Annotated in this window: 51 protein-coding genes, 1 tRNA gene, 1 other RNA gene and 1 pseudogene (1 of these 54 cut by a window edge); 30 read left to right on the forward strand and 24 right to left on the reverse strand. The window is 34.3% G+C overall.

Features of this window, described 5'->3' with window-relative positions:
- Positions 1-126 precede the first annotated feature (126 nt).
- From AD60_RS07295 to AD60_RS07320, 6 genes and pseudogenes are all read right to left on the reverse strand, one after another.
- Positions 127-873: pseudogene (locus tag AD60_RS07295) on the reverse strand (ribose-phosphate pyrophosphokinase); the annotation flags it as partial.
- A gap of 2 nt (positions 874-875) precedes the next feature.
- Positions 876-2,231: a bifunctional UDP-N-acetylglucosamine diphosphorylase/glucosamine-1-phosphate N-acetyltransferase GlmU gene (gene glmU, locus AD60_RS07300; protein ID WP_103877134.1), complete on the reverse strand. Its 1,356-nt coding sequence runs from the start codon at positions 2,229-2,231 to the stop codon at positions 876-878.
- 291 nt (positions 2,232-2,522) lie between these two features.
- A complete protein-coding gene (gene ruvA, locus AD60_RS07305; RefSeq protein ID WP_103877135.1) occupies positions 2,523-3,095 on the reverse strand; it encodes a Holliday junction branch migration protein RuvA in 573 nt (190 codons plus the stop codon).
- Positions 3,096-3,119: 24 nt separating this feature from the next.
- On the reverse strand, positions 3,120-4,436 hold the full coding sequence (locus AD60_RS07310) for a folylpolyglutamate synthase/dihydrofolate synthase family protein (protein ID WP_103877136.1): 1,317 nt from the start codon (positions 4,434-4,436) through the stop codon (positions 3,120-3,122).
- On the reverse strand, positions 4,437-7,061 hold the full coding sequence (locus tag AD60_RS07315; RefSeq protein ID WP_103877137.1) for a valine--tRNA ligase: 2,625 nt from the start codon (positions 7,059-7,061) through the stop codon (positions 4,437-4,439).
- 158 nt (positions 7,062-7,219) lie between these two features.
- Positions 7,220-8,557, reverse strand: coding sequence for an MFS transporter (locus AD60_RS07320; protein ID WP_103877138.1), 1,338 nt, complete (start codon positions 8,555-8,557; stop codon positions 7,220-7,222).
- A gap of 174 nt (positions 8,558-8,731) precedes the next feature.
- Here AD60_RS07320 and amrA point away from each other — a divergent pair, with 174 nt between their 5' ends.
- From amrA to AD60_RS07365, 9 genes are all read left to right on the forward strand, one after another.
- Entirely contained in the window at positions 8,732-9,253 is a 522-nt protein-coding gene (amrA, locus tag AD60_RS07325; RefSeq protein ID WP_103877139.1) for an AmmeMemoRadiSam system protein A, read from the forward strand.
- 19 nt (positions 9,254-9,272) lie between these two features.
- Positions 9,273-10,271 (forward strand): AmmeMemoRadiSam system radical SAM enzyme, encoded by a 999-nt coding sequence (gene amrS / locus AD60_RS07330; protein ID WP_103877140.1) that lies wholly within the window; start codon positions 9,273-9,275, stop codon positions 10,269-10,271.
- Positions 10,244-11,281, forward strand: a complete 1,038-nt coding sequence (locus AD60_RS07335; RefSeq protein ID WP_103877141.1) for an FAD:protein FMN transferase — start codon at positions 10,244-10,246, stop codon at positions 11,279-11,281. The genes amrS and AD60_RS07335 overlap by 28 nt, the downstream gene beginning before the upstream one ends.
- A 6-nt stretch (positions 11,282-11,287) precedes the next feature.
- Positions 11,288-11,662 carry a NusG domain II-containing protein gene (locus AD60_RS07340; RefSeq protein WP_103877142.1) on the forward strand — a complete coding sequence of 125 codons (375 nt, stop codon included), beginning with the start codon at positions 11,288-11,290 and terminating at the stop codon, positions 11,660-11,662.
- Complete coding sequence (locus AD60_RS07345) at positions 11,656-12,177, forward strand: Gx transporter family protein (protein WP_103877143.1); 522 nt, start codon at positions 11,656-11,658, stop codon at positions 12,175-12,177. Before AD60_RS07340 ends, AD60_RS07345 begins: the two co-directional genes overlap by 7 nt.
- Positions 12,158-12,730 (forward strand): nucleoside triphosphate pyrophosphatase, encoded by a 573-nt coding sequence (locus AD60_RS07350; protein ID WP_103877144.1) that lies wholly within the window; start codon positions 12,158-12,160, stop codon positions 12,728-12,730. The genes AD60_RS07345 and AD60_RS07350 overlap by 20 nt, the downstream gene beginning before the upstream one ends.
- A gap of 45 nt (positions 12,731-12,775) precedes the next feature.
- Entirely contained in the window at positions 12,776-13,444 is a 669-nt protein-coding gene (gene radC, locus AD60_RS07355; RefSeq protein WP_103877145.1) for a DNA repair protein RadC, read from the forward strand.
- A complete protein-coding gene (locus AD60_RS07360) occupies positions 13,437-14,669 on the forward strand; it encodes a tetratricopeptide repeat protein (protein WP_103877146.1) in 1,233 nt (410 codons plus the stop codon). The genes radC and AD60_RS07360 overlap by 8 nt, the downstream gene beginning before the upstream one ends.
- A 107-nt stretch (positions 14,670-14,776) precedes the next feature.
- Positions 14,777-16,003 (forward strand): adenosylhomocysteinase, encoded by a 1,227-nt coding sequence (locus tag AD60_RS07365; RefSeq protein WP_103877147.1) that lies wholly within the window; start codon positions 14,777-14,779, stop codon positions 16,001-16,003.
- Positions 16,004-16,034: 31 nt separating this feature from the next.
- Here AD60_RS07365 and glyA read toward each other — a convergent pair whose 3' ends face one another.
- A complete protein-coding gene (gene glyA / locus AD60_RS07370) occupies positions 16,035-17,306 on the reverse strand; it encodes a serine hydroxymethyltransferase (RefSeq protein WP_103877148.1) in 1,272 nt (423 codons plus the stop codon).
- 283 nt (positions 17,307-17,589) lie between these two features.
- Between glyA and AD60_RS07375 the strand changes: the two genes are divergently transcribed.
- From AD60_RS07375 to AD60_RS07415, 9 genes are all read left to right on the forward strand, one after another.
- Positions 17,590-18,831, forward strand: a complete 1,242-nt coding sequence (locus AD60_RS07375; protein ID WP_103877149.1) for a PLP-dependent aminotransferase family protein — start codon at positions 17,590-17,592, stop codon at positions 18,829-18,831.
- Positions 18,832-18,855: 24 nt separating this feature from the next.
- On the forward strand, positions 18,856-19,944 hold the full coding sequence (buk, locus tag AD60_RS07380) for a butyrate kinase (protein ID WP_103877150.1): 1,089 nt from the start codon (positions 18,856-18,858) through the stop codon (positions 19,942-19,944).
- Positions 19,941-20,843 carry a bifunctional enoyl-CoA hydratase/phosphate acetyltransferase gene (locus AD60_RS07385; protein WP_103877151.1) on the forward strand — a complete coding sequence of 301 codons (903 nt, stop codon included), beginning with the start codon at positions 19,941-19,943 and terminating at the stop codon, positions 20,841-20,843. Before buk (AD60_RS07380) ends, AD60_RS07385 begins: the two co-directional genes overlap by 4 nt.
- Positions 20,844-20,863: 20 nt before the next feature.
- Positions 20,864-21,931, forward strand: coding sequence for a butyrate kinase (gene buk, locus AD60_RS07390; RefSeq protein WP_103877152.1), 1,068 nt, complete (start codon positions 20,864-20,866; stop codon positions 21,929-21,931).
- An 18-nt stretch (positions 21,932-21,949) separates the two neighbouring features.
- Complete coding sequence (locus AD60_RS07395; protein ID WP_103877153.1) at positions 21,950-22,630, forward strand: cobalamin biosynthesis protein CobQ; 681 nt, start codon at positions 21,950-21,952, stop codon at positions 22,628-22,630.
- A gap of 209 nt (positions 22,631-22,839) precedes the next feature.
- Positions 22,840-23,073 (forward strand): ferredoxin family protein, encoded by a 234-nt coding sequence (locus AD60_RS07400; protein WP_103877154.1) that lies wholly within the window; start codon positions 22,840-22,842, stop codon positions 23,071-23,073.
- A gap of 5 nt (positions 23,074-23,078) precedes the next feature.
- On the forward strand, positions 23,079-24,143 hold the full coding sequence (locus AD60_RS07405; protein WP_103927536.1) for a 3-methyl-2-oxobutanoate dehydrogenase subunit VorB: 1,065 nt from the start codon (positions 23,079-23,081) through the stop codon (positions 24,141-24,143).
- Positions 24,144-24,158: 15 nt separating this feature from the next.
- Positions 24,159-24,914, forward strand: coding sequence for a thiamine pyrophosphate-dependent enzyme (locus AD60_RS07410; RefSeq protein ID WP_103877156.1), 756 nt, complete (start codon positions 24,159-24,161; stop codon positions 24,912-24,914).
- Between the two features lie 61 nt (positions 24,915-24,975).
- Positions 24,976-25,518 (forward strand): 2-oxoacid:acceptor oxidoreductase family protein, encoded by a 543-nt coding sequence (locus AD60_RS07415; RefSeq protein WP_103877157.1) that lies wholly within the window; start codon positions 24,976-24,978, stop codon positions 25,516-25,518.
- Positions 25,519-25,568: 50 nt separating this feature from the next.
- On the opposite strand, the gene AD60_RS07420 is transcribed toward AD60_RS07415, so the two are convergent.
- From AD60_RS07420 to AD60_RS07460, 9 genes are all read right to left on the reverse strand, one after another.
- Positions 25,569-25,659, reverse strand: a tRNA-Ser gene (locus AD60_RS07420).
- 79 nt (positions 25,660-25,738) lie between these two features.
- Positions 25,739-26,749 (reverse strand): tRNA (adenosine(37)-N6)-threonylcarbamoyltransferase complex transferase subunit TsaD, encoded by a 1,011-nt coding sequence (gene tsaD / locus AD60_RS07425; protein ID WP_103877158.1) that lies wholly within the window; start codon positions 26,747-26,749, stop codon positions 25,739-25,741.
- Positions 26,746-27,975 carry an ATP-dependent Clp protease ATP-binding subunit ClpX gene (gene clpX, locus AD60_RS07430; protein ID WP_103877159.1) on the reverse strand — a complete coding sequence of 410 codons (1,230 nt, stop codon included), beginning with the start codon at positions 27,973-27,975 and terminating at the stop codon, positions 26,746-26,748. Before clpX ends, tsaD begins: the two co-directional genes overlap by 4 nt.
- A 78-nt stretch (positions 27,976-28,053) precedes the next feature.
- Positions 28,054-28,944: a cysteine synthase A gene (cysK, locus tag AD60_RS07435; RefSeq protein WP_103877160.1), complete on the reverse strand. Its 891-nt coding sequence runs from the start codon at positions 28,942-28,944 to the stop codon at positions 28,054-28,056.
- A 92-nt stretch (positions 28,945-29,036) separates the two neighbouring features.
- The gene (epsC, locus tag AD60_RS10625) at positions 29,037-29,648 is read right to left on the reverse strand and encodes a serine O-acetyltransferase EpsC (protein WP_103877161.1); all 612 of its coding nucleotides are present in this window, start codon (positions 29,646-29,648) and stop codon (positions 29,037-29,039) included.
- 134 nt (positions 29,649-29,782) lie between these two features.
- On the reverse strand, positions 29,783-30,853 hold the full coding sequence (locus AD60_RS07445; protein WP_103877162.1) for a hypothetical protein: 1,071 nt from the start codon (positions 30,851-30,853) through the stop codon (positions 29,783-29,785).
- A gap of 5 nt (positions 30,854-30,858) precedes the next feature.
- Positions 30,859-35,049, reverse strand: a complete 4,191-nt coding sequence (locus AD60_RS07450) for a PolC-type DNA polymerase III (protein ID WP_103877163.1) — start codon at positions 35,047-35,049, stop codon at positions 30,859-30,861.
- On the reverse strand, positions 35,036-35,527 hold the full coding sequence (ruvC, locus tag AD60_RS07455; protein WP_103877164.1) for a crossover junction endodeoxyribonuclease RuvC: 492 nt from the start codon (positions 35,525-35,527) through the stop codon (positions 35,036-35,038). The genes AD60_RS07450 and ruvC overlap by 14 nt, the downstream gene beginning before the upstream one ends.
- On the reverse strand, positions 35,528-36,769 hold the full coding sequence (locus AD60_RS07460) for an aminopeptidase P family protein (protein WP_103877165.1): 1,242 nt from the start codon (positions 36,767-36,769) through the stop codon (positions 35,528-35,530). It lies immediately after the preceding gene.
- 345 nt (positions 36,770-37,114) lie between these two features.
- On the opposite strand from AD60_RS07460, the gene AD60_RS07465 reads away from it, so the two are divergent.
- Entirely contained in the window at positions 37,115-37,729 is a 615-nt protein-coding gene (locus AD60_RS07465) for a hypothetical protein (protein WP_103877166.1), read from the forward strand.
- Positions 37,730-37,734: 5 nt separating this feature from the next.
- Positions 37,735-38,172 (forward strand): flagellar export chaperone FliS, encoded by a 438-nt coding sequence (gene fliS, locus AD60_RS07470; RefSeq protein WP_103877167.1) that lies wholly within the window; start codon positions 37,735-37,737, stop codon positions 38,170-38,172.
- Between the two features lie 55 nt (positions 38,173-38,227).
- Here fliS and AD60_RS07475 read toward each other — a convergent pair whose 3' ends face one another.
- The 6 genes from AD60_RS07475 to AD60_RS07500 form a co-directional block, all read right to left on the reverse strand.
- Positions 38,228-39,058, reverse strand: a complete 831-nt coding sequence (locus AD60_RS07475; RefSeq protein ID WP_103877168.1) for a carbon-nitrogen hydrolase family protein — start codon at positions 39,056-39,058, stop codon at positions 38,228-38,230.
- A gap of 34 nt (positions 39,059-39,092) precedes the next feature.
- Complete coding sequence (locus AD60_RS07480) at positions 39,093-41,762, reverse strand: glycosyl hydrolase-related protein (protein WP_103877169.1); 2,670 nt, start codon at positions 41,760-41,762, stop codon at positions 39,093-39,095.
- A gap of 14 nt (positions 41,763-41,776) precedes the next feature.
- Complete coding sequence (locus AD60_RS07485) at positions 41,777-42,610, reverse strand: carbohydrate ABC transporter permease (RefSeq protein WP_103877170.1); 834 nt, start codon at positions 42,608-42,610, stop codon at positions 41,777-41,779.
- On the reverse strand, positions 42,607-43,476 hold the full coding sequence (locus AD60_RS07490; RefSeq protein ID WP_103877171.1) for a carbohydrate ABC transporter permease: 870 nt from the start codon (positions 43,474-43,476) through the stop codon (positions 42,607-42,609). The genes AD60_RS07485 and AD60_RS07490 overlap by 4 nt, the downstream gene beginning before the upstream one ends.
- 314 nt (positions 43,477-43,790) lie before the next feature.
- Entirely contained in the window at positions 43,791-45,056 is a 1,266-nt protein-coding gene (locus AD60_RS07495; protein WP_103927537.1) for an ABC transporter substrate-binding protein, read from the reverse strand.
- 12 nt (positions 45,057-45,068) lie between these two features.
- Complete coding sequence (locus AD60_RS07500; protein WP_103877173.1) at positions 45,069-46,139, reverse strand: LacI family DNA-binding transcriptional regulator; 1,071 nt, start codon at positions 46,137-46,139, stop codon at positions 45,069-45,071.
- A gap of 326 nt (positions 46,140-46,465) precedes the next feature.
- Here AD60_RS07500 and AD60_RS07505 point away from each other — a divergent pair, with 326 nt between their 5' ends.
- The 10 genes from AD60_RS07505 to uvrB all read left to right on the forward strand — a co-directional run bounded on the left by AD60_RS07505 (position 46,466) and on the right by uvrB (position 55,506).
- On the forward strand, positions 46,466-47,512 hold the full coding sequence (locus tag AD60_RS07505; protein WP_103877174.1) for a dipeptidase: 1,047 nt from the start codon (positions 46,466-46,468) through the stop codon (positions 47,510-47,512).
- Positions 47,513-47,582: 70 nt separating this feature from the next.
- Positions 47,583-48,275, forward strand: coding sequence for a hypothetical protein (locus AD60_RS07510; RefSeq protein WP_103877175.1), 693 nt, complete (start codon positions 47,583-47,585; stop codon positions 48,273-48,275).
- A gap of 36 nt (positions 48,276-48,311) precedes the next feature.
- The gene (locus AD60_RS07515; RefSeq protein ID WP_103877176.1) at positions 48,312-48,902 is read left to right on the forward strand and encodes a thymidine kinase; all 591 of its coding nucleotides are present in this window, start codon (positions 48,312-48,314) and stop codon (positions 48,900-48,902) included.
- A gap of 3 nt (positions 48,903-48,905) precedes the next feature.
- Positions 48,906-49,730, forward strand: a complete 825-nt coding sequence (locus AD60_RS07520; protein ID WP_103927538.1) for an aldo/keto reductase — start codon at positions 48,906-48,908, stop codon at positions 49,728-49,730.
- Between the two features lie 76 nt (positions 49,731-49,806).
- Positions 49,807-49,906, forward strand: an RNA gene (gene ffs / locus AD60_RS07525) — signal recognition particle sRNA small type.
- A 99-nt stretch (positions 49,907-50,005) separates the two neighbouring features.
- On the forward strand, positions 50,006-50,680 hold the full coding sequence (locus AD60_RS07530; protein WP_103927559.1) for a methyltransferase: 675 nt from the start codon (positions 50,006-50,008) through the stop codon (positions 50,678-50,680).
- Between the two features lies 1 nt (position 50,681).
- Positions 50,682-51,434, forward strand: a complete 753-nt coding sequence (locus AD60_RS07535) for an energy-coupling factor ABC transporter ATP-binding protein (RefSeq protein ID WP_103877178.1) — start codon at positions 50,682-50,684, stop codon at positions 51,432-51,434.
- A complete protein-coding gene (locus tag AD60_RS07540; protein WP_103927539.1) occupies positions 51,425-52,231 on the forward strand; it encodes an ATP-binding cassette domain-containing protein in 807 nt (268 codons plus the stop codon). The genes AD60_RS07535 and AD60_RS07540 overlap by 10 nt, the downstream gene beginning before the upstream one ends.
- Before the next feature lie 20 nt (positions 52,232-52,251).
- A complete protein-coding gene (locus tag AD60_RS07545) occupies positions 52,252-53,484 on the forward strand; it encodes a hypothetical protein (RefSeq protein WP_103927540.1) in 1,233 nt (410 codons plus the stop codon).
- A gap of 45 nt (positions 53,485-53,529) precedes the next feature.
- Positions 53,530-55,506, forward strand: a complete 1,977-nt coding sequence (uvrB, locus tag AD60_RS07550; RefSeq protein WP_103927541.1) for an excinuclease ABC subunit UvrB — start codon at positions 53,530-53,532, stop codon at positions 55,504-55,506.
- 33 nt (positions 55,507-55,539) lie between these two features.
- Here uvrB and AD60_RS07555 read toward each other — a convergent pair whose 3' ends face one another.
- Both AD60_RS07555 and lepA read right to left on the reverse strand, forming a co-directional pair.
- The gene (locus AD60_RS07555; RefSeq protein ID WP_103927542.1) at positions 55,540-55,899 is read right to left on the reverse strand and encodes a hypothetical protein; all 360 of its coding nucleotides are present in this window, start codon (positions 55,897-55,899) and stop codon (positions 55,540-55,542) included.
- Between the two features lie 17 nt (positions 55,900-55,916).
- Positions 55,917-57,671 carry the 3' portion of a translation elongation factor 4 gene (lepA, locus tag AD60_RS07560; protein ID WP_103927543.1) on the reverse strand. 66 nt of this gene lie beyond the right edge of the window, so 1,755 of the gene's 1,821 nt are visible here — the last part of the coding sequence; its start codon lies off the right edge, out of view — the gene reads right to left on this strand; it ends in the stop codon at positions 55,917-55,919.

A 57,671-nucleotide genomic window follows, 5' to 3' on the forward strand; every position in this document is an offset into this window, starting at 1 on the left:
CATTTAACGATGGAGGGTCCCTGTGGATTGGCCAGTATTCTTCCCCTTCAATGTCTCCTTTTTCATCGATAGGTTTCCCCAAAAGGTTGACCATCCTTCCCAATGTGGTATCTCCAACGGGAACTTAATCTTTTTAGCACCTTTATTATGTAAAGTGTCACCAGCAGCTACAAGAGATCCACCAGTATCTATTATATCATCAAAAATTATACAATTGGATCCTTCTACTTCTCCTATTACGTTGATAACTTCTGCAACGTTATCTTTAGGTCTCCTTTTGTCTAGAATGGCTAAAGAACAACCTAATTTTTGTGCAAACTTTCTAGCTCTTTTTACCCCACCGACATCTGGGGAAACTACCACGGTGTCATTTTGCGTCAATTTCATTTCTTCTAAAAAATATCTTGAGAAAATAGGAAAGCTCCAAAGATTATCGACCGGTATATCAAAGAACCCTTGGATTTGCTCGGCATGAAGATCTATTGTGACTACCCTTGTTGCTCCAGCGGTTGTGATTAAGTTAGCAACGAGCTTTGCAGTGATGGGATCCCTACCCCTTGCTTTTCTATCTTGTCGAGCATACCCAAAGTATGGAATTATAACAGATATAGATGCAGCAGACGCCCTTCTTAAGGCATCTATCATTATCAATAATTCCATAATATTATTATTAACGGGGGGAGCAATGGATTGAATTATATATGCATCGAATCCTCTGACTGTTTCGTTAATTTTTACATTTACTTCACCATCTGCAAAAGTTGATACTTCACAGTCCCCCAACCTTGTACCCATGTATTCTACAATTTTTTTCGCCAAAGGAAGGTTAGAATTTCCTGCAAACACCTTGAATTGATTCTCGTTAGTTGGCATCTTTATACTCCCTTCTCAACATTTTCTGAATTCCTTTTTAACACCCAATTTTCTTTGTTTATTTGATGTGCTCTTGCTAAGGCTAAAGCATTGTCTGGCACGTCTTTTGTTATTACAGACCCCGCTCCAATAAGAGAATTTTTACCAACATTAACAGGCGCAACTAAAGAGGTGTTACTTCCAATGAAGGCTCCATCATCTATAAAGGTCTTGTTCTTCTTCTTACCATCATAATTACATGTTATGGTTCCTGCACCAACGTTCACATCTTTTCCAACATAAGTGTCACCCAAATAAGTTAAATGCTGTGCTTTGCTGTTACAGGATATTTTCGTTTTCTTAGTTTCAACGAAATTACCAATTTTAACGTTTTCTTGTAATTCTGTTCCTTCTCTCAGCCTTGAAAAAGGACCTATTGAAACATTTTTTTGTATTTTACTTAATTCGCATTCTGAGCGAATTATTTTCACGTTATCTTCTATAATGCAATCCTTGATCCTTGTTAATGGGCCTATTTCACAATCTTCGCCAATAGTCGTTTTTCCATATATAAATGTTTGAGGATAAATTATTGTATCAGGCCCAATGCTTACATCAACAGAAATATATGTGGAATCTGGATCCTGTATTGTAACTCCATTTAACATGTGTTTCTTTAAAATTTCATATCTTATCTTTTTTTCGGCTTCTGCTAACTGTATCCTATCGTTTACGCCTATAACTTCTATTTCATTTTCTAATTCTACCACACCAACTTTTTCCAAATACTCAAAAACTTCGGTCAAATAATATTCTCCTTGGGCATTTTGGGGAGTTATATGGTGCAAAGCTTCTTTTAGTTGGTTTCCTTTATAAACTGCAATCCCTGTATAAACTTCTTTTATTTGCTTTTCAGAAGTATCAGCATCTTTTTCCTCAACAATTTTAACAAATTTATCTTCGTTCTTTATTATGCGTCCATACCCAGTTGGATCCTCTAATCTTACCGAGAGTATGGTCGAACTGTTATTATCTTTTAAATGTCTTTCAATAAGAGAATTTAAAGTATTGTAAGAGATAAAAGGCACATCTCCGTAAAGTATCAAGATATCGCTACTATCAAGAAATTTTTCTGCACAGAGCACAGCGTGACCAGTTCCTAATCTTTCTTTTTGCTCAAAAATTTTAACATCATCATCTAACAAGTCTTTTACTTGATCTTTGCCGTTTCCTAGAACTATCCCGATGTCGTTGCTTATTTTTTTTGCGACATCTATAACCCAATTTATCATTGGCTTATCTATAATTTTATGTGCAACTTTTGGGATCTTTGATTTCATTCGCTTTCCTTGCCCAGCGGCAAGTATTAATACTTTTATATCTACCTCCTCCTTTCATACATGGACGTTAAGGGAATTACCCTTTAAGATCCCCAAACACATTTGCATGGTACATCGTTTGCTACGCAAACGAGATTTTGGAAGACATTTCTAAAGCAACACATCATTTGCAAAGCAAATGATGGTTCGGATATTACTTCAAAAGCAACATGAAAAAACTTTTTGCACAAGGCTGCAACATGATACGTCATTTGCTTCGCAAATGAGAATTAGGATGTTACTTCTAAAACATTGTGAAAATGCCTTTTTGCATAAAACGTCAAAAAATAATTACAGCCTTGTAAGACATTCTTTAATGATCTCTTCTGTTTTCAGATCTTCTAAATCAAGTTGACCTATGACTTTCATAATTTCATATCTTTGAAATCCTAGTGTTTCTAACGCCTCTATAGCTTCTTTTAGATTATTATTTCCATACGATTGAATATCTGCCCCAGTTGAATAGGCACTGAAAGAGTTGGAAAGTTCAGATATTAGTCTTTCTGCTGTTTTCTTACCTATGCCGGGCAGGTTTGAAAGAAGCATTGTGTCTTGGGTGTTTATCATCTGTATAAATTCTTCGGCATTAGTTTTTCTAAGGATTTTTGATGCAATTCTTGGCCCGATCTTTGAAACTTTTTTTAAACTTTCGAACACATCTCTTTCTATTTTATCTTTAAAAATATAAAGTGATGTGTTCCATTCGTTTATTTCAAGAGATGCAAAAAAATCGTATTGGTCACCTTTTTTTAAGTATCTTATAACGTTGAACGAAGGATATGCTTCCAAAGTTAAAGCTCCAATTTTGATCAGAACTTTATCTTCCTCAAAATCTTCAATGGTAGCGTTGATTTTTCTTATCATAATTATATACCTCAATAAAAATATCTACAATCCCACTAAATTAGTGGATATTAATTCTTTAATTTTTCCAACAAGATACAAAGAACCAGTAACAAAATAAATATCGCTTTTTTCTGATAAAAGTTTATTGAAACCATCCGATGGGTCTTTTATAAATTCAACAGTTTTGGTATGCTTTTTAAATTCTTCATATATTAATTCTGGATGTCTTCCCCTTTCAGTAGGGACTGATGTTACGATAATTTTATCAAAAACTGAAGCAAAAATTCGTGACATTTTTTCGTAATCTTTATCGTCCAATATTCCAATCAAGGCGACTTTTTTCTGAGTAGGAAAGTAAAGCTCGATACTTTTTTCTAATTGTTGGGCAGCAGCGAAATTGTGAGCACCGTCGAAAACTATATTTTTACCATTTGTTTCTGTGTACTCAAACCTTCCTTCCCAATAAAAGTTTGCCATAGTTTCTCGGACTTTCTCAACAGATAGAACTTTTCCAAATTTTTGCATAAACCCTTCTGCTACTGCCAAAGATGTAGTAACATTTTCCATTTGAAACGTACCATTAGCACCAAAAATCAGATCTTTAATTTCATAATTAAGGCCATAATAATCTAACATATTATTGTTAATATAATATTGATGGTTGGTAGAGTGAAAATCTTTTCCATATTCATAAATCTTTTCTGCACTAACTTCTTTAGCTTTATCAAGAATTACTTTCTTTGGCTTTTCGTCTATATTTCCCAATATCAAATAATTGTTTTTCTTTATAATACCTGCTTTCTCATAAGCTATCGCTTCAAGAGAATCGCCTAAGGTTTTGATATGGTCTTTAGATATAGAGGTTATTACTGAAATATCAGAATTAACAATATTAGTAGCATCCAGTCTTCCACCTAAACCCACTTCAATGATGCCTACATCTACTTTTTGTTTTTCAAAATACTTAAAAGCCATAGCTGTTGTTATTTCAAAAAATGAAGGTGCGTAATCTTCACCTTTTAGATCCATTTTTTTTATTTCTTCTTCAATTTCATTGTAGATATCTATAAATTCTCTTTCAGAAATGTTTTCTCCATTCAACTTTATTCTCTCTGTTAATGAAACCAAATGTGGAGATATAAAAGTACCAACTCTCAATCCATTATATCTTAAAATTTGTGATAATGCAGTGGTAACACTTCCTTTTCCGTTAGTACCTGTGATGTGTATACTATTGAAAGAGTTCTGGGGATTTCCTATGCGTTTAGTTAGTTCTTCTATCCTTTCAAGGCCTAACTTTACCTTGAAATTTGCTCCTCCTCTTTGATAAAGATAATCAACCAAATTTGTAAATTCCATTTAACTAATCTCCTTTAAGAGTGCTTGTAATTTTGCATATTTTTTCTCACTTTCTATCAAATCTTCTTTTGTTTTTTCAACTATATCTGGATCGGCCTTTTCTACGAAATTTTTATTCGATAATTTTTTCTTATATACTTCTATATCTTTTGTTAGCTTATCCAATTTTTTTGTTAATCTCTGTTTTTCGGTATCAATGTCTATGTAATCGCCTAAAGGTATGTAAGCTTCCACACTTTCATCTACATAGGCAGTGGCGGATTTTACCGGTTTCACTTCGGTTTGAGTTATATCTTTCAAAAAAGCTAAATGTTCAATTAAAATTATGTTTTTTTCTATAAAATCATCTTTTTTTGTAATAATTTTATATTTCAAGTCAACCTTTTGGGTTTGGGGCATATCCATTTCCGCTTTAACGTTTCTTATACCCTTTACTAACTCCATAACCTTCGAAAATACCTTTTCCGCTTGAGGATAAAGGTTATCTTCGTTTGGCTCTGGCCACTTAGCTCTTATCAATAATTCTGAATCTTTTTCTATAGGCAATTTTTGCCATAGTTCTTCTGATATATAAGGCATAAAAGGATGTAATAAACGTAATGAAGAATCAAACACTTGCAAGATAACGTTTTGCACTGTCAATCTATCCTTGCGACTAGAATTTAACCTATTTTTTGAGGCTTCTATATACCAATCACATAATTCATTCCAGAAAAAATCGTATAGTTTTCTTGCAGCTTGATCGTAGTTATAACCTTCTAAATCTTTGCTAATTTCTAATATTGTAGAATTCAATCTAGTTAAAATCCATTTGTCTTCAATTTTTAAATCTTCGTCCTTAAGTACGGTTTTTTCATAGTCTTCCATATTTAAAAGTACAAATCTAGCCGCGTTCCATATTTTATTTGCAAACTTTCTGTAAGCATCAAAGGACCCAACATCTAATTTAATATCTCTTCCTTGAGCAGCTAAAACTGATAAAGTAAATCTAACAGGATCCGTTCCGTATTCGTTAATTACTTCGAGGGGATCTACACCGTTACCTAACGATTTAGACATCTTTCTTCCATATTTGTCTCTTACCAATTGATGCAAGTAAACATCATGAAAGGGCTTCTCACCCATGAATTTTTCTCCCATCATTATCATTCTTGCAACCCAAAAAAAGATTATATCAAATCCAGTGACTAACAAATCGGTTGGATAATATTTTTTTAGATCTTCCGTTTCTTCGGGCCATCCTAGTGTGGAAAAAGGCCAAAGGGCAGAGGAAAACCAGGTATCTAATACATCCTCATCTTGTTTTAAATCCGAAGATCCACATTTTTCACATGTTTTAACGTCTTCAACGGATACGTTCACATGCCCACAGTTTTGGCAATACCACACAGGGATTCTATGTCCCCACCAAAGTTGCCTCGATATACACCAGTCCCTTATTTCATACATCCAGTTAAGATAAACTTTTTTCCATCTTTCAGGGTAAAATTTTATTTCATCATTTTCCACTACTTGTATTGCTTTTTCTGCCAAGGGTTTCATTTTTACAAACCATTGATCCATTAGGAGAGGTTCTATAACGCTATCACATCTGTAACAATGTCCGACTGAATGAGTATAATCCTCCTCTTTTTCTAAAAATCCATCTTTTTTCAAGTCTTCAACGATTCTTTCCCTAGCTATATACCTATCTAATCCAGCGTACTTACCACCGTTTTCGTTTATTTTTGCATTTTCATCTATAATTTGTATTCTTTCTAAGTTGTGTCTTAAACCGATTTGATAATCATTTGGATCATGGGCAGGTGTAACCTTGACGACACCTGTACCAAATTTCGGATCTACGTAAGGGTCAGCTATAATTTTCAATTTCCTGCCGACAATTGGTAAAATGACGATTTTTCCAACTAAATTCTTATACCTTTCATCGGAAGGATTAACAGCAAGTGCTGTATCTCCTAACATAGTTTCAGGTCTAGTGGTTGCAACAGTTACATAGTTTTGAGAATTTTCAAGAGGATATTTTATATACCAAAGCTTGCCTTTTTCTTCAATGTGCTCAACCTCGTCGTCTGCAAGAACGGTTCCACAGGAAGGGCACCAGTTCACTATATACTTTCCTTTGTATATTAAACCTTCATTGTACAGCGAAACAAAAACCTTTTTTACAGCTTGATTAAGCCCTTCGTCTAAGGTAAATCTTTCTCTGCTCCAATCCACAGAAGCCGCCAAGGCTTTTATCTGTTCACGTATATGATTACGATATTTGTTTGCCCAATCCCAAGTGATCTTTAAGAATTCTTCTCTAGTATAATCTTCTTTTCTTTTACCTTCTTCTTTTAAAAGATACTGTTCAACAACGTGTTGTGTTGCTATGCCTGCATGATCTTCTCCTGGTATCCAAACTGTTTCTTTACCTTTCATTCTATTATATCTTACGGAAATATCCTGAAGAACGATATTCAAGGCATGACCGATGTGTATTCTTCCGGTAATATTTGGAGGAGGAATGACTATACTGAACTTACCATTTCCTTCCTTTGGTCCAAAGGAGTTGGTTTCCTCCCAAATTTTATACCATTTATTTTCAAGTTCGTGTGGCATGTATCTTTTTCCAATATCCATTAAGGCAACCTCCTAAATTTTTGATGAAAGGTGTAAATCTAATTTTTTATTCTCTAATTTATTAAGTAAAAGATTCAATTTATTCTTTCTCTTCTTTAGGCTCATTTAGAACTTCTTGGTTCTCATCTTCTCTTTCTAAATCAACTGGAGAAGGAAGTTCACTTTTTTTTGATTTTCTTTCCGTTCTTTCTGAAGAAATCAAAAGGAAGATTGATTTCTCTTCTTTTGAACAAAGCTGCCTCCGGTGAGAATATTCCTTTATATCTAATGGGCTTTTCCATTGCCTCAACTTCTGTTAAAAGAATGACAGATATGATCCTTAATATGAACCCTATAATAAAAATCAACTGAATCCCATGATAGGGGTCTCCCATAAAATGGATCTTTATATTTTCGAGATGATTTGCTAAGAATCCCCCACTCAGTGACCCAAAAATAGCTGCAATACCAGCGATGAAAGAGTTGGCTGCGATGAAATTTTCGGATGGTTCTTTGGATATTTCTAAGAGTAGATTAAAGATAGCTAAATTGATCGCTGACCAAGCGAAGGCGGCAAATATCGCATTTAAGAATAAAATACTCCTATAATTACTTTCATTCATTAAAAAGTACATCATTGGGCTGAAAGTTGACAATAAAATTCCCAAACTTAGAACGTTTTTACTACCGAACCTGTCTGCCACTGCTCCATAAAGTAAATACAAAAAAATAGAGATAACGCTTGTTAATATTCCCATATTTCCAAGAAATTGATAATTTATATTCAAAATCGCAACTTCATAATAAGAAAAGTAAGGTCTTGCAAATTCTATCCCAAAGCTCCAAACAAACATAAAAACCAAGAAATTTCCAAAGTTTCTATCCTTAAACGGTACAAAAATGTTTAAATTAAAAGATGAGATTTTTTCACTTTCTTCAGGGAACTCATGTTTCATCAGCAACACAGCTGAAAGAATAGAAAAAAATGCCATAAAACTTGTAACCAACAACAACCCTGTTTTAAAATTAGGAAATTCTAAAAACAAAGAATAAAGATACAGCATAATTATACCAGTTATGGAGGAGAATATATTACGAAGTCCGAAATATTTACCTCTTTGTTCAAAGGGAACAACGCTTTTAATCAAAACTGTCCAAGTGTTGCCTACAAATGTTCCGAAAAAAGAAAATAAAAGGATAATAATTAATATAATATACTCAGACCTCACATCAAAGAAGATGAAAATAGGCAATAAAACAAATAAAGTTCTCGATATAAACGCGTTTATTATAAGACTTTTCTTTTTGGAACCAATGATCTGGTTTATTCGAGAAGAAAAAATCTGAAACATCTGTGCTATAATAGGAAAAGAGGTCATAATTGATATAAAAAGAGGAGAAGCGTTAAAGTATAGAGCAAGAGTTGTGAAAATAAACCCTTGTGTACCGATAAAAAACGCATTGTATGAACCTGCCTCGAAGATAGAGAGAACCCTTGTTTTTGCATATTTTGCCATATTTATTTTTCTCCTTGCCATTCAATATTATTTTGTTTTTAAAATGTATTTGTTTGAAAATATATTATAATCCACCAATGAAAAATAAAGTTTACTTTATAATTTAATAATTGTTATTTTTGTTTGTGAAGGGATTTCACCTTTAATCGTTTTAAAATTTAAGAGGTGATAATATTGAATAAACACCATCCATATGTAATGTGGGCAAGAAAAGTGATAGAAACATATGTAAAAGAAAAGAGAAAAATAGATTTTGATGAAACCCTTCCAAAAGATTTATTTAACAAAAAAAGAGGTTGTTTTGTGAGCCTTCACAAAGCCTCAGGAGAACTAAGAGGTTGCATTGGTACCATTGTACCCGTTTACGATAATTTAATTAAAGAGATAAGAGAAAATGCAATTGCTGCTGCTACAAGTGATCCACGGTTCCCTCCCCTTTCCCCAAAAGAATTAGATGATCTAGTAATTTCCGTTGATGTTCTTTCAGATTTAGAAAAAGTGAATGATATGGATGAATTGGATCCTAAAACCTTCGGAATAGTTGTTAAAAGTGGTTACAAAAGGGGAGTTCTTCTACCTGATCTAGAAGGAGTTGATACCGTGGAAGAACAATTGAGAATAGTCAAATTAAAAGCCGGTATTTATAAAAATGAACCAATAGAAATATATAAATTCACTGTGGAGAGGTTTTTTTAAAATGATAGAGGTGAAGTAAATGAAAATCAATTCCTTGTTTTATGAGGAATTTAAAGAAGATATTTTGAAATGCACCTTATGTCCGCACCAATGTATATTATATCCTAACAAAACAGGGATATGTAGAGTTAGACAAAATATAAAAGGCGAGATGTATTCATTAAATTATAATGACGTTACTAGTATAGCTCTCGATCCAATGGAAAAAAAGCCACTTTTTCATTTTCATCCCGGCGAAAAAATTCTTTCCTTAGGAACTTGGGGCTGTAATTTAAAATGTCCTTTTTGTCAAAATTACGAAATCGCCCAACTAAAACCTCCATACCAAAAGAAAATATATCCCAACGCTATCCCATCTTTGATGGAAAATTACGACGTTCAAGGTGTTGCCTATACATATTCAGAACCGATAGTTTGGTATGAATTTGTTTTGGATTCATCAAGGGAAGTTAAATATGCTAATCCTGATAACTACAATGTTTTAGTAACGAACGGATTTATAAACGAAAAGCCTTTGAGACTTATGCTACAATATATTGACGCGATGAATATAGATTTAAAAGTATACAGCGATAAGAATTATGTAAAAATATTAAAGGGAGGACTGGAACCAGTTAAAAGAACTATAAAAATCGCCTATGAAGAAGGTATTCACACCGAAGTGACAACCTTGGTAGTTCCCAAAGTAAACGATAATTTGGACGAACTAGAAGAAGAGTTTTCTTGGTTAGCAAACATTTCCAAAGATATTCCCCTTCATTTATCACGATATTTTCCTGCATTTGAATATAACGAACCACCAACAGATATCAACTTTTTAGAAAAAGCCTATGAACTCGCCAAAAAATATCTCAATTTTGTATATCTTGGTAACATTTTGTCTTCCGCGCACGAAGATACTTATTGCCCAGATTGTGGGACACTTCTTATCCAAAGAAAAGGATACGACATAAAAATTGAAAATTTGAATGAAAACGGAGAGTGTAAAAATTGCGGCAGAAAAATATGCATAGTTTAAGAGTATATCTGTATATAATTGCACTTGGTGTAGGTATATTTTTATTATCTTTGTTGTTATTTTCTAAACCCACCCCGGTTTACGAAGAAAAAGAGGTCCCTGTACTTGGCACAATTGTAAGAGTAAAAGTTGCAGGTGATAAAGTATCTTCAAATGTGTTGTTGAACACAGCTGAACAAGAGTTGTATAGAATACATAATAAATTCAGCCCCAATGTTGAAAGTAGCGTAGTCCATAAATTGAATACTGATGGGAAGGTTGAAGTCGATGAAGAGGCGTTATTTTTATTTCAAGCTGCCTACAATTATGCGGTAATAACTGGTGGAGCTTTTGATCCTACTGTAAGGCCGTTGCTCAAATTGTGGGGATTTGATGATATAAATTCTCAAAAAAAAGTCCCAACTCAAGAAGAGATCAACAAAGCATTAGAAAACGTTGATTATAGATTCATAGAAATTGATGAAAAAAAGAGAGAAATCTCTTTACTAAAAGATGGTGTAGAAGTGGACTTAGGAGGAATAGCCAAGGGATATGCAATTGATTTAGTTATACAAAAAATTAAGGGGGTTGATCCTGGAGCTACAGGCTTTGTCGATGCTGGGGGAGATATTGGAATAATAGGTCCGAAGTTTGGAGAGCTTCCATGGGTTATAGGAATAAGGGACCCTTTTTCACAAGATGCTTTAAAATCCATAGATACAATTTATTTGACAAGCGGTGCTGTAGTGACATCTGGGGACTACGAAAGATTTTTTACCGAAGACGGTAAAAAATATCATCATATTTTAGACCCAGAAGATGGATACCCAGCGAGAAATGCATCCAGTGTCACTGTGATAGCAGAAAAAGCAATGATCGCGGATGTCTTTTCTACGGCTCTTTTCGTTTTAGGATACGATAACCCTGCCTTGGATTATTTCACAGATTTCGGAATTCAAGCTTTGGTTATATCTCCAACTGGAGAAAGCATCCAAACCAAAGGATTTGATTATTTTCGGGAGAAAATGTGATAATCAATGAAATTCACTAAAAAGAATGATCTATACCTGCTTATAGTTGTAATATTATTAGTTTTAGTGATGATTTTTATGAATACGTCCCCAAATCAGGGAATAATCGGCGCAGAAGTTCACTTAAAAGGAGATCAAATTTTACAAATAACAAAAGAAGGCACTTACAGTGTAATAAGCGATGAAGGTGAGTTATTGATGAACGTAGAATACGTAGATCAAAGAATTAGAGTTACCGATTCATCATGCCCATTGAAAGTCTGTGAAAATACCGGATGGGTGGAAAACCCCAATCAACCGATTATTTGCATTCCAAATGAAATAACCGTAAAACCATTAGGCACACAAAATGGTGAGGGGATCGACATCTATACATGGTAAAAAGAACAAAAAGAATATCCCATATAGCGATTTTAACGGCGTTGGCCTCAGCAATTTACTATGTTGAATCCTTTTTACCCATGCCTGTTTCTGTTCCAGGAGCGAGATGGGGATTTTCGAACTTTCCTTTGTTGTTATCTGTAGTGAGTGGAATTGGCGTTACTAATACTTTGTACATAGCCCTTTTAAAAACGTTGCTTGGTTCAATACTAAGTGGAAGATTTCTATCTCCCATGTTTTGGATGGGATTAGGCGGCTCACTTGCCAGTGCTTTATTTATGTCCTTGTTCTTCAAATTTACTAATAAATTTGGTATCTTAGGGATTAGTGAAATAGGAGCCTTTTTTAGCAACGCTGTACAATTAATTATCGCCAGTCTTTTTATCGTTAAATCACCCCATATTTTTTGGTATTTCCCTTACATGCTTTTTTTCGGAATAATAACGGCATTTATAAACGCAACAATTGTGAACTATATTTTAAGGAGTGTGAACCTTGATAGATTCAAAAGTTGAATTAGTTTTGGGATCCTCATCCTCTCGAAGACAAGAACTTTTAAAATTAATAACAAAAAATTTCTCGATCAGAACAGCTAATACGGATGAAACTTATAAATCGGAATCACCTTGTGAAATTGTACAAGAAATTTCATATAAAAAAAGTAAAAATATAGAAATTTCACATGGAGAACTTCTCATAACGGCTGATACTATAGTAACTTTGGATGGAAAAATATTTGGAAAGCCTCACGACTATGATGAAGCTTTCAACATGCTTCAAACTTTATCAAATAAAACTCATTGTGTTTACACAGGAATAACTTTAAGGTCACCTAAAAAATTCTCTTCTTTTTATGAAGTTTCGAAGGTGACGTTTTATAAATTAGATGAAGAAGTGATAGATTTTTATATAAAAAATAACAACGTATATGACAAAGCAGGAGCTTATGCTATTCAAGATTTCGCCTCCGTTTTTGTAAAAAAAATCGAAGGTGATTACTACAACATAATGGGTCTACCATTAGCAAAACTATACTGGCAATTGAGACAAATGTTGGCAACCTTATAAAATTATTCCAAAAATTTCTATCGAAAATCAGAAAAGGAGAAAATAATGGAAGATGAACTAAAACCAAGAGAGAAACTAGAAAAATATGGTCCACAATCTCTCAAAGACGAAGAACTTATAGCCATCATCTTAAGGCATGGAGTTAAAAATTATAACGTATTTGATGTGTCCGAACAGATATTGAAAAAATATAAAACATTGAGTCAATTGGTCGATATATCACTTGAAGAAATATCAAAAGAAAAAGGGATAGGAAAGGTTGGTGCAATAAATCTAAAAGCTGCATTAGAAATAGGGAAAAGGTATCACCTTCAGAAGTTACGTCAAAAGTACCAAAAGATAACATCCCCAAAAGAGGCATACCATGCTTGTGAGGATATGATATATCTAACCAAAGAAACCGTGAGAGCTATTTTTTTAGATTCTAAACTTCACATCATTACTATTAAAGACATTTCCAATGGAACTGTAAATATGTCAATCGCTCACCCAAGAGATATTTTTAAAGAAGCTATAATGTATAACGCGGTATCGTTCATTTTAATACACAATCATCCATCTGGAGATCCCACACCAAGTATGCATGATATGGACATTACCAAAAAAATTATGGAATCTGGCGAGATTTTAGGCATCAACATGAACGATCATATAATAATTGGAAAAGATTCTTATTTCAGTTTCACTTTGGATAGGAGTGAAAAAATTGACTGAAAAAAATGGAAATAATAATGTAGAAGATAAATTGCGAAATTTATACAAAATAAAAGAAGAAATCGAAAAAGAATTAGAAAAAAAGGGTATAAGAAAACCTGACACACACCAGAAAAAGAAAACAGCTAAAACCATCTATAAAGCTGACTACGAAATAGAAAAATTAGCTGTTTCTATAAACAATATAAATAATTGGTTTGACTTGATAATTTACGATATAGATCTATCGAACGAAAAACTATCCCATTTTTTTGAACTCAGGTTAAGTCATAAAACTCTTCAAGAATATTCAAATCAATTCGGCATGATGCACCTATTCAGAAACGATTTTCAAAAAGCGGAAAGATTTTTTGAAAGTAAAAATGACATAAACTCAAAGATAAACCAAGGTTTTTTGAAAATAATAAGGAATGACGAAGACGCTAACAAATATTTTACTAAATTAATCAGTACACATCCAAAGAATGGTTTAGTTTATTTAACCCTCAGTCTATTATTTCTAAAAAGAAAAGACTTTTATAACGCATATAAAATTATTAAGGTGGCTAATTCCTTTTTAGATTATTCATTTATAAACATGGGGTTAAACGCTTATGAGAAGAATTTTCAAAAAGCTTTGTCCTTTTTATCAAAAGCTTACCTTGAGGGGAGGGCAAAAAGGTTTGTAAATTTGATAAACTATTATGTAAGTCTCTTTATTTCTGATTCGGAAAAAGCCTTCTCTACCTTCGCTCTATTGAAGGAAGATAAAACTCCATGTATAAACTGTATAAAAATCTTATCAAACTCCGAAAAAGTAGAACCTCCGAGTTATTGCCCATTTTATGAAAGAATACTATTTCATACTGGTAATCCTAAACCTTACAAAGCCGAAAACTCTGAACTTTACGAAATATTATTCCACAAATACTACCAAGAAAAAGATATACAACAATTCAATTCGTACGCTAAAAAAATTGAACAGTATTTCAACAATGTTCCACTAATATTTTTATCGTCAACAGAAACCACTTCTAAAAAAGTTATTACGGATCTGTTTTCGCAGCACAAAATGGGGATCAAGATCAACTTAAAAGGCCCTAACTATTATGACAACCTAAACAAAGTGACAACAGATCTTAAAACGAAATATCAAAGAAATTTCACATTCTTTTTAGATCTACCTTTTTATGAAGCATTGAGACTATTATTTGGTTGGAGGATCTGCCAATATCTGTATAGGTAGAGGCATGGCGAAGCCCTACCAGCCATTTTCCTTATGGACGGGCTGCGGGCGAAGGGGCGCTAACACAAGTTTTGAGTATGATTTTTCAGAATACGAGGAGGAATAAGATGACTTCACTAGCAGAAAGCGGAAAAAAGAAAATAGAATGGGTAAAAAAACACATGAAAGTCTTAAACTATTTAAAAAATCTATACCAAACAGAAAAACCCTTTGAAGGAGTAAATGTAGCTATAAGCATCCATTTAGAGGCAAAAACAGCTTACTTAGGAATAGTTATGCACGAATTAGGTGCCAATGTTGCTATAACAGGAAGTAATCCATTATCCACCCAAGAAGATGTCGTAGAAGCTCTCAAAGAATATGGACTCAACGTCCATGCGGAAAGAACTTTAGATGAATCAGTCTATTGGAAAAACATCGATAAAATATTAGAAACTAACCCTAATATAATTTTAGACGATGGAGCAGATTTGGGAATAACCTTAATAGAAAAACACCCTGAAAAAGTAAAAAATCTCTGGGGAATATGTGAAGAAACAACCACAGGTGTAAAAAGATACAAATCCCTTTTCAAAGAAAATAAATTACCTGTACCTGTGATTTTGATAAACGATTCTTACATGAAATATTTGTTCGATAACAGATATGGTACAGGCCAATCAACGTGGGATGGAATTATGAGATCCACCAATCTTTCTGTTTCGGGAAAAGTAGTAGTTGTGGCAGGATACGGCTGGTGTGGTAAAGGCGTTGCTATGAGAGCAAAGGGATTGGGCGCTAACGTAATAATAACTGAAGTTGATCCAATAAAGGCTAACGAAGCGATAATGGATGGCTTTAGGGTTATGAAAATGGATGAGGCGGTAAAATATGGGGATTTTTTTGTTACGGTGACAGGTGACATCGATGTAATAACGAAAAGACACTTTTTAGAAATGAAAGACGGGGCAATTCTTTCCAACGCAGGACATTTTGACGTTGAAGTAAAGGTTAAAGATTTGGAAGAAATTGCAGTAGACAAAATCAATGTAAGAAACGGAGTAGAAGAATACAAATTACCAAACGGGAAAAGCGTATTTTTATTAGGACAAGGAAGACTGGTTAACCTAGTTAACGGCGACGGTCATCCCGCTGAAATAATGGATCTTTCATTCAGCTTACAGTTAGAAGGCGCAAAATACATCAAAGAAAACCACCAAAATATGAAAGTAAATCTTTCCCCAGTACCTTATGAAATAGATGAAAAAATAGCACAAATCAACCTAAAAACATTAGGAATTGAGATAGACACCTTATCCAAAGAGCAGCAAGTTTATTTAAATAGTTGGAAATAATATAGAGGGGGGACACCTTTAGGTGTCCCTCTTACTCTACAAGATCCGCATACATTGGGAAACGTTGACAGAGAGAAATAACATCTTTTTTAATTTCTTGTGCTAAATCTTTATCTATATTTCCTTCTTCATCAAGAACATTGTTTGCAACTTTTGCTATCATTGAGGCGATTTCTTTCATTTCTTCTTCTTTCATCCCGCGTGTGGTAACCGCAGGGGTACCAATCCTTATTCCACTAGTCACAAAGGGTGACAACTTTTCTTTCGGGACAGTATTCTTATTGACCGTAATATCACATTGTCCTAAGGCGTTTTCAAGGGCTTTCCCTGTTATATTCAGCTCAGAGAGATCCACCAAGATCAAATGCGTATCCGTTCCACCTGAGACGATTCTCAAATTTTGATTAGAAAGTTCGTTGCTTAAAGCTTTAGCATTTCTCACTACTTGTTTTTGATATTCTTTGAAGTTTTCACTCATAGCTTCTTTAAAGGCAACAGCCTTTGCAGCTATTATATGTTCTAAAGGACCACCCTGTATGCCTGGAAAAATAATTTTATTGATCGACTTATAAATATCACTATCATTTGTTAAAATAATTCCACCTCTTGGTCCTCTTAAAGTTTTATGGGTCGTCGAAGTGACAACATGTGCATACTCAACTGGGTTTGGATGAATACCAGCAGCAACTAATCCCGCAAAATGGGCCATATCAACCACTAAATAAGCACCAACTTCATCGGCTATCTCTCTAAATCTTTTAAAATCTATTATCCTAGAGTATGCACTTCCACCTGCCACGATAACTTTAGGTTTTGCATTCTTAGCAATTCTTTCAACTTCATCATAATTGATAGTTTCTGTTTCTTCATCAACGCCATAAGAAACAACATTGAACAACATACCTGAGAAATTTACAGGGGCGCCATGGGTTAGATGGCCACCATGACTCAACGACATTCCCATTAATGTATCCCCAGGTTTCATAAGTGCAAGATAAGCACCCATATTTGCTTGAGAACCTGAATGAGGTTGAACGTTTGCAAACTTTGCATTGAAAAGTTCTTTTGCCCTATTTCTTGCAAGTGTCTCAACTTCATCTATATATTCACAACCTCCGTAATATCTTCTTTTCGGATAACCTTCAGCGTATTTATTAGTAAAAATGCTTCCTGCAGCTTCCATAACGGATTTTGACGCATAATTTTCTGATGCGATCAATTCTAAACCATACTCCTGCCTTTTAAGTTCTTTTTGAAGGATCTCGTATACTTTGCTATCAGAACCCTTTAAAGTTTCCCACACTGGCAACACCCCTTTTTTAAAATTGTAAGATAACTTATAAAATAATTATATTTCTAATATTTTAACACACTATTTAGTTTTCGAAATTAATTAAGGTCTTTTATCATATCTCAATGTTAAATTTTTATGATGAAATATTTTTCATGAAATTTTTTTCATATCGGTAATAATCACTTCTAATCAACTATAAACGTCTGTAATTGGTTGTAATCGACTTTGACTTATCTCCATTATTTGATTATAATCGAATTGTAGGGTAAATAATAAATAAGGGGGACAAACTATGAACTATGAAAAAAAGTTTTCACAAGTTGCAAAAACTGCAAAAGTAAACATTATAAGGGAATTATTAAAGGTAGCTTCTGATCCGGAGATGATATCATTTGGTGGGGGTGTACCTGATCCAGAGACCTTTCCTCGAGAAGAATTAGGAGAAATTGCTGCAAAAATTGTTCAAGAGGAGTACAAAATAACTCTTCAGTATGGTCCCTCCGAAGGAGATAATGAATTAAAAAATGCTTATATAAATTTACTAAAAAAACATGAAGGAATAGAAGGTGTATCTCCAGAGAATATGTTAGTAACTGTTGGCTCCCAACAAGCCTTGCAGTTGATAGGTCTGACCTTGCTCGATGAAAATTCTTACTGTGCTGTTGGAAAACCGGTATATTTAGGTGCAGTCAGTGCTTTTAAACAAATGTTTCCTAAATTTTTGGAAATACCCCTGGAAGATGATGGGATGAATGTGGATATCCTTGAAGAAAAATTGGACGAGTTAGTAAATAGGGGAGAAATTGATAAGTTTAAATTCGTTTATGTAGTACCAACGTTTCAAAATCCTGCAGGAGTAACTATGCCACTACAAAAAAGAAAAAAATTGATTGACTTAGCTCATAAGTACGATTTTTTGATTGTCGAAGACGATCCATATGGTTCGTTGAGATTTGAGGGCGAGCCAATTCCTTCGATTTATTCCCTTGAGCCAGAAAGGACGATCTTATTGAATACATTTTCTAAAATTTTGTGTCCAGGTCTGAGAATTGGGATAATTATTGCTTCAACGGACTTGTTAAGAAAGTTAACAATTATAAAACAAGGGGTAGATCTATGTACCCCATCGTTGACCCAGAGATTAGCAGCTAGATATCTCCAAGCTCACGATAGGATCGAACAGTTAAAACCCACATTAGAACTTTATAAGTCAAAAAAAGACACTATGTTGGATGCGTTGGAAAAGGAGTTTGGTGGTATGAAAGGGGTGAGCTGGACTCGCCCTGAAGGTGGTCTCTTCATATGGTTAACTTTTCCCGAATGGGTAGATACTATGGAAATGTTTGAAGAAGCAAAGAAGAACAAAGTATTGTATGTTCCCGGAGAAGCATTTTATGTAAACGAAGTCGAAAAAAATCACATGCGATTATCTTTCTGCCTTCCTTCGCACGAAGAAATAAATGAGGGTATAAGAAGATTGAGAAAAGTTGCAGAAAATTATGTAAATGCGAATTCGATGCGGAGCAAATCCTAAAAAACTGATTATAGGAGGAGCTTTATGTATAAAATATTGGTTATAAATCCAGGGGCAACGTCCACAAAGCTCTCGATTTTTGAGGATGAGAAAGAAGTAATCTCAGAAAGTATAGAGCATCTCAGTAGCGAGATAGAAAATTGCAAAACAATTATGAACCAATTACCCTTTCGTAAAAAGTGTGTTGAAGATTTTCTAAAAAGATACAACATATCTATCAATGAATTGGATGCGATAGCTGCTCGAGGTGGGATACTCCCTCCTATGGAAAGCGGTACTTACCGAGTGGATGAGAATATGGTTAATTACCTTAAAACCAAACCAAGAGTTGAACATGCATCTAACTTAGCTGCTGTAATAGCCATTGAACTATCAAAAAGTTCCTCGAAAGACTTGCCAGTTTTCATCACCGATCCCATTTCTGTTGATGAGTTTATTCCAGAGGCGAGAATATCAGGAATACCTCAACTTGAAAGGCACAGTTTATTTCACGCTTTGAATATGAAAATTGTTGCGAGATTTGCAGCAAAAGAATTGGGCAAAGAATATGAAAAATGTAATTTTGTTATAGCTCACTTAGGTGGTGGGATCTCCGTCGGTGCCCAAAGGAAAGGCTTTATGATCGATGTTAACAACGCAACAGATGAAGGACCTTTTAGCTCACAAAGAACGGGAGAACTACCAATGGGTGATCTGGCAAAATGGATTTTTAACAACATGCATTCTTACTCCAAAAACGATGTCAAATCTACGTTTGTAGGAAAAGGGGGTTTGTTTGCGTATTTAAAAACAGCAAGTTTAAAAGACGCTTTAAAACTTGCAGAAAAAGATGAATATGCAAAGTTAATCGTAAAAGCCATGGCGTACCAAGTTGCAAAGGAAATAGGTGGGATGGCAGCAATCCTAGGTGGAGATCTCGATGCCATTATATTAACTGGTGGAATGGTTCACAGTGATTATTTTGTTGAATTGATCAAAAGAAGAATCGATAAGTTAGGTGTAGTAATGGTTTATCCTGGAGCTTATGAAATGGAAGGGCTCGCTTTAGGAGCTTTGAGAGCTCTCAATCAATTAGAAAACACAAAGGTTTGGGAGGGTGAAAATATTTTATGAAAGTTGAGAATATTAGACAAATTATCGAATTAGTAAAACATGAACACAGATCAAAAACCATTGCCGTGGCAGCTGCCGAAGATGATGTCGTCTTGAAAGCTGTTCAAAAAGCAAAAGAAATCGATTTATGTAACTTTATCTTGTATGGTGATAAATTAAAAATCCAACAAATCTCAGAAGAAATTGGACTTGACACTACTAACATAGAAATCAGAGATGCTTCAACCCCTCTTGAAGCAGCAAAAGGAGCAATACAAGCAGTTGCCAATGGAGAAGCCGATCTGCCTATGAAAGGAAAACTGACCACCTCTGAGATTTTATCGGTATATTTAAAGGATGAATATGGTTTAAAAACCGGAAAAACAATGAATTTAGTTTGTGCCTTTGAAATACCCAGATACCACAAGTTGTTGATAATCTCTGATGCCGGTATGGTGATAGCTCCAACTCTTGAACAAAAAGTAGATATTATAAACAACGCTGTTTCAGTAGCCCATAAGTTAGGTATAGAAACACCAAAAGTTGCCGTTGTAGGGGCATTAGAAAAGGTTAATCCAAAAATGCCTGTAACAGTTGAAGCAGCAATATTAGCTCAAATGTACAGAAGAGGTCAGATAAAAGGGTGCATTGTAGATGGACCTTTCGCTATGGACAATGCTATATCTAAAGAAGCAGCTATACACAAAGGAATAAAAAGCGATGTCGCTGGAGACGCAGATATATTAATCATGCCCGATATAGAAGCAGGAAATATATTATATAAAACCTTGGTATATTTCGCAGATGCAAAGCTAGCAAGTTCAGTTGTAGGTGGCAAAAAACCAGTGGTTTTAACATCTAGAGCCGATAGTGACGAATCCAAACTAAACGCTATAGCGTTTTCAATATTAATGTCTTAAATTTAAAAAGGAGAATTCATATGTATAAAATTCTCGTTATAAATCCAGGGTCCACATCGACCAAAATTGCTGTTTATGAAGATGAAAATCAAAGGCTAAAAAAAGTCATCAATCACGATGTCAATGAATTGAAAAAATACAAGAGTGTTGCCGATCAATACGAATTTAGGAAGAATACGATTTTACAGTTTTTGAATGAAGAAGGAATAAACTTATACACTTTTTCAGCCATCATCGGGCGCGGAGGTCTCTTAAGACCTATACCAAGTGGGACTTATGAAATAACCGATCAGATGCTCGAAGAATTGCAAAGTGCTAAATACGGAGAACACGAATCGAATTTAGGGGCTCTAATAGCAAGCGAATTAGCAGAACATATTGGTGTAAAAGCTTATATAGCCGATCCCGTTGTGGTGGATGAGATGGAAGATTTAGCAAGAGTTTCAGGTCATCCTCTCTTTCAGAGAAAATCGATTTTTCATGCTTTAAATCAAAAAGCTGTGGCAAGATTGCTCAGTGAAAAATTAGGCCGTAATTATCATGACTTGAATCTCATCGTTGTTCATATGGGCGGGGGAATATCCATTGGAGCACACAAAAAAGGTAGGGTAGTTGATGTTAACAACGCTCTTGATGGAGACGGTCCTTTTACCCCCGAAAGATCAGGAACGTTACCCCTTGTTGGGTTTATAGACCTTTGCTATTCAGGGAAGTATTCTGAAAAAGAAATAAGAAAGCTCATAAAAGGTAATGGGGGGTTAATTGCTTATTTAGGTACCAATGACGTGAGAGAGGTAGTAAAAAGAATAAAAAGTGGCGATAAAAATGCTGAATTAGTATATTTCGGATTGATACATCAAATAGTTAAATGGATAGGGAAAATGTCTGCGGTATTGAATTTTGATGTAAACGCCATAGCTTTAACCGGAGGAATGGCATATGAAAATGAATTTCTTGTTCCTCAAATAAAAGAGAAAGTAAGTTTTATCGCTCCCGTTTATGTGTTTCCTGGAGGAGACGAAGAAAAAGCTTTAGCCCTAGCGGCGCTTAGAGTACTAAAAAAATTAGAACCAGCAAAAATCTACTAATAAGGGAGCTCTAAATACATGTTGAAGAATTTATTTAAAGATTATCAAGTTCATATTTTCATTGGAATGTTTGGTTCCGGAAAAACAGAAGTTTCTATCAACATAGCCTCAGAGCTAAAAAAAGAACACAATAATGTTGCGATTGCGGATTTAGATATCATAAGCCCGTACTTTCGGGTCCGCGATAAAATAAAAGAACTGAATCAAAAAGATATTAAAGTAATCACTCCCCCAACAAAATACTTGCACGCAGATGTTCCCATTGTTCCTGGTGAAATAGGAGGATACATAACAAACCAAGATTATAAAACGGTAATAGATGTAGGGGGAAACGAAGACGGTGTAAAAGTTTTAGGATCTTTAAAAAATTATATAGATAATGCAAAATGTGCCCTGTACTTTGTAATCAACACGAGAAGACCTTTTATGGATAATAAGGAATATATAATAAAAAATTTGCAATCCTTGGAAAGTAGCTCGAGATTAAAAATTAATTATTTAGTTGTAAATTCAAACATTCAAAATGAAACAACTAAAAAAATCATAGAAGAAGGAGAAAACATAATAGAAGAAGTTTCCCAAATAACAAATATTCCCGTTGCATTTACAGTAATATCAAAAAACTTAGAAGACAAGATAAATACCAAGTTTGAAAAATTTGTGATTCAAAGATTCTTTGAGAACTATGGTTTTTGCTGATCTATGCAAAAAGCATTGTTTGCAATGCTTTTAAAGTAATATCCAAACCCTCATTTGTTTTGCAAATGATGTTACGCGAATTTGGGGGTTTTTAAGGGGGTATCCCCTTTTGCAGCTCTGTGCAAAATGGTTCTTTATAATAAATTTAAATTTGGGGGTTTTTAAGGGGGTATCCCCCTTAATGCCTATAAATGATTGGAGGGAAAACAATGAAAGAAACAAAATTCTCAATTGAAATTGATAAAGAAAGATGCAAAGGGTGTGGACTATGTATTGAAGCTTGTCCCAAAGATGTCCTTGAATTTTCTAAAGCATATAACAACAAAGGTTATCATCCAACACAAGTTAAGAACATTGAAAATTGTATAGGATGTGGTTTTTGCTATCAAATGTGTCCTGATGTATGTATAACTGTAAAAGTATTAGAAAAGGCAAGGAGTTGATTTTTATGGAAAAAGCCGAAAAAGTTATGGTTAAAGGTACCGAAGCAATAGGTGAAGCTGCAATAAGAGCAGGATGTAGATTATATTTTGGTTACCCTATCACTCCTCAAAGTGAATTAACAGAATACATGGCAAGAAGATTACCTGAGGTAAATGGAACTTTTTTACAAGCTGAAAGCGAAGTGGCAGTTTCAAATATGATATATGGAGCAGCTAGCACTGGAAAAAGAGTTATGACTTCCACTTCTTCCCCTGGATTCTCTTTAATGCAAGAAGGGGTTTCTTACATAGCGGGGGCTGAACTTCCATGCGTTTTTGTAAACGTTGTGAGAGGTGGGCCAGGATTGGGAGATATACAACCAGCGCAATCAGACTATTTTCAAGCCACAAAAGGTGGTGGGCATGGCGATTATAAGTTGATCGTGTATGGTCCTGAATCCCTTCAAGAAGCTGTTGAATTGACTATTCGAGCTTTCGATGTAGCCGATAAGTACAGAATACCGGTGTTACTATTGACAGATGGATTACTTGGTCAAATGATGGAACCAGTGAAATTCCCCAGCTTTAAAAATCTAAACACTTTACCCGATCATTCAGATTGGGCATTGACTGGAACAAAAATGCAGCGAGAACCACACAGAGTTACATCCTTTGATTTAGACCCCGTAAAATTAGAAAAAATGAATATTCAAAGACATGAAAAATACAAAACAATAGTAAAAAAAGAAAAATTATTTGAAGAATATAAATTAAACGATGCAGAAGTTGTGCTGGTTGCCTATGGAACAATGGGAAGAATAGTTAAATCAGTTGTGGATACTGCCAGAGAAAAAGGCGTAAAAGCAGGGGTATTTCGCCCAATAAGTTTATGGCCATTTCCATATGAAGAATTGGGAAGATACACTGAAAACGCTAAATTGTTCTTCACCGTAGAAATGAGTTTCGGTCAGATGTTGGAGGATGTAAGACTGGCAGTCAACGGAAAAAAACCAGTGGAATTTTATGGAAGAACGGGTGGAGTAGTTCCAACCCCAGGAGAAGTATTGGCAAAATTAATGGAATTAGTTTAAAGGAAGGTGAGATTAATGGCCTATGCAGAAAGATTTAAAGCACCAACCTCATTAAGTGAAAAAGAGTTTACATATTGTCCAGGATGTTCTCACGGAATTGTTCATAGATTGATCGCTGAAGTAATTGATGAGCTAGAAATACAAGGTAAAACCATAATGGTTGCACCTGTTGGATGTTCCGTATTTGCTTATGAATTTTTTGATGTAGATGGCACCGTAGCAGCTCACGGAAGGGCACCTGCGGTAGCTACTGGTATCAAAAGAGCAAGTCCAGATAACGTTGTTTTTACATACCAAGGGGACGGTGATTTAGCAGCTATTGGAACCGCAGAAATAATACATGCTGCCAATAGAGGTGAACTCATTACAACAATTTTTATAAACAATGCTATATACGGTATGACAGGAGGACAAATGGCACCAACTACCCTTTTAGGAATGAAAACTACAACTACCCCATATGGAAGAAAAGAAAATATTGAAGGGTATCCTATTCATGTTTCAGAGGTTCTAAAAGAATTGTCAGGAGTTGCGTTTCTAGCTCGTACAAAAGTTACAACTCCACAAGACGTAATAAAAACAAAAAAGTATTTAAAAAGGGCTTTTTATGCTCAACTCAATAATATAGGTTTTGGTTTAGTTGAAGTTTTATCAACATGCCCCACTAATTGGGGATTAACACCCATAGAATCTATGAAGTGGTTGGAAGATAATATGGTAAAAGAATTTCCTTTAGGTGTATATGTCGATAAAGTGGGAGATGTTTACTAATCATCTTATATCCCCTTGTTCTTACAAATATCAAAGGAAATAAATAAATGGAGGTGTTTTTATGTCATACCATGGATTAATAGCCGCTGGTTTTGGTGGACAAGGTGTAATGCTTTTCGGTCAAATAATTTCTTTAGCGGCCATGATTGATGGAAAATATACCACATGGCTTCCATCATATGGACCTGAAATGCGAGGTGGAACTGCAAACTGTACGGTAATAACTTCTGATGAATACATTGCGTCACCGGTGTTAGATGAACCGAATGAAGTTGCTGCGTTTAATATTCCGTCTATGATAAAATTTGAAAAAGTATTGAAAGAGAATGGGCTATTGTTGATCAACTCTTCTGTGATCGATAAAAAACCAGAAAGAGAAGACATATATTTAGTTAAAGTACCTGCTAATGAAATAGCGGACGAACTAGGTAATTTAAAAGTTTTAAATATGGTTATGCTTGGAGCTTACTTAAAAGCAACACAAGCAGTCAGCTTTGAAGCCGTAGAAGAAGCTTTAAAAGAAAAATTAACAGGGAAAAAGGGAAAATTACTAGAAATAAACCTAAAGGCAATAAAAGCGGGTATGAAAGAAACTGTAAAATAAGAAAATAAAATAATAAATGCTGGAAAATTTCCGGCATTTATTATTTTTGATGGCGGAGAGAGTGGGATTTGAACCCACGGACAGCTTTTAACCGTCACACGCTCTCCAGGCGTGCGCCTTCGACCACTCGGCCATCTCTCCATAATAGTCATTAACTTTTCCAAAATTTATTATATCATAATAATCCCTTACCGTCAACCAGCCACAGAACTAATTGTCGTTATATTTTAGATAATCCTAAATTAGGAACAACATCCAAATCTAAGGTATCAAACATGTTTCTTATATACTTTTCATACCCAGCACGACATATCATCGCTGCATTATCAGTACATAACGATTGTCTTGGATAATAGATATTCATTTTGTCTTTAAAAGCATTTAATTTTTCCCTCAACAGGGAGTTTGCAGCAACTCCTCCTGCGATCACAATGTCTTTTATATTTTCTTTTATTGCAAATTTAGTAACTTTATGAACAAGAGTGTTAATTATCGCTTCTTGAAATGAAGCTGCAATATCTTCTTTTTTCGCCTGCGGATAATCTCTCACAAAATACAAAACTGATGTTTTTAAGCCGGAAAACGAAAAGTCGTATCCTCTATCGTACAACGGCCTTGGAAAATCGTACAATTTTTGAGCATTTTTTGAAATTTCATCTATAACTGGCCCTCCGGGATAACCCAAACCCAAAATTCTTGCGACTTTATCAAATGCTTCCCCTACCGCATCATCACGTGTTTCTCCAATTATATTAAAATCCAAATAATCTTTCACCAACAAAATTGCTGTATGTCCACCGGAGACTAATAATGTGACAAAAGGAGGTTTCAATTTTGGAAAATCAAGAAAGTTAGCGTATATATGGCCCATTAAATGGTTTACACCAATTAACGGTTTACCCAAGGATAAAGACATCCCCTTAGCAAAACTCACTCCAATAAGTAAGGCCCCAATTAATCCAGGGCCAAAAGATACACTAACTGCATCTATGTCATTTGGGGTAATTTGTGCCTCTTCGAAGGCTTTTAAACTTAATTTGTACAAAACTTCGACATGTTTTCGAGCTGCAATCTCTGGTACAACTCCTCCAAATATCTTATGAACATCGATCTGCGAATAAACTAAATTAGAAAGCAATTGATCTTTACCTTTTAATATTGCAACAGCAGTTTCATCACATGATGTTTCTATTCCAAAAATGATTGGCTCTTTTTCACTTTCTCTGTTCAAGCAGTTTCCTTCCTTTTAACAGCTGGTTTTTTCTTATTTACTACCTCTTCATCTATAACAATTTTGTTAATTTTATTTTTTATCTCAGGCGCTTCATACATTATATCAAGCATTATCTCTTCGAATATCGTCTTTAACGCCCTTGCTCCTGTTCCCCGTTTCAAGGCTTGAGAACATATCTCTTTCATGGCTTCCGTTGTGATTTCTAGTTTTATACCTTCTATTTCCAACATCTTTTGATATTGCTTGAATAAAGCATTCTTTGGTTCCATAGCTATCTTAATAAGGTCTTCTTCATCCAAATCGTTAAGTGTTGACACTACAGGGAATCTACCTACAAATTCTGGAATTAATCCATACTTAATAAGATCATCTTGAACAATATTCCTTAAGATCTCACCATCTCTTTGTTTATTATTACTTTTTATGTCTGCTCCAAATCCTAAAGAAGAATCCTTTACCCTATGCTTTATTATGTCTGTTAAACCATCAAAGGCCCCTCCTGCAATAAAAAGGATCTTCGAGGTATCTATTTGGATAAATTCTTGGTAAGGATGTTTCCTTCCTCCTTGAGGAGGAACGTTAGCTAAAGTTCCTTCAACTATTTTAAGTAATGCTTGTTGTACCCCTTCACCAGAAACATCCCTAGTAATTGAAGGATTTGGTGATTTTCTAGCTATTTTATCAATTTCATCGATATAAATTATTCCTTTTTCAGCTCTTTTTACGTCGTAATCACAAGCTTGCAAAAGTCTTAGTATAACGTTTTCAACATCATCTCCAACATAACCAGCTTCAGTTAAAGTTGTTGCATCCGCGATGGCAAAGGGAACGTCTAATATCTTAGCCAAAGTTTGAGCAATCAAAGTTTTTCCAGTGCCAGTAGGTCCGATCATCAAAACGTTAGATTTATCTAACTCAACGTCGGTAATATTCTTTGAAGAAAATATTCTTTTGTAGTGATTGTAAACAGCCACAGAAATTATTTTCTTAGCTGTCTCTTGACCAATTACATATTTATCCAGCTCTGATTTAATCTCTCTTGGAGTAGGAAGAGTTTCAACCTTTGTTTCATTCTTTTCCCCGTTTTTTGCCTTATTTTCTTCAACTAACTCTTGAAAAAGATTTATACACTCATCACAGATATAAATGCCGTTTGGCCCAGCAATTAAGGCTTCTGCCTGGCTTGATGGTTTTCCACAAAAAGAGCAATACTTTTCTGACATTAATAATTCCTCCTGTTATGTGTTTCTTACTTCATATAAGATCGAGACTAATTATACCATTTCTTTGTTAAAATAACTTTATAATAAACTCATGTATTTATCCCCACTATCTGGGGCAACGGTAACAATTCTTCTCCCTTTTCCCATTCTATCCGAGAGTTTGATCGCTGCCGCTATGTTTGCACCTGAAGATATCCCCACAAATAAACCTTCGTCTTTTGCAAGTTGCTTGGTCATTTCAATAGCTTCTTCATCATTTATCTGCATTATTTCGTCTACTAAATTCATATCTAAATTATCAGGAATGAATCCCGCTCCTATGCCTTGAATCTTATGTTTACCAGGGTTACCTCCCGATATAACGGGCGAATTGGAAGGCTCTATAGCAACTATTCTAACACATTCTGAGAATGCTTTTTTCAACGCCCTTGCTACCCCGGTTATCGTTCCACCGGTTCCTACACCTGCAACAAAGGCATCCAAAGAATAGTCCATCTGTTTGATAATTTCAGGCCCTGTAGTTACTTCATGTGAATATGGATTGGCAGGATTTGAAAACTGGTTAGGCATATATCCTTTTGTTTCGTTCACAATATCTAAAGCCTTGTTAATTGCCCCTTTCATTCCTTGATCAGCGGGAGTAAGTATCAATTCGGCACCAAAAAACTTTAAGATTTTCTTTCTTTCTTCACTCATGCTTTCAGGCATAGTTAATATGACTCTATAACCTCTGCTTCTACCAATTGCTGCCAAAGCTATACCTGTGTTTCCGCTCGTAGGTTCGACAATTATATTTTGGCTCTCATTAAGCTTGTTCTTAATTTCACCATCACTTATCATAAAAAGAGCGGGCCTATCTTTTACACTACCTGCAGGATTATTTTTTTCTAATTTAACAAAAACTCTTCCTGGTTGAATAATTTTTGATAAGGTAATAATCGGAGTGTTCCCTATCGAGGTGTAAATCAAAAAAATCACCTTCCATCTTATATTGTTTGAGATTAAATCAAAAAAATTATCTTACTCTTGCAAATGTTTTCAGACGTTCCTAGATGAATTATCTAAATTACAAAATCCGAGTTTATTGTATTGTTTAAGTCATAGTAATTAGAAGACGGACAATTGGTTTTTTTGATCTTTGCTGGTATACCAACTGCCAAGGATTTAGGTGGCACATCCATTAAAACAACGGAATTAGCACCAATGACCGATTCATCTCCTATGTATATGTGTCCAAGAACCTTAGCTCCGGCACCGACCATCACATTTTTACCAACTATAGGGTGCCTTTTTCCGGTTGTAACATTTTTAGCTCCCAGAGTAACCCCATGATAGATCAACGTCCCACTACCTACACTCGCTGTTTCTCCAATAACAACACCAAAACCGTGGTCAATAACTACCCCTGGTTCAATATAAGCTGCGGGATGTATATCCATAGAATGTAATATCTTACTTAACACATATATAATGTAAGCAATAGGATATATTTTGTACCTATAAAAGAAGTTAGCAAAACGATAGGCAATCAAACCATGAAGAGAAACCGAGGTGAAAAAAACTTTCCACTTATTTTTGGCCACAGGATCCTTCTCAATGTACATATCTAAATCTTTTGACAAAGCTTTGAATATTCTCCCAAAATCCCGAAAAAAATTTAAAAAACCTTTCATTAAATCACTCCCCGGCTAAATTAAATATAACCAAAACTGTCGACATTACAACAAAATTATATCTTAATTTCTTTTCAAGAGAAAGATGTTTTTCTAAATTACTGTTAACGCTTTATCTCGGGGAGATAATTTAGTTAAGTTACCTTTCTGAACTCTTGAACTAAAAAACTGGCTTTTTTTTCGTTTTTCTTTTCTGCCAAAACTAATTCTTTGGGGGATAAGTAAAATATTATATTTTCTGACATTCTAGATAAAATTGAGCGAATTTTTCTGATATGTATCGTGATTAGATATTGATTTTCAAAAGAATAGGACAATTTAAAAGAAATTTTTGAATTATTGTTTTCTTTGTAAATGTAACTGTTTCCTTTATTTAAGAGTAAGTAGGCAATATTACTTTCAGAAAATGTTACATATAGTTTTGATAAAACCTTTTTTAATTCTTTTGTGTTCATCTCTTTTTCTTCGACAAAGCTCTTTTGCGTTACCAACAAATTTTTATTGTAAGAAGGTATGGCTGAACATATTTTAATGAATATTCCTGGCATCTTTAATACAATATCTTTTTTGTCTATACCAAACTCAAGGATAGAACTTTTTTTCAAAAGGTTTAAAGACTTAACTATATGACGGGCGGAAATAAACGGAATTTCCCTATGAAACTCCTCCCTGATATTTCCGTAAATGCTATTTAATTTATAATAATTACTCAAATACCCAAAAATTAAATTATCATTGAACGTAAAAAAGTCAATGATATCCCCTTCGTTGGCAGAAGCAGAAACAAAATCGAGTTTATTTAGAAAAGACCCTATATCTTTTTTGATTAATAAGGTAAATTCTCTACTTACTTCGATTTGTTTGGTGTCTATCTTTTCAATTTTACTATTCAATGTGATTCCTTGAATTTCGAATGAGATGAGACTATCTTCTACCGTTATTTTGACCAAAGAATCATCTTTTAATTTTTTATCCCTTATAATTCCCTTTAAGTATTGAATTGGAACGGAAGCAACCCCATCAAACGGAAGAAATTCTTTGGTAACGTTCAAATACAGCTTGGCACAACCATCTGTTGCATAAATTTTAAGGGCTCTGTCATAATAAAAGTAAGCATTTCTGAAGGAGGGCTCAACGGAACCACAGAATGCGTCAAGAAGTTTTGTAATATTTTTTAATTCACCATAAGTCAACCAACCTTCCATTTATTTCATCCTTTAAAAAGTGACATTTGATTTGTTTCCGGTAAGCCTTTCAACACGCCTAATTCTCTTAAAGTTTCCACATTCGTCTTGTTACACCCACTCTTTGCAGCAAAATCTTCTATTGATCTAAAACCATTTTCTCTTGACTTAAGAATATTCTCTGCTGCTTTTTCACCAAGATTCGGTACTTTGATAAAAGGCACAATCAGAGAGTTTCCTTCTATTAAAAATTTTTTCGAATCAGACTTGTACAAATCAACCATTTTAAAATCATAACCTCTTAGCATCATTTCCAACGCTAACTCTAATACGACCATCTCATTTTTTTTACGCACATCCAGATCCATATTACGCAGTTCAAATATCCTTTTTTTAATGGCTTCTCGACCGGAGAAAATAACTTTTAAGTTGAATTCATCACCTTTGACGGTAAAATACGTAGAATAAAACGCTAAAGGATAATGAACTTTAAACCATGCTATTCTAAAAGCCATGCTAACGTAAGCAGCCGCATGAGCTTTTGGAAAGAGATATTTAATTTTTTGACAAGAGATGATAAACCATTCAGGCACATTTAATTTTTTCATTAATTCAATGTCTTCTTCGTTGATACCTTTGCCTTTTCTCACCTTTTCCATTATTGAAAAAGCACTTTTAGGTGGAGCACCTTTGGATAATAAATAATTCATTATATCATCTCTACAAGAAATTACCTCATCTAAAGTAGCAATCTTTCTGTCGATCCAGTTTTTAGCTATCCCTGCCCACACATCGGTGCCATGGGATAAACCAGATATTCTTACTAATTCAGAAAAACTCTTTGGCCTTGTGTCTTCCAACATCATTCTGACAAAGGTAGTGCCAAATTCTGGGACCCCTAACGTTCCAACAGTTGTACCTAATTCATTTTTTAAGTCTATTTTCAACGCTTTTGTAGAGGAGAACAAGCTCAAAGTTTTTTTATCGTCCATTGGGATCGCTAATGGGTCTACTCCAGTTAAATCAGACATCATTTTAATGAATGTGGGGTCATCGTGACCAAGTGCATCTAATTTTACAAGATCGTTATGTATAACGTGGTAATCAAAATGGGTGGTTTGAACACTTGATTTAGTGTCATTGGCAGGGAACTGAATTGGTGTATAATTGTAAACTTCATCTTCTTTTGGAACTATCATTAATCCACCAGGATGTTGCCCTGTTGTTCGTTTTACCCCTGTTATCGCCTTGACTATTCGCGTTATCTCGCTATTCTTCACAATTCCTTGCTCTTCGCAATATTTTTTAGCAAAACCAAAGGCCGTTCTGTCTGCAATTGTTGATATAGTACCTGCCCGAAAAACATGGCCTTCTCCGAACATTTTTTCAATGTATTTATGCGCCATGTTTTGATAATCTCCAGAAAAATTCAAATCTATATCAGGTATTTTGTCACCTTCAAACCCCATGAATGTTTCAAATGGTATATCTTGACCATCTTTTTTCATTTTAGTTCCACATTTTTCACATTTTTTATCAGGAAGATCATAACCAGAACTTATTTCCTCATTATCAAAAAATTCTACGTTTTTACAATTTGGACATATATAATGAGGAGGTAAAGGGTTTATCTCGGTTATTCCCAGCATCGTAGCCACCAAAGAAGAACCAACAGAACCTCTGGAACCCACCAAATATCCATCCTCTAAGGATTTTTTCACTATTTTTTGAGCAATTAGATACAGTACAGCATACCCATGTTTTATGATGGATTCTAGTTCTCTGTTCAAACGGCTTTCAACGATTTTTGGTAAAGGATTGCCATATATTTCATAGGCTTTTTCCTTTGCAAGTTTTTCAATTTCTAATTCAGCGTTCTCTATCTTTGGAGGATGCAGTTTGTTACTAAGTGGCTTTATTATTTCTATCTGATCTGCAATCTCGTTAGTATTGGTTATGACAATTTTCTCTGCTATTTCTTTATCTTCAAAAATTCGTTGAGCTTCTTCTACCATCTCATCAGTTGTACGCAAGTATCTGTGTGCAGTGGAAGTTTTTCTCTTTTCTGCAACTTTTAATGCGTTGTAAAAAATCTGATCTTCTTTATCTAGGTAATGGGCGTTTGAAACCATAACAACAGGCATGTTTAATTCGTTGCCAAGGTTATATATATCCCTATAAATCTTTTTTAACTGTTCTTCTGAAATAGATCTGTCTGATAATGCATCTAACGGGGTTAATTCCAAATAATCGTAAAATTTGGCAATTTCGAGAATTTCATCATGAGATCCACCCCTGAGATAGCTTTGAAAGATTTCTCCTTCTTCTGCTCCACTACCTATCAACAAACCTTCTCTCATTTGAGATAATTGGCTTTTTAAAATTCTAGGAACTCTGTAAAAATATTTTATGTGGGCATTTGAAACTAGTTTATAAAGATTCTTAAGGCCTGTTTTGTTTTTTACTAAAATAGTCATCGTACTTGGTCGAATTCTTTTAAAATCTATGAATTTTTGTAATTTTTCAAGATCCGACAACATTTCAACATCCATACCTGCCGTGAGGCCGTTTTTATTTTTCAGTTTTGCCATTTCTATCAGTTTCAAAAACACTAAGGCGGTTATATAGGCGTCTTCATGAGCCCTATGGTGTTCAAAACTCCCAAGCTTTAACTCCTCAACTACCTTATCAAGCCCATACCCTTTCAACGTTAACAGAGATTTTGAAAGAGCTAAAGTATCAATATAAGTCTGCTCAAAGTGATCGTTATAGACCTTCCTAACCCATTCTCGTAAAAAACGGTAATCAAAGTCTGCGTTGTGGGCAACTAACACTGTACCTTCTATGAAACTCAAAAATTGAGGAAGGACTTCCTCTATAGGTCTTTCAACTTCCAACATCTGATTCGTTATACCTGTAAAATTAGTTGTAAAGTTTGAGACAGGTTTTCTGGGCTTTACTAAACTATGAAACTTAGACACTATTTTCATATTCTTTATTTTTACAGCCCCGATCTCTATAATTTCGTGCATGGCAGGCTCTAATCCTGTAGTTTCCAAGTCAAAAACAACAAACTCAGTTTCACTTATTTTCTTATCTTCCCCGAGCAAACTTATAATATTGACAAATTCATCAACGACATAGGCTTGCATACCGAAAATAGGTTTAATACCTTCAGCAACAGCTTTTTCATAAAATTCTGGAATACTCTGAACGACCCCAGAATCGGTTATAGCTACCGCTTTATGGCCCCAATTTTTTATGGTCTTTACTACTTCCCCCACATCGAGTAACCCTTCCATCGCACTTAGTTTTGAATGTAAATGAAGCTCCACCCTTTTTGTGGGGTATTTATCTTTCCTTTCAAGGGTTTCTTCTTTTAACTTAACTATATTCATAGGTCTAATTGCAAATTCATGACTAAAAGAATCGTAAAAAATAATACCTTCAATTAATACGTTATCTCCCTCATCTAATTCTTTGTTTAAATTATTAGCCGTTTCAGAAAAGGTTTTTACAACAGCGGAACTTTTTTTATCAGTAATGAAAAGAGTAGATACAGGTCCTTTTTCATTGTACTCTTTGTAAAATATTTTCCCGTTAACTACAACGTTACTTCCTTCATTTGAAGGAAGCATCGATAACGGTAGTGGTACCTTTTTAAAATCTCTCCCTATTATTACAACCCTTTCGACTTCAGCTAATTTTTTCGAGGTTTCATAATCAGAAGATAAATTACTATCTTGGGAATAATGGGTTTCATAACCTTCATCAATAAAAGTTGGTTTTAAACTTTCATCTATAATGATTTCATAAGGGATTTCTTTCCCAAGATATTTAAATAAAATATTATCCAATTCTTCTTTTTCCTTTGTTAATCGGTTTTTTACTATCGGCGAGTACGTTTTAAATACTATTTTGTTTTCTTGAGAATATTCAGGTTTTAAAAGTCTTAGATAATCTTTTAAACGAAGATTCATTATCAATTGATGCCAATTATTAACTATAAATTCAGGTCCTTCATCATTTGTAAAAGAGATTTTTACATCTCTCTTGAGAAGTCTGGTAAAGAAAAGCTTTAATGAAGCCTCATCTATATCTTCACTTAATTTCTGTAAATTGATTTCAACCTCTTTGTCTTTCACGATGATTTTCCCATTTAATTCAAAAGGAATGAACCCCACATTTTCCTTTAAGAAATCTTTAATATCCAGCATTTTTGAAGCTCCTCCTAAAATTTCCATGGCAAAAAGCCGTGGCTAACGCATCTGCTGCATCATCTGGAGTTGGTGTTTTTTCCAACTTCAATAATAATTTTAAGGTTCTCTGTATCTGCCCTTTTTCAGCTCTTCCATATCCTGTAACAGCCTGTTTTATCTGAAAAGGTGTGTATTCATAAATCGGTATATTTTCTTTTTCCAAACAAAGTAGAATAACGCCTCTAGCCTCTCCAACCTGTATAGCGGTTGCAACGTTTTTAAAAAAGTACAATTTTTCTACAGCAGATTCATCAGGCTTATAGGTTTGTATTAAATTCCTAAGTTGTTCGTCTATGCTCAGCAACCTTTTTGGAAGTTCTTCTTCCTTGCTGGTATATATTACACCATAATCGATAAAATTGAAAATGTTACCTTTTTTTTCAAGGACACCATATCCAATTCTTCCATAACCGGGATCTATACCCAGAATTACCATTTAAGATACACTCCAAATACATTCAATTTCTTCTATCTCTTTGGGGATTGCCCTTGATAAATTTTCGCATCCGTTCTCAGTTATAAGAAGATCGTCTTCTATACGCACGCCGATACCCTCTTCCTCTATGTACAAACCTGGTTCGTTGGTAATAACCATTCCTGGTTTTAAAGGCATATACTTGTCACCTACGTCATGGGTATCTAAACCCAAAAAGTGACTCACAGAATGAAAATAATATTTTGAAAGTTCTTCATCGGTTTTAATCAATCCTATCTTTTTACAACTTTCTGCTAATGATTTCTTTGCAATTTCATTCAATTCAAAAAGGGTTAAACCTGGCTTGGCTTGTGACTGAACTTCTTTCTGGGTATTTAAAACAATTTGGTAAATTTCCGCTTGCCTTGGAGAAAACTTTCTGCTTATTGGGAAAGTTCTGGATATATCGCCGCTATAGTAATTATATTGTGCTCCCAAGTCCAGCAAAACTAAATCTCCTTCTTGTATTTTTCTTTCGTTGGCAGAGTAATGTAGAATCGTGGAGTTAGGCCCTGAAGCTACTATTGGTTTAAATGCGAAATCTTTTACCCCGTTTTTTCTCAAAGAAAAATCAAAATATGCTTCGAGCTCGTACTCGTACATTCCAGGCTTTGAATTTTTTATTATGTTCAAAATTCCTTCTTTTGTAATTTCGATAGCTTTCTTAATATTTTCTATTTCTTCTTCGTCTTTAATAGTCCTCAAATCTGCTATTTTTGTTGAAATATCTTTTATACAAACATATGGAAACAATCTTTGTATTTCTTGAGCAATTTGCTTTTCTTTTGTCATATTCTCCCAATGAGGAGATTTTAAATACAAATATACATTTTTAATATTAGACCTTGATAGGGTGTCTCCAATATATCCATTGAATTCATCCAAAAAAGATATATCTTCTTCTTGAATTTTACTCAATTTAGAACAATGCTCTTTACTTGGTTTTTTACCAACCCACCTAGCTAACTTTGGATCGTTTCTTTCTATGAACAGTTTTTCAACAACTTTTGATTCGGTTTTGCTAATTACTAAATAAGCGTTTTCTATGTCCAAATCAGTAAAATAATAGAAGTTTCGATTCGGGGTAAAGTTATAGGTTTCGTCTGCGCTTTTTACTGGGCTCTTTCCTGAGTAAAGAATCAACATCGAACCTTCTTCTAAACTGTTTAATATTTTTTCTATTCTACTTTTTACATCAGCCATATCGAATCCCCCTAACACGAAAAAAATTGTTTGCTTCTAATCTACGATTTATTATATCATTAAAATGTGATACTTTCATTCTAAAGAAATTACTTTTTTAGACGATTATATTTTAGGAATCAGAATTAGACACTTTAGAAATTAAATAATTTTAAAAAACAAGATTTTGATTTTAAAAGGGTCACAGGGTGGAGCCCTCCCCGACCCAGCCGGGCGGGCTGCTGGGCAAAGGAGAGCTAAAAATGATGGAGGTATTTTAAAAATTTTTGAATTTTAGAAGTATGCTTTAAAGCAAATTTCAGAGTTTCTAAAGTCAGTATGTCAGAATAAAAAGGAGTGGTTATAATGTTTGATGATGAGAATATAAGGTTAAAAATAAGTGGGTTAAAAAGTGTTAATTTAGATATTCCTGCAGAAAAGTACAATACTTTTGAAGAGATGGTGCAAGATTATATTAACAAAACACAAGGTGTGTTGACTAAAATAAAGATCAACGAAAAAGAGATTCCCCTAAGTTATTACGATGAAATAAAAGATTCTTTTTTTGAAGGTGGAGAAGAGATAGAGTTGGAATTCACGTCAAAAAAAGAAGTTTTGTTCGATCTTATCTCCCAATCACTTGAATACATTAGTAAGGTTAGGGAAAATTTAGAAAGGGTTTCAAAAGAAGTTTTGCTTAATACAAACGAAGGGCATAAAATGCTTAACAGTATTGCAGAAGGTTTACAAGCACTATTAAACGTTATACAACAAACACGAGCTTTCAGTGACGAAGCTTTTTACAACCCTGGAGACTTAGACTACGTACAAAATGTTGTCCAAGACATAATTAAATCCCAAAGCGAACAAGATTATTTAGAACTCTCAGACATCATCGAATTCGATTTCAACGAAGTTTTGTCAACCTTTGAAACGATTTTAAAAAATGCTCAAAAAACTCTTGAAAGAAAAGGGGTGTAATTTGAATGTACAATAATAATCAAAACGCTAACTATTATTTTGAAAACAGTATAAAAACAGCTAGCCCCGCAAAATTAGTCGAATTATTGTATCAAAATTCAATCGAAAGAATAAATAAGGCAATAAAAGCTATCGAGAATAAAAATCTTTCCGAGGCTAACAAACAGATTATAAGGGTGGAAGACATAGTTACAGAACTTAACGTCTCGTTGAATCTTGAAAAAGGCGGAGAGATAGCTAAAAATCTCAGAGCTCTATACAATTACATGTATCAAAGACTGTTAGAATCAAATAACAAAAAAGATATTGAAATCTTAAAAGAAGTAAGATCTTTTCTACAAGAGCTCTTAGATACCTGGAAAGAACTATTGAAAAAAGAACTCAAAACTTCCCGCGAGTTAAACGCTAAATCTGTCGATCCTAAATTTGATCTTCAATATTAAATTAATAAATTCAAAAACCCTCCCAAATCATATACGCTTGTTGGAGGGTTTTTGTTTAATCGATTTTAAAATCTATGCCATCGTAGATTTTCAACATCTTTATTTCGTGAAGTGACGGCTCCAAAAGCCTTTCTTCAAGAATTTTATCGGTATCTATACTTACCTGTGCAATTACGTCTTCTTCATCCCCCAATTTAATGAGGGTATCTCCGTGTGGATCAACAGCTATGGAATTTCCGCAAAAAGGGATCGAATCTTCAGAGGGTTTACCAACGGCGTTTACCCCAATTGCAAACAGTTGATTATCTTGTGCCCGGGCGGATGTTCTTACCTCTACTAATTTTTCAAAACCTTTTGGAACAGCAGATGTAATTATTAGTATTTGTGCCCCTCTAAGGGCCATTATCCTATATAATTCAGGAAAAGCATGATCATAACAAATTGATAAACCTATTTTTATACCTTTCCAATCTATTATTTCTATAGACGTTCCTTCGGAAAGTCTAAACTTTTCTTTTGGAAAAACAAATATTTTTCTATACTTACCAAGCAATTTACCTGAATCATCTATTAAAATCGAGGTATCGTAATACTTACCAATTATTAACGGGTCTTTTTCTAAAATGTTTGCAACAATAGAGACATTGTATTTCTTTGCAATCCTTATAATTTCTTGAGTAGTTTCTCCTTCTGGTATTAATTCGGCAAGATTTTCAGCGTAATTGTTAATATTTTCTAGATCGTATCCTATGTTAAAAAACTCTGGTAGGATGTATAAATCCGCTTTTTTTACTTCTTTTGAAATCAATGAGTCTAGCTTTTTAAGGTTTGTTTCTTTGTCGTTCAATTTTGAACTTAATTGCACTAAACCAAATACTTTTTTCATAATGATGCCCCCAGTATTATATATAGATATGAAACTACCTAAGAGTAGCCAGTAAAAACTCTATACCTCTCCTTTTTATCCTAACATCGTTCAACTCTACAATTATATGTTCTATTTTAGAAGGATCCACATGTTCTATCTTAGATCTGTTATATAACGAGGATAACTCTAATTCTAACGCCTTCCTCATTAATTTATACTTTTCAAAAAGCAATTCGTATCTGTTAATACCTTGAGTTTCTTTTATTTTCTTTTCTAAATCTTTTATATGTTCTTTAAGATCTTTGGCTTCTCTTTCCATGTTATTTATTATACCTATATTCGGTTTTGAAAGATCTTCAGAGATATCCCACGTAAATTTAGGATATACTATGTTAACTTTTGAGCCTTCATCATCAGAAAAAGTATTAAAAGATAGCTTAGGTATTTTTAATGTTAATATCTCTTTTGGCTTGATTGTTCCATCGAATTCTTCTAATTCGTTCTCTAACAAATCGGTTTTTATTGATTTTTGAGTTAATTTTATCTTTTTTTTCTTGTGAGAAGGATTAAAAAATCGCAGAGATATCCCCTCTTCGTCTATTGAAGGTTTCATATTCACAAATTCTATGTTTTCGTCCACTGAAGAATAGAATTTATGTACCACGACAGGCTGGTTTTCTGAGTCTGAATTATTACGGTGCTTATAAAACAATAAAGGAGGATTGATAAAGGAATTTTTGTATTTCAAAAAATTATCTTTATCTGAAAGGCAAAAGGCTGCTTCAATTTTCATTTTTCTTTTTACTTCAGCTCCAGGAGTGTACATTACGGGTCCGGCGTCTCCAATTCTTCCTTTTACATTTTCGCGAGAAAGCCAGCTTACAGATCTTAATAAAATTAAAGAAACAGCTTTTTCTAAGGAGTTAGTAGAATGTGTGGTATAACTATAAATTCCTTTGGCCATAAAGGCTGCGAAATAGTCATCCTTTTCTAATCCAACGTAATCCTTCATAGGAAAAACGTTATTAAAAGAGATTTCTCTTGCAGCAACTAAAAACTTTTTCATTTCTTCTTCTGGTTCTTCATATTTTACTTCATATGGTCTTTTTACAGAATCGAAAGGTACACCCGCATTTATATCTCCATCTCCAATTAAAGCTAAAAGTAATCCATAATCTGATCCTTTTCCCAAAGAGTCAATTTCGATATTGATATAGGGCAATTCTGAAAATGTCAAATTAAGTGTGAAGTCAACTTCGTTGCTGGTAAAATCAAGAGCTATTTTGGAATAATTATCTGACTGTGCTTTCAACCTCATTTCTGAGAAAGTTAAGTTCAACTCTTTATCAAATGCAGAAGAGTATTCATCACCTTTATCTTCTACCAAAACAGCTCTGATTAAATAATCGTTATTTTCCTTTTTAATTCTAAGCTTCCCGTTTTCAACGAATGCTTTGAAATGTTCATTCTCCCAATGAAAACTATTTATAGGTTTTTCTGAAGAATTCACGTTATACTTTTTTAAATTTACTTTTGATATACTTCCTGCAGGTGCTGAAAATCTATAAAGGTTTTCTTTATTTTCGAATAATACAGGTAATTCCTGCAGATTCAAGTTTAGACAAACATAACCTAAAGGTAAAATCTGGCCTACCTTATCCAAAACTTTATTTAAAGTTGATTCAAAAATCTCTTTAATTTTATTGTATCTTTCTTCCATATCTTCATGAATCTGATCTACTCCTACTCCTCCTATGCTGTCGTGGACCAGGTTCATTATTAAATATTCCCAAGCCTTTTGTATCTCTTTATCGTCTTCAGAATTGTCTACGATAGCAATCAGGGGTTCTAATACCTTAGAGAGCATATATTCAGAATGCCAATTCATAATTTTTAAATACTGCCTTGTTGATAAACTTCCTGGAAATGTCGAAACAACGCTTCCATCAATTAGCTCACCAACGTATTTTTCTATTAAAGAAGGGTCTTCTTGTTTAAAATATCCTTGAATAAACTCATCTGGAAAAACCGCTTTTAATTCTCCATCAGTGGGATCTTCTGGAACAGGATCCAAGTCGTATCCGTTTAGTAAAGGAAGGTAATTAGTTTTCGAATATTTTTTTAGCTTGTTAATTTCCAATTCCAATCTTTTTTCCATAACTTCTGGATAATCTTTCAATCTCATAATATTCCTATAACTATCAAGTAAAAATATGCCGTGAATCTTGCTACCATCGGGACTGCTCCAAGTAAACCCGATTTTTGGAATTTTCATATTTAAACCTCTCCAGAGGAAACAACCTTCTATTTCACTTTTAAAATTAATTTGTGGAACTTGAGACGAAAAGCCAAAATTATCTAGTAACCAACCTATATTCATCACATTTCCATATTTTTTAGCCTCTTGTCCACCCAATATAATATTTCTGATTGAGCTTTCTTCAGAGACTCTCCAATCAATTTGTCCATAGTATGGGCCAAAGGCTATATTTTTAGAGTATTTTTTCAATTTGTCCTCTGCTTTTTTTCTTTCTTCTCCTTGAAAATTACTTAAATAATCTTTCACTAACAACATTTGTCCGTCTAACACAAATTTGTATTCAGGATTATTATCAATTAACTCGAAGAGTTTTTGAAATAAACTAGGTAACATTTTTTTTGTTATATCCGCAGGAGCGAACCATTCTCTATCCCAATGTGTGTGTGAAATGATATGGTACATCTCTTCACCTCCAATTATCCTTTAATTGAACCAGCCTGTATCCCTTGTAACAGTTGTCTCTGAAAAAATATTATAATTATCAAAATTGGGATCATACCAATTACAATAGCTGCGCTGAGTAAACCCCAATCTATACTGTATAATCCCAAGAATCTGTACATCGCAACTTGGAAAACCGTCTTACTGGGCGAACTTATTAAAATCATAGGTAAAACGAATTCATTCCATGCAAATCTGAAAGTGAATATAAAAGATATACTTAAACCAGGCCAAGATAATGGCATTATTACCTTAGTAAATCTCTGCATGGTTGTAGCTCCATCAAGAGCTGCCGCCTCTTCTAAAGAAACGGGAATGGTATCAAAATGGTTTTTGAGAATAAAAATATTCAAGGGTATTATTAAAACCTGGTAAGCCAAGATTACTCCCGCATATGTATCTAATAAACCCATCCTCTGAAATATCAAATATAACGGGATTGTGTTCATAGTTATAGGAATCATAAAAATTCCCATCACGGCAGCTAAAAGCTGCTTTTTGCCTCTGAAGTGGTACCTTGAAAAGGAAAATGCTGCTAACGCAGAAATTATAACACATAGTAAGGTCGCTGGAACCGCTACTATAATACTATTCAGAAAACTTCTTATCATTTGATCATCTTGAAAAAGCAATTTATAATTTTGAAAGGTAACTTCTTCAGGAATTAAACTAGGAGGAAATGCTCTTGCTTCCTCTGGTGTTTTCAGCGAAGTAACAAACACCCAAAATATAGGCATTATTGTATAAATAGCGAAAATAACAAGAATGATAAATAGTATAACTCTAATTGTTTTATTCTTTTTGGTCATGCCTCCTCACCTCTCAATGCTCCTAGATAAAGGAAAGAAACTATCAAATTAATAATAAGTAGAACTAATCCTATTGCCGCACCAATTGATAGATTACCTTGTTCAAAACCTTGTTTATACATATACAAGGATGCCGTTGTAGTGGACATTAAAGGCCCTCCTCCCGTCAATACCAATTGAAGATCGAAAAGGTTTACACTCCACATAGAAGTAAGGATCAAATTTATCCCCAAAAAAGGTGCCAACAAAGGCAATGTTATATTGAAAAAACTTTGAAGTGGGTTAGCACCATCAATTTTCGCAGCCTCATACAAACTTCTATCGATTGTCAACAACGAGGATTCTTGAAAAAGTATAGAAAACGGTGTGCCGAACCATATGTTAGCTATCAATAAGGATATCAAGGCCATGTTTGGATCTGATATCCAATTTACAGGCTGCATTCCTAACCTCATTAGCAGACCATTTATCAATCCAAAATAATCGTTGTACATCCACTGCCAGGAAAACCCAACAATAGTAGCGGATAAAAGCCATGGAAGTATAAAAAGAACTCTAAAAAATTTAGTCCCCCAAACTCTTTCAATTAAAATTCTGGCGATTAAAAAGCCTATAAAAATTTGAAAAAATACTGATCCTAATACAAAAAAGAGTGTAACTTTCAAAGATTGTAGGAAATATTCATTTTGAAAAATTTTTACCCAGTTTTGGAAACCAACAAAAGGCCAAACGTCATTTATATTAGTAGTTTTTACATCATGCATCGATATGGTTAGATTCCAAAATACAGGAAAAATCATTAAAAAGAACATTATGCTCAAAGCAGGGAGTAATAATAAAAAAGGCATCCATTTTTTCTTTTGCATCGGTTCACCACCTCCGTCTCTTTCTTACTTAGTATCTTCAGAAACTCTGAAGCCTACTTTAAACCATATTTCTATATTTCAAAAATTTTTTAAATACCTCCATCATTCTAGCTTACATACAATCTGCTTTAGCTTTCCTTTGCCCTGCAGCCCGCCCGGATGTGTGGGAGAGGGCTCCACCCTGTAACCCTTTTAAAATCAAAATCTTATTTTTGAAAATCTTTTTATGTTCTAAAATGTTTATCTCTTACTAAAAGCAGCCTCCTTTAAAGAAGGAGGTCTGCTCTGTTAAATTTTTACTTTTCGAAATTCCCTTAGAAAATCAAAATTTCTTCAACCTTCTTTGAGGCATCTTTCAAGGCATCTTTCGGAGTTTTTACGCCATAATAGACTTCTTCTATTGCTATTCGCAATGTCTCGGCTATTTGTGGATATTCAGGAATATTAGGTCTTCCTTTTCCAATCGCAACCGCTTTCATAAGATCTTCGAAGAAGGGTATCTCATTTTCAAGAATCGATTTGTAAGGATCTTGTTCGGCTATGGTTTTTTGAGTGGGCAAGTAAACGTATTTAGCCAAGACAGGAGTTAAAACTTCTGGATCTAGCATTATAGTCATCAATTCCCAAGCTAACTCGGGATGTTCAGATGTTGAAGGAATAGCCAACAACCAACCACCCATCATCGTCGAACTTTTCATACCCTCTTCAGGAACTGGAAATCCTGGTATCATACCAATTTGATTAAAATCAAATCCTTCGGGGAATTTCCCTAACAACCAACTTCCTTCAATCATTACGGCAAATCTCTTATCAGCAAATTCTTGACCCCATCGATGCTGTACTTGTGGCCTTATACCTGCCTCTACCTGATCTCTCAAGAAAGCTAGTGCCTTTACCCCTTCCTCGCTATAAAAAGCTGGGTAATACTCCCCATCTTTCTGTTCGAGAATTTCTCCACCATTCATCCATAGATATGGAAACCACATATCAGGCGAATGACCAGCACCAACCAAATGCATCGGTAATATACCCTTTTTCATAGTAACAGGAGCTAATTTCTTATAGGCCTCGATGTATCCATCCCAAGTTTTCAGCATTTCGGGATCTACGCCTGCTTCTTCTAACAAATCTTTCCAATACCAAGTTACCCGTGCGTCTGTCCAAGTCCAGATACCGTAAAACTTGCCATCAAATTTTGAACCGTCTACGTTTGCAGGATAAAATTCACCAATTCTTCCCCAAGAGTTAACTTCTTTTGTGATATCTTTTAGAAAACCCGATTGTGCTAACTCTCCCAACCATATTTGATCGACTGAAACTAGGTCTCTCGGAGTTTTCCCCGCAGTTAGAGTGATAAGTTTAGACCTTGCATCACCGTAGGGAAGCACTTCGTAATCCATCGTGATATCCATATCTGGATGTCTTTTGTTCAACTCTTCTAAAGCTACTGATATCAACGCCTTCCACCTATCTCCAGGAGCGGCAAATGTTCCACTTAAAACAACCTTTTCCACCGCCAAAGCCATACTTGAAAAAACTACAACAAACAACAAAAAACTCACTAAAACCTTCTTACTCATCTTGATCCCTCCTCACTTGATTTTTTGGCCGGTTGAATCTCGCCATACAAGTTCAACCGGCAAAGTAATTTTGAAATCCTCACTATTATTTTCACCCTGGATGATTGAAACTAAATATTTTGCCGCGACCTCACCCATATTTCGTAAAGGTTGCCGTACAGTGGTGAGACTTGGAAATATACTTTGCGCTATCGGTCTATCATCAAATCCATATAATTTCATTTTTTCAGGTACTGAAAGACCTCTTACTTGCAACGCTGTCAAAGTACTTACGGCTACAATATCGTTACAACAAAATATCGTATCTACATGGTTCTTCAAACATTTATCTATAGCCCTGTCTATCTCATTTTTCCCAACTATTTCGCTATAAACAGGAATATTATGCTCTTTACATGCATCGAACATTCCGTTATATCTTTCTTTCACGGAGCTAATAGAAAAATCTTCTTCAGAGAAAAACATTGTAGTTTTTACTGTTGAATTTTGAATAAGCTCTTTTGTCAAGTTATATGCACCTAAGTAATTATCAGACTGAACGAGTGGTTTTCTAATATTGTTAACTGTTTTATCCACAAAAACCATAGGAACCTCTTTTTTTAATAACCTTTTGAAAATTTCATCTTCTACTAATTCTTTTGTGGGAAGGATTATATATCCTTTAGGGTTAGAAGAGAGAATATATTTCATTTTTAATTTTGTTATAGCAGAATTAGAATCTATGAACTGAACGAAAGGTTCATATTCTGTGTTGTGATAAGCCTTTTCAATCCCCGCCAATATCTCAAAAGACAAATATTCATGTGAAATAGGAAGAACAACACCTATCTTGTTTCTTTCTTGCATTGAATTTGAAAATGACCCTTTTATAGGGGAGACAAACGTCCCCAAGCCCTGAATCCGATAAAGATAACCTTCAAAAACTAATTTATCGAGTGCTTTTCTAACAGTTTCTCTACTTACTTTAAATTCCTTGGCTAAGGCCTTTTCTGATGGTATCTGTTCATCAGGTTGATATGTTTCGTTTTCAATATTTGTTATCAAAAACTCCTTTATTTTTTCGTATTTTGGTTTGCTATTCATATTCTTTTTTCTCCTTAGGTACGTACATGTCTAGACATATTATACCAATACATTTTAAATAAACAAAATCCGATTAACGGCAACTAGATCCATTTAGAGGTAATTATTTGCGATTAGATAGATTTTTCTCCGTTTTTTGAAGAATTAGAAAAAAATATCACAATAATAGTATAATTAAAAAACCTGCCAACCTTCAAAGTGGATTAGGACGCAAAGAAAATAAGAACTTTTTCCTTATGGGTGGGCTGCGGGGCGAAAGGGCGCTATATACAATGTTTTAGAGTTCCTAAGTCCAAAAAATAACAAAAAATTGAGGAGGAAATATTTTGACTAACTTCAAAGAACAAGCTCATAAGATCCTAGAAGAAAGTCTTGTAATCGATGCACACTTTGATTTACTAATGGATGTAGCAAATCAAAGGAAATTTGGAATTCACAAAGTTATAGAAAACGATCATCTCGACAATTTTCGCAAAGGTGGATTAAATGCCGTAGTTTCCTCTTTGTTTATCGAAAGTTTTTTAACCCCTGAAATCTCATTAAGAGAGGCTTTAGATCAAATTAGCTCACTTTACCAGGAATTAGAAGAATCAAGCGATTATTTAATGTTATGTAAATCATACGAAGATATGATTAAAGCAAAAGAAAATAATAAAATCGGAATATTTTTATCTTTTGAAGGTGTCGAGCCCTTAAACAACGATTTAGATTTACTCGATATCTTTTACCGTTTAGGTGTGAGATTTGTAGGATTAACCTGGAGCAGAAGGAACTTTGCAGGTGATGGAAGTAAGTTTTTACCGCCAGATCCAAAGAAAAATTCTAACGGTTTATCTGATTTTGGAAAAGATTTAGTCAAAAAAGTTCAAAGTCTAGGAATGATAATAGATGTTAGCCATTTGAACGACAAAGGATTTTGGCAAGTTATTGAGATTACTAAGGGACCTATAATAGCTTCCCATTCTAATTGTAGAAAGATAGTAAACTTAGAAAGAAATCTCTCTGATCCACAAATAAAGGCTATAGCAGATACCGACGGGGTAATAGGAATAAATGCCTTGAACAAAATCGTTGCCAAAGATCCAGAAAAAGCCAACGTTGGCGATTTGGTTAAACATATAGATCACATTGTAAATTTAGTGGGCATTGAGTATGTAGGTTTGGGTTTTGATTTCTGTGAGCATCTAAAAAAATTCAATCCCCAGTTTGTTAATGAACTAAATCCATCTCCATCTTTTCAAGTTTTAAATAACCATTCAAACATAGTATTACTCGTTGAGAAACTACTGCAAAGGGGATACGGTGAAGAAGACATAAAGAAGATATTGGGAGAAAACTTTTTACGTGTGTATAAAAAAGTACTAATTGATTAAAATTATTAACGTAATAAATTCCAAAAATATGATAAAATAAAAAAGAGAGTCTATTTGAGGGAGATAACAGATGCCAGGATATTTAACACACATTATCTTCGGTCACAAGATTTTTCCAGAGAGTTTAAAAAATGTGAAAATGTTTAACCTTGGACTGATGGGTCCAGATATTTTTTATTACAATATTTCTGATCCCAAATATCACATTATTGGTGAGACTTTGCATAATGTTGATTTAACAAGGCTTATAAAAGAAATTCAAAAGGAAAGCCCTGAGTATGCTTTAGGTTTATACTTACATTCTTATCTTGATCTGAAATTACATCCGCGAATAAATATTATAGAAAGAAATACCGGCAAATCACATACCAAAGTAGAAACTTTGATCGACGCAGCTTTATTAAAAAAAGAATGGAACACCACCATTTTCAGGTTAGACAAGCATTTTTTCCCTAATAAATTACCAGCTAGATTTATGAGGATTTTCGATGAAGTGCTTTACTACTATTACGAGGTAGAAGATGTAAATATCAAAAGTTTGTATGAAATTTTTTTGAAAAACTTTTTATTCTTATACAAGTGGTATCCTATCAAAGCCGTTGCTTCGTATGTTCTTTACGTTGTTTCCATGGGAAGATTCAATTACAAGGACTATTTTATATTTAGAACCCCTTCTTTGGATATTCTGAATGATTTTGGAGTAGAAACATTGTGGAAAGAGTCTTTAAATGAAATTGATCAACTATTATCCGAAAGATTTTAATCAAAACTTACAGAAAAAGGGATGTGAAACTTTAATATGGCTACAGGTAATTTAGTAGTAATTGTAGGACCAATGTATTCTGGCAAAACTTCTGAATTAATCTCTTTCATTGAAATTTACACCCTTGGGAAAAAGAAGATAAAAGTTTTTAAACCTTTATTAGATAACAGATATAACGAAACTTCTATTGTATCTCATTCAAATACATCCGTTAAAGCCATCCCCATCAATAATTCTGCTGAAATTCTGCCTCGACTTGATGGAGACGAAAAGGCGATTTTTATAGATGAAATTCAGTTTTTAGACGAAACACTTAGAGAAGTGGTTGTCGAGATGATCAATTCTGGTAAGGATGTTTATTGTGCAGGTCTGGATTTGAGTTATAAAAATAATCCTTTCAAAGTTACTTCGCTTTTAATGTCTCATGCGGACACTGTGATTAAAAAGAAAGCGGTCTGTCATGAATGTGGAGAATACAGGGGTACAATGACTTACAAAACTGTGGAAAACGGTGGAGAAATCGATGTTGGCGGATTTGAAAAATATATCGCTGTATGTAGAGATTGCTACTTAGAGTTGAATAAAAACAAACAGAATCAAAACAAATCACAGAATCAAGGGGGTTGATCTATGCGAATTACAAGTATCTATGACAAAGTTGAATTAGCGAACAAAGTGAAAATTCCTTGGTTGGGTTATGGGACATACAAAGCCCATGGAGATGAATTGATAGAGGGTGTAAAGCACGCTTTAAGTATAGGATATAGGTTGATAGATACCGCTGAAATGTACGAAAACGAAGAAGAGATAGGTAAAGCCATTAGACAAAGTAAAATACCAAGAAATGAAATTTTTATAACCTCCAAAGTATGGAATACGAATCAAGGTTTTGAAAGTACTTTAAACTCTTTTGAGAATTCCTTAAAAAGATTGGGAACAGATTATTTAGATTTATATTTAATACACTGGCCTGTAAGTGGAAAATACTTAGAAACATGGGAAGCTCTTGAAAAGTTGTATAAAGAAGGTAGAGTAAGGGCTATAGGTGTGAGTAACTTTTTAATTCATCATCTTCAAGATATAATAAACAACTGTGAAATTACACCTATGGTTAATCAAGTAGAATTTCATCCATACTTATTGCAAAGAGATCTTCTGGATTTTTGTCAAAAAAACAAAATACGACTTGAGGCTTGGAGTCCTTTAATGAGGGGAAGAGTTCTAGACATACCTCAGTTAATTGATATAGCAAAAAAGTACAAAAAAACTCCTGCACAAATAGTATTAAGATGGGACTTACAACATGGTGTGGTAACTATTCCCAAATCTGTACACAAAGAAAGAATAAAAGAAAATGCCGATATTTTCGATTTTGAACTAACAGAAGAAGAAATGAATATAATAGACAATTTAGACCAGAATAAAAGATTTGGAGCAAATCCCGATGATTTTTAAGAGTAACATAGGTTTTAAAAAGATTAATTGATTTTTCAACAATGAAGTGCTATAATATGAAAGCATCATTACAGGAGGCTGGGTCCTGCGCAATAGGAACCCGTGAAACTGGTCAGGCCCGGAAGGGAGCAGCCATAAGCGGAGATTTCTATGTGCAGCAGGGAAACCCGGCCATCTTTAATAATTTTGGAGGTACGAACAAATTGACTCGACGAAAGAAAAATAAAAACGAATATGAAGATATTCAAGTATACGGCCCAGAAGACATCGGATTTATGAAAGTTGACGAGGTAATCAAAAAAGTTAATAACGATCTGAAGCCTAAAGAAAAAGAAATTAAAAAAACTCCTTCTTTTGAGCATTACTACAGCGAAAATCCAACGTCAGAATTAACTGTAAAGGAGTTAGTTTTAAATTTGAGAAATGGGCATAAGTATCTATTTAAAGCCCCATCTGGAGTATATGGAAAGAAAAGGATTGATAGAGCAAGCATTTTATTGATTGAAAAAGTTCAGCTAACAAATGAAAAAGTTTTAGACATGGGATGCGGATATGGTGCAATAGGTATATCCTTAAAAAGAGAGTTTCCTGACATTGATCTGTACATGAGTGACATAAACAACAGAGCCGTTGATTTTTCTAAAATAAACGCCAAAAACAACAATGTGAACGCTGTTATCAAACAAGGAAATCTATTCAAACCATGGGAAGGTGAATACTTCGATGTTATTGTCACTAACCCTCCAATAGTTGCAGGTAAAGAAGTATTACATGAACTAATCGAAGAATCATATCTTCACTTAAATGAGAATGGAAGGATATATTTAGTGGCTTACCACAATAAAGGCGGAAAAAGCCTAGAAGATTATATGAAACAAATTTTTGGTAATGTAAAAGAGTTAGAAAAATCCGGTGGTTTTAGAGTTTATCTTTCGATAAAGAGGGGCTAAGATGTTTTTTGGATGCAAAAATCTTTCTTTCAGTTATTATGAAAAAAAAGTACTAACAAATATAAATTTAGACGTTAAGAAAGGTGAGTTTATCGGTTTAGTTGGAAGTAATGGAAGCGGGAAATCTACGCTTCTAAAGCTTCTATGTGGTATCTTATCTCCTCAAGAGGGAGAAGTAATTATCAAAGATCAAAAATTGGATGAAAGTAATAGAATGAATGTAGGTTATATTTTTCAAAACCCCGAAAATCAAATTATAGGGGTCACGGTTGAAGAGGATGTGGCTTTTGGGTTGGAAAACATAGGGGTCCCAAGGGAAAAGATGCTTGAAAAGATCGAGTGGGCCCTTTCAACAGTAGGGTTAGAGGGCTTGAACCACGCAGACCCAAATGCATTATCTGGAGGGCAGAAACAAAGACTTGCAATAGCATCCATCCTTGCTATGGAACCTGAGATTATACTCATGGATGAACCTACTTCAATGTTAGATCCAAAAGGTCGAAATGAAATCTACAAAGTTATACACAATCTCAGGGAAATAGGAGAAACAATTATAATAGCTTCTCATCATTCTTCTGACCTGGAATATGTAGACAAAATCATTGCTCTCAACGATGGAGAGATTGTTTATGAAGGGGAAAAAGATCAATTTTACAAGAATAAAGTTATCCAATCAGAGCTACCTTTCAATGAAAAAATAAAAAGAGTATTCAATACCGATTTAAAAAAGTTGGTTGATGAAATATGTCGATAATACTTGAAGATGTAAGTTTTACTTACGCATTGAATACACCTTTTCAAAAGACAGGCCTAACAAATATAAATCTGGAAATTAAAAAAGGGGATTTGTGGTTATTTGTGGGACATACAGGATCCGGAAAAACTACATTGATAAGTTTAATGAACGGATTACTAACTCCTCAACAAGGAAGTTTATTAGTTGAAGGATTATCCACAAAAGACAAACAGGTCAACATAAAAGATATCAGAAAGAAAATTGGCATTGTTTTTCAATACCCTGAATCCCAATTTTTTCTTCCTACCATCAAAGAAGAAATAATGTTTGCACCAAAAAATTTTGGGGTTCAACTAAGTGAGGATTTACTAAAGTACTATTTAGAATTGGTAAAGTTACCCGAATCATACCTTGAAAAAAATCCATTTGAGCTCTCAGGTGGAGAAATGAGAAAGGTAGCGATTATCTCTGTTCTCTCCTATAACCCTGATTATATAATCTTTGATGAACCCACTGTAGGATTAGACTACCTGACAAAAACTTCTATATTCAACCTTATAAAAGAACTTCACAACTTGGGAAAGACCATAATAATATCAACTCACTGGATAGACGAATTCGCCAGTTTGAAACCTAAAATACTGTTATTGAAAAACGGAGAAGAAGCTTTTAAAGGTAATTTTGACGATTTTGTTTTGTTGGATGAAAATACTCTGTGGGAAGCTGGTATAATATTAACTGAAAAGATGCAACTGTATAAATGTGCTATAAAAACAGGGAAAAAGGAATTAGCTGAAAAAATTTCATCGATTTAAAATCGAGGGGATGATGAAAAATGAAAAAGATTCTTATCTTATCCATTTTTGTTTCTATCTTTTTATTACAGCTTTTTTCTCAGTCGAGCCGGGTTATCGATCTAAGAAGAAGTTTCTTGATATACACAGAAGGTAATTCCAGTATTGGCTCCTTGGTGGAACAATATTTAAAAAATAATCTAGAAAAACAAGGAAAGTATAAGGTATTAACAAAAGATGATCTGCTATTAGAAAATCTTAGAGAAATGCTCAAAAACGAAAATTACATCAAGAAAAATCTAGAGATGGATTTTTTAGTTTATATTCAAATACTTGAAAGCTTTCCTAACTTAGAAAGAAGCAAAGAGTTAACATGGTGGGAGTACCGTATAATAGCAAAGATCAACGTTGTCAAAATTTCAACTGGAGAAAATATCTATTCCAAACTTCATACTTCAAGTGGTACCTCATATATAAATGCTAGTACCAGCAATTTTGAAGCATTATACTATTCAAGAAGATCCGCTGCAAATAATCTTGCTTCGTTTATCGCCACAGAGCTGAACAAACTTTTTAAAATAAGGGCAAACATTGTAGCTAAAGAAAATAATTATGTTCATATAGATGCAGGAAGAAACGTTGGAATAAGAAAGGGCATGATGTTCGAATTTGTAATCAGCAAAGAACTAAATGGAGAGTTTTATGACCTTCACGGTGGCAAATTAATAGCTGAAGAAGTTTGGAATAATAACAGTTTACTCAAAATACTGGAAACACCTAAAAATTTCAACTACCAAGATCAAAATGTTTACGTATTAGAAAATCCAAGTCTCTCTCCTATAAGAACCATCACAAGAATATTTTACGCGAACGAAGGTTTCAAAAAAAACGGTATAGGATTCGAAGTAGGAATCGATGATTATGAACACTTATATACTGGATTCTCTTTTGTGTTTTTGTTCGATGAAAATACTATTGATGGTGATATTGATTTCAAATTAGGTTATCTTAACTATCTATTGGAAATGGCAGAAACGGATGCAACCCTTTTGTTTGGGATCTTAGTAGGGTTTAAAAGTGTTACAGCTTCTGATGATGCATCGGCTCTTTACTTTAAACTCACACCAGTTATCGAGTATAATTATTATTTTAGCGAAACCTTTGGGCTATATCTAGAGGCCGGATACAATTTCTTATTTCCTATAGAAGAAATAGGTAATATCGAATCGACAAATGATTTCAAAATCAGTGCTGGAGTTACATTTAGATTTTAATATATTTGGAATCACGGGCAGAGGTTTAATGGAGGTGTGTTTTTTATGTTTACGATCCGATCAGAATACGAACCTCAAGGAGATCAACCAAAGGCAATAGAAGAACTCTCTTCTGGAATCAATAAAGATTATAGATTTCAAACTTTATTAGGTGTAACAGGATCTGGTAAAACCTACACAATGGCTAATATTATTGCAAAAGTGAATAGACCAACTTTAGTGCTCTCTCCGAATAAAATCTTAGCCGTTCAACTATATAACGAATTCAAGGAGTTTTTTCCAGAAAATAGAGTAGAATTTTTTATAAGTTATTACGATTACTACCAACCAGAAGCTTACATCCCTTCTCGAGACATATACATAGAAAAAAATGCAGACATAAACGATATTTTAGTCAAAATGAGGCTTTCGACGTTAAAATCAGTTTTAACAAGAAGAGACGTAATCGTAGTTTCCAGTGTCTCAGCTATTTATGCCTCGGGAAACCCTGATGACTTTTCAAACATAAACCTTTATTTGCGAGTGAATGAAGAGTATTCTAGAAGAGAAATCCTTGTTAAACTTGGGAAAATGCAATACACAAGGCAAGAAAAAGATTTTCTTGGTGGGACGTTTAGATGGAAAGGTGATGTTTTAGAAATATTCCCTCCTTACGAAGATTTTGGAATAAGAGTAACTTTTTTTGATAACGAAGTTGAAAAGATCGAAGCCATAGACGTACTCAACAGAACTATAATAGAAGAATTTGACAAAATTACTATTTATCCAGCGAAAGAATTTGTAACCAGTCAGGAAAAGATTTTTTCGGCTATTGAAAGAATAAATGCCGATCTGCAAACCCAAATAGAATATTTTAAAAGGGAAGGAAAACTTTTAGAAGCTCAAAGAATAGAACAAAGGGTAAGACAAGATATAGAATTCCTTCAAACATTAGGATACTGTAAAGGGATAGAAAATTATTCAAGGTATTTCGATGGAAGAAATCCCGGAGACCCTCCGTGGACTCTTTTGGATTACTTCGACGATGATTTTATTGCCTTTATCGACGAATCCCACATTGCCGTTCCACAGTTAAGAGCAATGTTCAGAGGAGATTACGCGAGGAAGAAAAACCTTGTTGACTACGGATTTAGGCTACCGTCTGCCTTGGATAACAGACCTTTAAGATTCGAAGAGTTTTTAGAAAGAACCAATCAAATTATATTTGTATCAGCTACCCCAGGTCCATTTGAAATGGAAGTATCAGACCAAATAGTTGAACAAATTATTAGACCTACAGGACTTGTGGATCCAAAGGTTGAAGTAAAATCTACGGAAGGGCAAGTGGACGATTTCATATCCGAAGTAAAAGAGGTCGTAGAAAGAGGAGAAAGGGCTCTAGCGGTGGTTTTGACGAAGAAAGATGCAGAAATTCTTTCGGACCATTTGAACCTAATGGGCATTAAATCACTGTATCTACACTCAGAACTCGATACAATTGAAAGGTCAGAGGTAGTGAAAAAGCTAAGAAACGGGGAAATTGAAGTAGTTGTTGGTGTAAACTTACTAAGGGAAGGGCTAGATTTACCGGAAGTTTCTCTTGTTGCCATAATGGATGCAGATAGAGAGGGATTTTTAAGATCTGAAACAACATTGATTCAAACGATTGGTAGGGCTGCAAGAAACGTTCAAGGAAAGGTATTACTATACGCAGACAGAATAACGGAGGCTATGAAAACCGCCATCGACGAAACGAATAGAAGAAGAGAAATACAGATTCAATATAATAAAGAAAACAACATTATCCCCCGAAGTATCATTAAAAAATTACCGGAAGATATATTTGCACCATTCAAAGATAACGAGGTAAAAGAAGAAGATTATATATTCACCGTACAGGAAAATCTCTCTCCAGATGACTACTTAGCCTTACTGGAAGAAAAAATGTACGAAGCAGCCTCCGAATTAAAATACGAAGAAGCAGCAAGATACCGAGACGAGATCAAAAGGATAAAAAGAAAATACAACATAAAGCAAAATTGACTCTAAAAAACAATTTAAAAAGGTGTAGGAATTCTACACCTTTTCTTTTTTTTGATTTACGTGTAAACTTCTTACCTTCTTTCTCAAAAATCTATCAGTATCAAAGAAAAATCTGAAAAGTCCCCAAATGAATATAAAAAATATACATAATGTAACCCACAACATTTCAACATTTCCCATGACCCCAAAAATGCCTGATCCTCTTATACCAGTAATAATAAATGCTAACAACCACTCTTGACTTAAAAGAGCTACTATGGTTATAGCAAAAAGAATCCATGGTTGGTTAATAACCAGAGTAAACACAAATAAAGAAGTTAATCCGGCAATCCATAAGATTATTCTGTAGATATTTGTTCTCTTACTCTTTTCTTCTTTGAAATCTCCTGCCAACTTTGACACCTCCAAATTTATTCTTCATCTTCGTTAACCTTCAACAAAGCCAGGAAGGCTTCTTGAGGAATATTGACCCTGCCAATCTCTCTCATCCTTTTCTTACCTTCTTTTTGCTTTTCTAGCAATTTCATCTTTCTCGTCACATCTCCACCATAACACTTTTGAAGGACATCTTTTCTTAAGGCTTTAATAGTGGATCTCGCTATTATCTTACCCTTACAATATGCTTGGATAGGTATCTCGAACTGATGTCTGGGAATTAAATCCCTTAATTTATCCACTAATTTTCTTGCAAGTGTATAACTCTGACTCTCATGAACTACGTAAGATAAAGCATCAACTTTCTCTCTATTTATTAAAATTTCTAACTTCACTAAATTAGACTCTTTGTACCCAGTTATCTCGTAATCCATAGAGGCATAACCTTTGCTAATAGCCTTCATCTTATCGAAAAAATCGAAGATCAAATCAGCCAAAGGAATCTCAAAATGTAAAACCACCCTATTCTTACCTGCATTTGATACATGAGAAAAATTACCTCTTTTTTCGACTTGAGCAAGATTGATTAAATCTCCCATATAATTAGGCGGCGTGATAATATCCAACTTGCTAAAAGGTTCGTAAACTTTCTCTATCAAATCTTCATCAGGAAACTCTGAAGGATTTGTAATTTCTATTTCTTCCCCATTTTTTAGCTTAGCCTTGTAAATTACGCTCGGAACAGTAAGGATAACGGCAAGTTCAAACTCCCTTTGCAAACGTTCTTTAACAACTTCCATGTGAAGTAAGCCCAAAAAACCTACCCTAAAACCATATCCCATAGCGGGGGAACTTTCGGGTGTGAACACCAGAGAGGCATCATTCAATTTCAACTTTTCTAGTGCCTTTCTTAATTCCTCATAATACTCAGGTAAACCTGGATAAAGTCCAGCATAGACCATCGGTTTTACTTCTTTGTACCCTGGAAGAGGTTTTTCTATGGGATTCAGTGCATCAGTAATTGTATCTCCTACTCTTGCTTGCTCAATATCTTTTATTCCTGCTACTATATAACCTATTTCGCCAGCAGACAGATCCTCTGTCTCGATCATCTCTGGGTGAAAGATCCCGACCTCGATAACTTCATAGGTCGCATTAGATGCCATTAATTTAATCTTATCGCCTTTTTTTACCTTTCCACCAAATATTCTACAATAAACGATGATCCCTTTGTATTTATCGTACTTAGCATCGAAGATCAAACCTTTCAACTTGTCTGAAGTATTGCCTTTGCTAAGGGGTGAAGGGACCTTTTGAATAATCAATTCCAGTAACTCTGTAACGCCTTCTCCAGTTTTAGCACTAATAGGGACTATAGAATCTGCTTCTATACCAACCAAATCATTTATCTCCAACATTGTTTCATCTATATTTGCGGTTGGAAGATCTATTTTGTTTACTGCACCTATGATCTCCAAATTGTTTTCTAACGCCAAATACGTGTTAGTAACCGTTTGGGCTTGAACGCCTTGAGTGGCATCAACCAGTAAAATAGCTCCTTCACACGCAGCCAAACTTCTTGAAACTTCATAGGTAAAATCAATATGCCCAGGTGTATCCAAAATGTTCAACTCATATTCATTTCCATCTTTTCCAGTATAAAAAACCTTGACTGGATGTGATTTGATAGTAATTCCTTTCTCTCTTTCAAGGTCCATTGAATCTAAATACTGTTCTCTCATGTTTCTTTCGTCTATGGAATGGGTCAATTCCAGTATTCTATCCATCAA

Origin of the sequence: Petrotoga sp. SL27 (genome assembly GCF_002924605.1) — a bacterium.
Classification (GTDB): Bacteria; Thermotogota; Thermotogae; order Petrotogales; family Petrotogaceae; genus Petrotoga; species Petrotoga sibirica.

Excerpts from the sequence above, each read along its gene's own strand:
- radC (WP_103877145.1), top strand. The coding sequence starts at position 12,776 with ATGGAAGATGAACTAAAACCAAGAGAGAAACTAGAAAAATATGGTCCA.
- AD60_RS07375 (WP_103877149.1), top strand. The coding sequence starts at position 17,590 with ATGAACTATGAAAAAAAGTTTTCACAAGTTGCAAAAACTGCAAAAGTA.
- AD60_RS07515 (WP_103877176.1), top strand. The coding sequence starts at position 48,312 with ATGGCTACAGGTAATTTAGTAGTAATTGTAGGACCAATGTATTCTGGC.
- AD60_RS07415 (WP_103877157.1), top strand. The coding sequence starts at position 24,976 with ATGTCATACCATGGATTAATAGCCGCTGGTTTTGGTGGACAAGGTGTA.
- AD60_RS07545 (WP_103927540.1), top strand. The coding sequence starts at position 52,252 with ATGAAAAAGATTCTTATCTTATCCATTTTTGTTTCTATCTTTTTATTA.
- AD60_RS07530 (WP_103927559.1), top strand. The coding sequence starts at position 50,006 with ATGAAAGTTGACGAGGTAATCAAAAAAGTTAATAACGATCTGAAGCCT.
- AD60_RS07395 (WP_103877153.1), top strand. The coding sequence starts at position 21,950 with ATGTTGAAGAATTTATTTAAAGATTATCAAGTTCATATTTTCATTGGA.
- AD60_RS07485 (WP_103877170.1), bottom strand. The coding sequence starts at position 42,610 with ATGACCAAAAAGAATAAAACAATTAGAGTTATACTATTTATCATTCTT.
- AD60_RS07400 (WP_103877154.1), top strand. The coding sequence starts at position 22,840 with ATGAAAGAAACAAAATTCTCAATTGAAATTGATAAAGAAAGATGCAAA.
- buk (WP_103877152.1), top strand. The coding sequence starts at position 20,864 with ATGTATAAAATTCTCGTTATAAATCCAGGGTCCACATCGACCAAAATT.
- AD60_RS07345 (WP_103877143.1), top strand. The coding sequence starts at position 11,656 with ATGGTAAAAAGAACAAAAAGAATATCCCATATAGCGATTTTAACGGCG.
- AD60_RS07520 (WP_103927538.1), top strand. The coding sequence starts at position 48,906 with ATGCGAATTACAAGTATCTATGACAAAGTTGAATTAGCGAACAAAGTG.
- buk (WP_103877150.1), top strand. The coding sequence starts at position 18,856 with ATGTATAAAATATTGGTTATAAATCCAGGGGCAACGTCCACAAAGCTC.
- AD60_RS07535 (WP_103877178.1), top strand. The coding sequence starts at position 50,682 with ATGTTTTTTGGATGCAAAAATCTTTCTTTCAGTTATTATGAAAAAAAA.
- AD60_RS07465 (WP_103877166.1), top strand. The coding sequence starts at position 37,115 with ATGTTTGATGATGAGAATATAAGGTTAAAAATAAGTGGGTTAAAAAGT.
- AD60_RS07490 (WP_103877171.1), bottom strand. The coding sequence starts at position 43,476 with ATGCAAAAGAAAAAATGGATGCCTTTTTTATTATTACTCCCTGCTTTG.
- AD60_RS07480 (WP_103877169.1), bottom strand. The coding sequence starts at position 41,762 with ATGTACCATATCATTTCACACACACATTGGGATAGAGAATGGTTCGCT.
- uvrB (WP_103927541.1), top strand. The coding sequence starts at position 53,530 with ATGTTTACGATCCGATCAGAATACGAACCTCAAGGAGATCAACCAAAG.
- AD60_RS07320 (WP_103877138.1), bottom strand. The coding sequence starts at position 8,557 with ATGGCAAAATATGCAAAAACAAGGGTTCTCTCTATCTTCGAGGCAGGT.
- AD60_RS07340 (WP_103877142.1), top strand. The coding sequence starts at position 11,288 with ATGAAATTCACTAAAAAGAATGATCTATACCTGCTTATAGTTGTAATA.
- AD60_RS07365 (WP_103877147.1), top strand. The coding sequence starts at position 14,777 with ATGACTTCACTAGCAGAAAGCGGAAAAAAGAAAATAGAATGGGTAAAA.
- fliS (WP_103877167.1), top strand. The coding sequence starts at position 37,735 with ATGTACAATAATAATCAAAACGCTAACTATTATTTTGAAAACAGTATA.
- AD60_RS07385 (WP_103877151.1), top strand. The coding sequence starts at position 19,941 with ATGAAAGTTGAGAATATTAGACAAATTATCGAATTAGTAAAACATGAA.
- AD60_RS07510 (WP_103877175.1), top strand. The coding sequence starts at position 47,583 with ATGCCAGGATATTTAACACACATTATCTTCGGTCACAAGATTTTTCCA.
- AD60_RS07495 (WP_103927537.1), bottom strand. The coding sequence starts at position 45,056 with ATGAGTAAGAAGGTTTTAGTGAGTTTTTTGTTGTTTGTTGTAGTTTTT.
- epsC (WP_103877161.1), bottom strand. The coding sequence starts at position 29,648 with ATGAAAGGTTTTTTAAATTTTTTTCGGGATTTTGGGAGAATATTCAAA.
- amrS (WP_103877140.1), top strand. The coding sequence starts at position 9,273 with ATGAAAATCAATTCCTTGTTTTATGAGGAATTTAAAGAAGATATTTTG.
- AD60_RS07410 (WP_103877156.1), top strand. The coding sequence starts at position 24,159 with ATGGCCTATGCAGAAAGATTTAAAGCACCAACCTCATTAAGTGAAAAA.
- AD60_RS07405 (WP_103927536.1), top strand. The coding sequence starts at position 23,079 with ATGGAAAAAGCCGAAAAAGTTATGGTTAAAGGTACCGAAGCAATAGGT.
- AD60_RS07540 (WP_103927539.1), top strand. The coding sequence starts at position 51,425 with ATGTCGATAATACTTGAAGATGTAAGTTTTACTTACGCATTGAATACA.
- ruvA (WP_103877135.1), bottom strand. The coding sequence starts at position 3,095 with ATGATAAGAAAAATCAACGCTACCATTGAAGATTTTGAGGAAGATAAA.
- clpX (WP_103877159.1), bottom strand. The coding sequence starts at position 27,975 with ATGTCAGAAAAGTATTGCTCTTTTTGTGGAAAACCATCAAGCCAGGCA.
- AD60_RS07475 (WP_103877168.1), bottom strand. The coding sequence starts at position 39,058 with ATGAAAAAAGTATTTGGTTTAGTGCAATTAAGTTCAAAATTGAACGAC.
- AD60_RS07310 (WP_103877136.1), bottom strand. The coding sequence starts at position 4,436 with ATGGAATTTACAAATTTGGTTGATTATCTTTATCAAAGAGGAGGAGCA.
- AD60_RS07445 (WP_103877162.1), bottom strand. The coding sequence starts at position 30,853 with ATGGAAGGTTGGTTGACTTATGGTGAATTAAAAAATATTACAAAACTT.
- ruvC (WP_103877164.1), bottom strand. The coding sequence starts at position 35,527 with ATGGTAATTCTGGGTATAGATCCCGGTTATGGAAGAATTGGATATGGT.
- AD60_RS07460 (WP_103877165.1), bottom strand. The coding sequence starts at position 36,769 with ATGGCTGATGTAAAAAGTAGAATAGAAAAAATATTAAACAGTTTAGAA.
- AD60_RS07500 (WP_103877173.1), bottom strand. The coding sequence starts at position 46,139 with ATGAATAGCAAACCAAAATACGAAAAAATAAAGGAGTTTTTGATAACA.
- AD60_RS07315 (WP_103877137.1), bottom strand. The coding sequence starts at position 7,061 with ATGGATATTGGAAAAAGATACATGCCACACGAACTTGAAAATAAATGG.
- AD60_RS07450 (WP_103877163.1), bottom strand. The coding sequence starts at position 35,049 with ATGCTGGATATTAAAGATTTCTTAAAGGAAAATGTGGGGTTCATTCCT.